Below are 57671 nucleotides of genomic sequence, written 5' to 3' on the forward strand. Positions count from 1 at the left end.
ATCGGACGAAACGCCCGCTTATGGGTAAAGTAACCGCTGCCTACAGTGATTATTTATTTGTCACTTCAGACAATCCGCGTACGGAGAATCCGGAATCCATCCTGCAGGACATTTTGCCGGGTCTTGAAGAGGTTGGTTATTCCCGCGATCAGTATGAACTCATCGTAGATCGCCGGGCAGCTATTCAAAAAGCAGTTGATCGGGCAGGCCCTGGAGATGTAGTATTAATAGCGGGAAAAGGTCACGAAACGTATCAGGATATCATGGGCGTCAAACATGATTTCGATGATCGTCTGGCGGCTAAAGCAGCGATAAGAGGTTCAAATCGATGATAGAGCGTACATTGGAGCAAGTCCAATCATTAATTAGTCCGCAGCTTGCAGGCGAAACTCAAAGCAGCGCTCAATCTCGCTATAATCAGATTCGAATTGCCGGTGTCTCCACAGACACCAGAACCATTCAGTCCAGTAATCTGTTTATACCTCTGGTCGGCGAACATTTTGACGGACACGACTATGCCTCTGATGCATATAATAGAGGTGCTGCTGCTGTACTTTGGCAGATCGATCATCCGAGCCCGCCAAAGGGCGTGCCGATTATTCTGGTACTAGACACATTATTGGCGCTCCAGCAGCTAGCTAAAGCCTACAGACAGGAGCTTCCTGTTAGAGTTATTGGCATCACTGGCAGTAATGGCAAGACGACCACCAAGGATTTGGTAGCTTCTGTACTATCGACAACGTATCACGTACACAAAACCAAAGGAAACCTGAATAATCACATTGGGCTTCCACTCACTCTTCTCCAGCTGGATGAAAACACGGAGTTTGCCGTGATCGAGATGGGAATGAGCAACAGGGGAGAAATCGCCCTTTTGTCAGAACTGGCAGAACCTGAAGCGGCAATCATTACGATGATTGGTGAAGCTCACTTGCTGCAGCTTGGGTCACGCAAAGAAATTGCCAGAGCCAAGGTGGAAATCCTGGAAGGTCTGCAGGTGGGCGGCACGTTAATTTACAATGGTGATGAGCCAATAATTGAAGAAGTGTTACTGGAGCTGCACAAGGCGGCTTCTTTCAAGCGTCTGCGGTTTGGCAAATCGGAAACGAATGATGTATACCCGACACAAGTGAAGCTTGATTCAGAGGGCACCCACTTCCAGGTGAACAAAACGGAGTATCCGGATTTCTATATACCCTTGCTGGGCTTTCATAATGTCATTAATGCGCTTGCGGCTATAGAAGCTGCAGCCTTATTCGACGTTAAACCCGAGCAGATTCAAAGCGGTCTGGCTGCATCGCAATTGACGAGCATGCGGATAGAAAAGCTGAAGGCCCCATTCGGGCTGACTGTTTTGAATGATGCCTACAATGCAAGTCCGGCTTCAATGAAGGCAGCCCTGGAGCTAACCGAGCAGCTAAGCGGTTATGGTCGCAGATTTGCCGTCCTGGGAGATATGCTCGAATTGGGCAGCGACGAAGAGCAATTCCACCGGGATATCGGCAAATTGCTGTCCCCAGGTGCGTTCGACACGGTCTTTACCTTCGGCCGGCTGGCAGCCTTCATCGCCGAGGAAGCTGCGCAAGCTTTTCCGCAAGGAAAAGTAAAAGCTTTCCAGGATAAACAGGAGCTCATTCAGCAGCTTCAAGCCCTAATCTCTAAAGATGACGTAGTCCTCATCAAAGGCTCCCGCGGCATGCGTTTGGAACAAGTCGCCAATGCTTTGCTGTCTTGATAGGCTTTGAGTTTAAGTTTTGATTTGGGTTTATGCGCACACTCCGAGTGGAAGGCTCAGTAATTGCTCGGAGAAACGGCAATTGAAATTTAACAAGGCAAGTAGGGGGAAAGAAAGTGGAAAACGCAATCTTATTTACAATGGCGGTTGCCTTCGTATTGGCGCTGATTATGGGACCGCTCCTCATTCCGATTTTGCGCCGCTTGAAATTCGGACAACAGATTCGCACCGACGGGCCTCAGGGGCATATGAAAAAGCAGGGAACACCAACCATGGGCGGTGTCATCATCCTGCTGGCTTTAGCGTTGGCATCCCTGCGTTTTGCCGATAAGAACACCGATTTGCTGATACTCCTCATCGCTTCATTGGGATACGGACTGGTTGGCTTTTTGGATGACTATATCAAGATTGTCTTTAAACGCTCACTTGGCCTCACAGCCAAGCAAAAGCTAGTAGGCCAATTATTGATTTCGGCCATTGTTTGCTTTTTGCTGATTCAGCAGGGACACAGAACGGATTTGTTCATTCCTTTTACAGATATTCATTTTAACCCGGGCTGGCTGTACTTTCCATTGATGGCTATCTTGATGCTGGGAGCATCCAATGCGGTGAATTTTACTGATGGGTTGGATGGTCTTTTGGCAGGTACGAGCGCGATCGCTTTTGGCGCCTATACGATTATCGCGATGAATCACACACAACCGGAAGCAGCCATTTTTTCCGCAGCCATGGTTGGAGCAGTACTGGGTTTCCTTGTTTTTAACGCGCACCCGGCCAAAGTTTTCATGGGAGACACCGGTTCACTCGGGATCGGAGGCGGTCTGGTAGCTGTAGCGATTCTGACTAAGGCAGAGCTGCTTCTTGCGATCATTGGCGGAGTGTTCCTGATCGAGATTTTGTCCGTGGTCATTCAGGTCGTTTCCTTTAAGACCAGAGGTAAGCGTGTGTTCAAAATGAGCCCGATCCATCACCATTTTGAGCTGGTGGGTTGGTCCGAGTGGCGCGTGGTCATAACCTTTTGGGCGACAGGCTTAGTGCTTGCTGCTTTGGGATTATACATGAATAGAGGTGTTTAGAGCATGATGCATCCACAGGAGTATAGCGGCAAAGAAGTCGTCATTCTGGGATTGGCCAGAAGCGGAGTCGCTGCTGCTAAGCTTTTCCATAAGATGGGGGCTGTGGTCACGGTCAATGATAAAAAAGAACAAAGCGCATGCCCTGAAGCCGACGAGTTGGAGGCTCTGGGTATTTCTGTTATATGCGGGTCTCATCCGGACTCTTTGATCCACGACGGCATATCGCTGGTTGTGAAAAATCCGGGCATCCCCTATTCGGTACAGCCTATACGCGATGCAGTGGAGCGAGGGATCGATGTGGTCACTGAGGTTGAGGTGGCTTACCGCATTTGCCAAGCTCCCATTATAGGCATTACGGGCTCCAACGGGAAGACCACGACAACCACGCTTATAGGGCTCATGCTGGAAGCAGGAGGGTTATCACCGATCGTAGCGGGTAATATCGGCAGAGCGCTGACGGAAGCCGCCCTGGATGCCACGGCAGCCGATTGGATGGTCGTCGAGCTCAGCAGCTTCCAGCTCAAAGGCACCCAAACGTTCAGGCCGCGAATTGCATGTCTGCTCAATGTTTACGAAACACATCTCGATTATCACGGCTCAATGGAGGATTATGAAGCTTCCAAAGCGAAGATCTTCCACAACCAGCTTCCGGAAGATACGGCTGTCATCAATTGGGATGATCCTGCATGCCGCAGTCTCATTCCGGAGATCAAGGCCAAGCTTCTGCCTTTTTCGATGAAAGAAGCTCTCCCGAATGGCGTGTATTTGGACGAGGCTGCCCAGTCCCTTATATACAGCGATGCCGAAGGAAGCAAAATCTCCATTCTGGCTGCCAATGAAATGGGCATGCCCGGCAGCTATAATATCGAAAATGCACTTGCTGCAGCCGCAGCGGCACTTACAGTCGGAGTCAAACCTGATGCCATTGCTGAAGTGCTTCGCAGCTTTCGAGGTGTTGAGCATAGACTGGAATTTGTCAGGGAGCTGAACGGCATCACCTTCTATAATAATTCCAAAGCAACGAATCCCGCTGCTGCCATCAAGTCAATGGAAGCGTTCGAGCAGAGGGTCGTGCTGATTGCAGGAGGGCTGGATCGCGGTTCGGACTACATGGAGCTTTTACCCATTTTTCGAGATAGGGTTAAAGCCATTATCACCTTGGGAGAAACCAGAGAGAAAATCAATCACGTAGCTCACCTGGCAGGGATTAGTTTGATCCAAACCGTCGATACTGCTAACAATGCTGCGGATGCTGTAGCCTTAGCCGTTCAGAAAGCGTGGTCTGTGAGTGAATCGGGAGATATTGTGCTGCTTTCACCGGCCTGCGCCAGCTGGGACATGTTTCCTTCCTATGAGGACAGGGGACGCATGTTTAAGGAGTCCGTGCATAACCTTTAGAGAGGGCTTATCCATTGTAAGGAATGCCCTGACACTGACATATTGAGGTGTTCCACATGGGTAAAGCACGGTCCGCTCCGGACATTTGGATCATTATTACCACCTTGCTGCTTTTGACAATCGGCGTCATTATGGTGTACAGTGCGAGTGCAGTGCTTGCTTTTCACGAATTCGGCGACTGGTATTATTATTTGAAGCGCCAGCTGCTATTTGCAGTACTCGGCGTTGTTGCCATGTTTTTTACGATGAATGTGGATTACTGGGTTTGGAAGAAATACGCCAAGGCAGGATTATTCATTTGCCTGGGGCTCTTGATCATCGTGTTGATTCCCGGTTTGGGCGTCGTCAGAGGCGGAGCGAGAAGCTGGCTGGGCATAGGTGCATTTGGCATTCAGCCCTCTGAATTTATGAAGATCGGGATGATCCTGTTTTTGGCCAAATGGCTGTCGGAGGATCAAGCGAAGATTACCCGTTTTGTAAAAGGATTCTTGCCCCCTTTGGCACTTATGGGACTTGCCTTCGGATTGATTATGCTGCAGCCGGACCTGGGTACGGGAGTCGTGCTGATTGGAGCTTCGCTGCTGATCATTTATACGGCTGGAGCGAGAATTCTCCATCTTTCCTATTTTGCCATGCTGGGTTTGGCCGGTTTTGCAGGCTTAATTATTCAAGCGCCTTATCGGCTGCTTAGGATTACATCTTTTCTGGATCCATGGCAGGATCCTCTGGGGGCTGGGTATCAAGCCATTCAATCTCTCTATGCAATCGGTCCCGGAGGTTTAGTCGGGCTGGGGCTAGGAATGAGCCGACAAAAGTACAGCTATTTGCCGGAACCGCAAACCGATTTTATTTTCTCCATCATTGCCGAGGAGCTTGGTTTCTTTGGAGGTGGATTAGTCCTGCTGCTCTTCTCGTTTCTTGTCTGGAGAGGCATGAGAACAGCCATAACAGCCCCGGATACGTTCGGAAGCCTGGCAGCGGTGGGCATTATCGGCATGGTTGCCGTACAAGTCATTATTAACATCGGGGTCGTGATCGGCATGTTCCCTGTTACCGGAATCACACTTCCTTTAATCAGCGCAGGAGGTTCCTCCTTGACTTTAATGCTGACTTCCATTGGCATTTTACTTAATATATCCCGTTATTCGAGGTGAACAGGAATGAAAACCATCGTCTTTACCGGAGGAGGCTCAGCCGGGCATGTCACACCAAATTTGGCCCTTATGGCACGGCTGCAGCAGCTTGGCTGGAACATCCACTACATAGGATCGGCGACCGGTATTGAAAAAGATATCATTCAGCAGGAGCGCATTCCTTTCCACTCCATTTCATCCGGTAAGCTAAGAAGATATTTTGATTTGAAAAATTTCAAGGATCCTTTTAAAGTGTTAAAAGGCGTGTACGATTCTTATCAGCTGCTGCGGAGTATTAAGCCTGCCATTGTTTTCTCCAAAGGCGGGTTTGTTTCTGTGCCTGTAGTGCTCAGCAGCCGCATGAGGCGCATTCCCTCGATTATACATGAATCGGATATTACACCGGGGCTGGCCAATAAGCTGTCGATTCCTTTTGCCACCAAGGTATGTATCACTTTTCCCGAGACGATGCCGCTGATCCAAGGCCGGAAGGCTGTGTTAACAGGCGTTCCTATCCGTGAGAAGCTGAAGCTTGGGAGCAGAATCAAAGGCCTGCAGTCATGTGGATTTCACAGCGAAAAGTCGGTCATTATGGTGATGGGCGGGAGCTTGGGATCACAAGTAATCAATAAAGCAGTACGAGATAGTTTGCAAGATTTGCTTTCCCGTTATCAAATCGTGCATATTTGCGGAAAAGGGAATGTCGTAGGAGAGTTATTAGCTGCAAAGGGCTATAAGCAATTCGAATATGTTTCCGATGAGCTGCCTGATCTTATAGCGATGGCAGATATTGTCGTTTCCAGAGCGGGTTCTACCTCGATTTATGAATTTCTGGCGCTGGGCAAGCCTATGCTGCTCATTCCGTTAACCAAACAAGCAAGCCGTGGAGATCAGCTTTTAAATGCGGAATCCTTTGAAAAGTCAGGCTATGCACAGGTGCTGTTTGAAGAAGCGCTGACCAAAGATTCCTTGATTTCCAATGTAGATTCTTTATATGATAGGCGTGAAAGATATAAAGCCGCGATGTCCGCCCAGAACGGGAACGATGCTGTCGAGGCCATAGTTCAATTAATTGAGACATACAGCTTGCCATCCTAAGAGAGACTGGAGTGAATAGGCGTTTGTCACACTCTATCCGCTTTTACATAAACTACACTATAACCGTGACACACACCTATGGCTATATGCAGCGTGTGAAGGAGGTTTTCCCATGGAGCAGATAATCTCTGACCTGCAAGCGGCAGGTATTGGAGAAATAAGGCAGAATGAATCGCTAGCCCTCCATACGACTTGGAAAATCGGAGGGCCTGCCGATGTATTCGTTATCCCCAGGGACAAAGAACAACTGGTATCTCTAATTCGGATTCTCTATCTTCATGGCACCCCATGGATGGTTATCGGACGGGGATCCAATTTATTGGTCGCTGATAAAGGCATACGTGGCGTTGTCATCAAGCTGGGCGATGCTCTGGAATCCTTGCGCTTTGAGGGTACGGATGTGTATGCCGGTGCTGCTTATTCGTTGATCAAGCTGTCTGTTCTTGCCGCCAAGGAGGGCTTAACGGGTCTTGAATTCGCCGGAGGTATTCCAGGCTCTGTGGGAGGCGCCATCTACATGAATGCGGGTGCCCATGGTTCGGATATGTCGCGCATACTTAAGCGGGCTGAAGTCATTTTGGACACGGGTGAATTGGTCACCATGCAAGCGGAGGAATTTCACTATGCGTACCGGCATTCCATTCTTCAACAGCAGCGGGGAATCGTGACGGAGGCCGTTTTTGAACTCGAACACGGGGACCGTACAGAGATAGCTGGAGCGATGGCGGCTTATAAAGACCGCAGGCTGAGAACACAGCCGTTGCAGGTTCCTTGCGCAGGCAGCGTTTTTCGCAATCCAGAAAACCACCATGCCGCCAAGCTGATCGAAGAAGCAGGATTGAAGGGAATGCGTGTTGGCGGAGCTGAAGTATCCCCAATGCATGCCAATTTCATCGTGAACACAGGAAATGCTACAGCCGTTGACGTGCTTACCCTCATACAAGAAGTACAACGTATCATCCTTGATCAAACAGGGATTACGCTGGTACCTGAGATCTTGGTGGCGGGTGAGAGGTAAATCGGAGGTGGAACATTGGAGAAGCTGGTTATCGAAGGTGGAAGATCTCTCTCGGGAGCCATCCAGATACACGGCGCGAAAAACGCCGCATTGCCTATTTTGGCGGCATGCATCATGACTGGCGGTACCTACACGCTGGGCAACGTTCCGAGTCTGCTCGATATCGATGTGATGCTGCAGATTCTTCGCGCGCTCGGCTGCCGCGCGGAGCAGCAAGGCGAATTCATTACCGTTCATACCAGGACCGCACATTCTTCGCATATCCCGGAAGAGCTGATGGGTCAAATGCGTTCCTCGATTTTTCTTATGGGTCCTCTGCTATCCAGATTCGGCAGTGTGACAGTCTACCAACCGGGGGGCTGTGCTATCGGAGATCGCAAGATCGACCTGCATCTCAGAGGGCTTCAAGCATTGGGGGCGAACATAACAGAAACCGGCAACAAAATCGTTTGTACCGCGGAGAGGCTTCGCGGAGCAGAGATCATGCTTGATTTACCGAGTGTGGGCGCAACAGAGAATATCATGATGGCCGCCGTTATGGCGGAGGGCGTGACCTCACTTTATAACGCAGCCAGAGAACCGGAAATTCAAGATTTGCAAAACTTCCTGAACACCATGGGCGCTGATATTATCGGTGCAGGAACAGACACGATTACCATAAAAGGCGTACCATCATTAATCCCTTGCTCTTATCGCATCATCCCGGATCGGATCGTAGCCGGTACCTTCCTAGTTGCTGCTGCCATCACGAAAGGCAGTATTAGTCTGGAAAGAGTAAACCCCTCCCATTTGACAGCTGTGATACACATACTGAGGCGTGCAGGTGTTCAAATCATCATTGACGGTGATATAATACATGTAAGCAATCCGGCTCGTGCCAAGGCTGTGGAGCGAATTGTCACATCACCCCACCCGGCGTTTCCAACTGATCTGCAATCTCAAGTCATGGTGCTGCTTTCTCTGGCAGACGGATTAAGTATAATGAAAGAAACGGTATTTGAAGGTAGATTCAAGCATGTGGATGAGCTTAGCCGCATGGGAGCTGACATCCGCGTAGATTTAAACTCCGCTTTTATCCGCGGCGTTCCGCGTCTTTACGGAGCGACCGTAGAAGCGACTGATTTGCGTGCCGGCGCCGCATTGGTCATTGCCGGATTGGCAGCCCATGGCACGACGACCGTTGAGCAGATCCATCATATCGATAGAGGGTATGATAGAATTGAGAAGATGCTGACTCAATTAGGAGCATCCATCGTCCGGCAATACGCCTAACTGGAATTAAGCAGCCATAATAAGCCACGCCTCTCTTGCTGCACAAAGCAAGGGAGGCACATTATTATATTTGGAAATTAGCTTACGATGCCAGTTTGTTCGTATTAAGCATTGCATGCTTAGTCTTTCTCACAAACTCAAGTTTAAGCTTACGATGCCAGTTTGTTCGTATTAAGCATTGCATGCTTAATTTAATTCTCACAAACTCTTAGGTGGTGCCCATCTTGCCGGAAGACCAGAAAGTACCTCCCTTGCCAAAACCGCCTGCCCGCCCGCGTTCCAATCGCAAGCTGCTGGCTTTTCTAATTTTATTTTTTGTTACAGTGCTGGTGATTTTATTTTTTCGATCCTCACTCAGCCGAATTGACGAAATTCAGATTGAGGGCATAGAGCTCATTCCCAAAGAGGTTGTTGGACAAGCTGCTGCTCTTGTACCGGGGGACAGTTTTTTTGCGACAAGCGGGACAACCATCGAGAATCGGGTGAAGAGCTTGCCGATGATCAAGTCCGTTAAGGTTACCAAGCACTTTCCGGGCGTGCTGCACATCCAGGTTCAGGAATTTCCCAAGGTGGCCTTTCAATTCACTGCCGTTGGCAAGACACAGGCTGTTTTGGCCGATGGAACAAGCATCGATTTACCCCCTGGAGACGTTCCTATCGATCGGCCTATCCTTAGCGGTTGGACAGATAATGATCCGAACAAGAAACAGCTCTGCAAGGTGCTGGGGGAGATCCAGGCCGTTGCGCTGTCTGACATATCGGAAATCAAGCCGGATCCATCCGAATCTTATCCCGATAAAATCAAAATATACACCAGATCCCAATTCGAGGTATATACAACCATTGGCTATTTTCCGGATAAAATTGATAATCTGCCAGCTTACATTGCCACATTAAAAGAAAATAATGTTTCAAAGGGAGTCATTAAAATGCTGGAAGTGGACAACCATGCCCCCTTTCAATTGGAGCAGGATAAATCGAGCAGCGACACTAAAGCAACTCCCGTTCCGAGCGCAACACCCAAAGCCACTCCCAAACCAACACCGAAATCAACTCCCAAAGATACGAGCAAGACAAATTAATAAAAAAACGAGAGTTGGACTACTCTTTCCTTGTAAATAGTGTTAAAATTAGTTTCATGGTTACTTGGTAGAGTCTACTAGAATCGCGATATATGTGGCAATGATTATTAGATGAGATAATCCTCTATCGAGGTCATTCGAAGATGAGCGACCGCGTTTAAAGGTAGGTTTATTCGCCAATAAGAAAGTCTATTTCGGAGATTCGAAATGTTATACTTCTTATGTGGTAAAAAAAATGTAGAAAAAAGAGGGAAAATAGGTGTTGTGTTGAATAAGTACAGAAGTATCTGTGGACAACTCAATTATTTACCAAGTTACAGGAGGTGCCAAGGGCTTGAGCAACAATGACATCATTGTTAGTTTGGACATCGGTACATCCAAGGTTCGTGCTATTATTGGGGAAGTTGTGAACGGAACCATTAATATAATTGGCGTAGGATCTGCCGACTCAGAGGGTATTCGTAAAGGTGCTATAGTTGACATTGATCAAACGGTTCAGTCCATTCGGAGTGCAATTGATCATGCAGAGCGTATGGTGGGTTTACAAATATCCGAGGTTTACGTAGGAATTACTGGAAATCATATCACTCTTCAATCCAGCCATGGCGTAGTTGCGGTATCTAATGAAGATCGTGAAATTGGTGAAGAGGATATTGAACGCGTCATTCAAGCGGCAAGAGTCATTGCATTACCTCCCGAGCGTGAAATCATTGGAGTTGTACCCAAGCAATATTTGGTTGACGGGCAAGAAGGAATTAACGATCCCCGCGGTATGATTGGTGTACGATTGGAAGTGGAAGCTACCATTATCACCGGAGCCAAAACCGGTATACATAACTTGCTCCGAGTTGTGGAGAAGTCTGAACTCAAAGTATCGGGCCTCATTTTGATGTCTCTGGCATCTGGCGGCCTCGCTCTATCGAAAGATGAGAAAGCGATCGGTACAGTACTTGTTGATGTTGGTGCCGGAGCCACCACAATAGCCGTCTTCGAGCAAGGAAATCTCACCGCTACTTCCACACTTCCCATAGGTGGCGAGTACATCACCAACGATATCGCCATCGGTCTAAGAACCCAAATGGAAATCGCTGAGAAAATTAAACTTAAATTCGGCTGTGCCTCCATTGAGGACTCTGCCGCTGATCAAGTATTCAAAGTAACCAGAATCGGCAGCAATGTTGATAAAGAGTTTTCACAGGTGGATTTAGCCAACATTATTGAACCGCGTGTTCAAGAAATATTCGAGCTCATCCGTGCTGAAGTTCATCGTTTGGGCTATGGCGATTTGCCCGGTGGTTATGTGCTTACAGGAGGAACTGTGACAATGCCGGGTATGCTGACCGTAGCACAAGCTGAGCTTATGACTTCTGTGCGCATTGCCGTGCCGGATTTTATAGGTGTGAGAGACCCTTCTTATACCAGTGGTGTCGGCATTATTCAATTTGTTTCCAAATACTTGAGAAGCCGACAGCCAGGATCCAGTTTTTCGAAAAAGCAAGCGGTTAAAGCGCCAACCAAGAAATCTTCGGCCAGCGAGTCCAGACCCGGATTTTTCGAACGGATCAAAAACTTTTTCAGTGAGTTTATTTAGGCCCGCAAGTAGGTAAGGGATTGAACCTGCCGAGCACAACATTAAAATTTGCTAATGAAGCAAAGTTAGGGGGATAACACTCACATGTTTGAATACGATATGGATACGGACCATTTGGCTCAGATAAAAGTAATCGGCGTAGGCGGTGGCGGCAGCAATGCCGTGAATCGCATGATTGAGAACGGAGTAAAAGGTGTCGAGTTTATTACGGTAAACACCGATGCACAGGCTTTGCACCTTTCCAAGTCCGAGCATAAGCTGCAAATTGGCGATAAGCTGACTCGCGGACTCGGTGCCGGCGCTAATCCGGAAGTAGGCAAGAAAGCTGCCGAAGAATCCAAAGAGCTCATCATGAATACACTTCGTGGTGCTGACATGGTATTCGTCACTGCAGGTATGGGCGGAGGAACGGGCACTGGTGCCGCTCCGGTCATTGCAGAAATCGCCAAAGAATGCGGCGCCTTGACGGTAGGCGTTGTTACGCGTCCATTCACTTTTGAAGGCCGCAAGCGCGCTATGCAAGCTGATATCGGCATTGCGGCGCTTAAGGAAAAAGTGGACACGCTGATCGTCATCCCGAATGATCGCTTGCTTGAAATTGTTGATAAAAAAACTCCAATGCTGGAAGCTTTCCGCGAAGCGGATAATGTGCTTCGTCAAGGTGTACAAGGCATTTCGGATTTGATCGCGGTTCCGGGCTTAATTAACCTGGACTTTGCCGATGTCAAAACGATCATGACTGAACGCGGATCCGCATTGATGGGAATCGGTGTGGCTACAGGTGAGAATCGTGCAGCGGAAGCGGCGAAGAAAGCCATCATGAGCCCGCTGCTGGAGACTTCTATTGACGGAGCTCGCGGCGTACTGATGAACATTACCGGCGGAGCTAACCTCAGCTTGTATGAAGTGAATGAAGCCGCAGATATCGTGGCTTCCGCTTCCGATCTGGAGGTCAACATGATTTTCGGCGCTGTGATAAACGAAAACTTGAAGGAAGAAATCATGGTAACCGTGATCGCAACAGGCTTTGAGCATAAGCCTGCGGCTCAACAGCAGCCTCGTCGTCCTGTGCCGGGCCAATCTTCTCAGCCGCAGCAACCCGCAGAAACAGCGGCATCCGATAATCGCCTTAATAACCTGAGGCCTTTTGGCAGCCAGCCGAGCAGTGATCAGTTGGATATCCCAACCTTCCTGCGTAATCGCGGGCGCAATACCGACAAGTAAGCCAATCTAAAACTCAAATCTATGAAGCCAGAGCTCTGCATGCTGCAGAGTCTCTGGTTTTTTGCGTTGATAGGCTTCGCATCGATCATGACAGACGCGCTCATCATCCAGGACGGCGTTACCGTTTCTCCTTGGATTTACTGGGGTCTGCTCCTCTTATACCAAACAGGAATTGACAAAAAAAGTTGCAAGCTTCCGGCATGTTTAGACAGACTTTGAAATATGATTCTAATATACTGATTTAGAGCCGCCGGGGGGTGAGGGACGTGGTCGTTTATGCGGATCTCATTTTTGTATTCAATTTCCTGATGGATGCCGCTATACTCTTTGCCGCAGGAAGAGTTCGAAAGTTAAAGCTCAATGGGTGGAGAGTCGCCCTGTCTGCAGCTATCGGCGCTTCTTATGTGATTATGATGCTGTTTCCGGCACTTTCGCTTTTTTTTACATTTGCCGTAAAGTGTTTATTTCTACTCATCATGATTCTGGTTGCATTCGGTTTTGGAGGCTTACCGCATTTTTTGCGCAATGCGGGTACTTTTCTACTCATTAATTTCGCTGTGGCCGGTGGAATGTTCGGAATTCATTATTTCCTTCAATCGTCCGGGGAAGTGATCAACGGCATTCTGTTCACCCATTCCGGGGGACTGGCCTTCCGGGTTCAGATCGGTTTGGTGACGATCCTCGTGCTTGCTGTCGTGATGATCGGATGGTTCCAAACTATTTTTTCAAGCACGAAAAGAAGAAACGATTTTGTCGCGATTTTGGCCGAGGTCCATATTCATATCGATCAATTTACTTCCACTTGTACAGGCATGATTGATACGGGAAATCATCTTTATGACCCGCTCACCCGAACGCCTGTCATGGTCCTCGAGGTATCGGAATGGAAAAATATGCTGCCTGAGGCGTGGATCGAACAGATTCGTTCATCGAATGTGGATCAAATCTTTACAAGTGTTGGAATGGAGTCATTTGTGTGGCAGGATCGAATGCGCCTCGTCCCCTACAAGGGTGTAAATCACGGAACAGCATTTATGCTGGCTGTCAAACCGGATAAAGTGGTAATAGAGTATCAAGGACAAAGATTTGAATCCGCCAAAGTGCTGATTGGCTTACAAGGCGGAGCCCTTTGCAGCGATGGTTCCTATCACGCTATCATACATCCCTCATTAATCGCTGCCGGATAAACAGGAAATTAGAAGGAAATATAGTAATGCCTTAGGAGGAAAGTATAGATGATGGTGAAGTGGAAAATGCAGCTGCAGCTTACGTACTACCGGATCTTGTTGTTTTTAGGCCTTCGGGGCGAGGAAATCTATTACATAGGTGGCAGTGAAGCGCTTCCGCCTCCCCTTACACGAGAAGAAGAGGAATTCCTGCTGGGAAAACTATCGTCAGGGGACGCGGCCATTCGAGCGATGCTCATTGAACGCAACCTCCGGCTGGTTGTATATATAGCGAGAAAATTCGAGAATACCGGAATCAATATCGAGGATCTGGTTTCAATTGGAGCCATCGGATTAATTAAAGCAGTCAACACCTTCGATCCGGAGAAAAAGATTAAGCTCGCCACTTATGCATCACGTTGTATCGAGAATGAGATTCTCATGTACTTGAGAAGAAACAGTAAGATTCGCACGGAGGTTTCGTTCGATGAGCCGCTGAATATTGATTGGGACGGCAATGAGCTGCTGCTGTCCGATGTCCTCGGTACCGAGAATGATACGATCTATCGCAATATCGAAGAGCAGGTTGACCGCAAGCTTCTGCATAAAGCGCTGGATAAGCTCTCGGATCGGGAGCGAGTGATCATGGAGCTTCGCTTTGGGCTTCAGGACGGTGAGGAGAAGACACAGAAGGATGTCGCTGATATGCTCGGTATTTCCCAATCCTACATTTCAAGGTTGGAAAAAAGAATTATCAAGCGCTTGCGCAAGGAGTTTAACAAGATGGTGTAAAATTTTTTTTTGCTCGTCTGAGATTCAAACTTCATCAGCAAACATAGGTGAGAGCAAGTGCAAACCCTTTTGTCAAGTGGGTTTCGGGCTTCTGATGCACGCATAAAAACAACGACCTCGGAGATAATTAACATTAATGTTTCTCCTTGGGAGGTAAATCACGATGACCCGGAATAAAGTCGAAATATGTGGTGTTGATACCGCCAAGCTACCTGTCCTTACAAATGTGGAAATGCGAGAACTATTCACTGCACTGCAAACGAAGCATGATCGATCCGCAAGAGAGAAGCTGGTCAATGGCAATCTAAGGCTGGTTTTGAGCGTGATTCAGCGTTTTAATAATCGAGGAGAGTTCGTCGATGATCTATTTCAAGTAGGGTGTATCGGGCTGATGAAGGCCATAGATAATTTTGATCTGGGACAGAATGTGAAGTTTTCGACTTATGCAGTGCCCATGATCATTGGAGAAATTCGCCGTTATCTGCGGGATAACAATCCGATTCGAGTGTCAAGATCATTGCGTGATATTGCTTACAAGGCACTGCAGGTCAGGGATGCCCTAACCAACCAGAATTCCAGGGAGCCTACGATCTACGAAATATCTGAAGCGTTGGGCGTGCCTAAAGAAGATGTAGTATTCGCACTGGATGCTATACAGGATCCGGTTTCCTTATTTGAACCGATCTATCACGACGGCGGCGACCCGATATATGTGATGGATCAAATCAGTGATGAACGCAATAAGGATATGTCATGGATTGAAGGAATTGCACTTCGTGAAGGGATGCAAAAGCTGAATCCGAGGGAAAAAATGATCTTATCCATGCGCTTTTTTGACGGTAAAACCCAGATGGAGGTAGCCGATGAAATTGGCATTTCCCAAGCCCAGGTTTCAAGGCTGGAAAAGTCGGCGATCTCCCAAATGCAAAAGCATGTAAAATCATAACATCCCCAGGACCTGAAGGCTTATCGATTAAGCCGATTGGTCTTTTTTTTTGTGTCGGGACATTTTACCTTTAGCCCACATATACTAGTACCAAGCATTCAAAAATCCATTAGAGATTCGTGGTGAGCGCATCGTGAAAATATCCGATTTTCAAACTAAGGACGTCATCAATATTGTGGATGGCAAAAAGCTCGGCCAAGTCAGCGATCTGGAGCTGGATTTACATCATGGCCGCATCGAATCCATCGTTGTTCCCAATCAAAGCCGCTTCTTTGGCATGTTTGGCGGGAATACAGAAGTCATCATCCCCTGGAAAAATATTGTAAAAATCGGCCTGGATGTTGTGCTTGTCAAGCTCGAAGACTCTCGTGGATATAGGCCTATTGACGACAATGAGCCCATTTATGAAGGCAACCGAAATTACCGTTAAGAGCATAACTCGTGCAGAACAGCCATTTATGATAAATTAAAGAAGTAAACGTCAGGGGGTACAAGCATGGAACCATTCCAAGAAGTGACGAGTGAACAGGACGGGCAGCCGGTCCTTTTTTATATAGAAAGTTGGATGAACTCCTTTCCCAATTTGACGGCAGGGTTTACATCCAGGCTTGGCGGGGTGAGTGAGAAGCCTTTTGCGAGTTTCAATTGCGGACTTCATGTCAATGATCTCAGTGACCTCGTAGTAACCAATAGGCAGCGTTTGGCTGAGACTTTGGAGATGCCATTCGATGCTTTCACTTATGCGGAGCAGGTGCATGGCAATGAAATAGCCGTCATAACGAGAGAGGATCAAGGGAAAGGACGAGCCTCACGAGCCGATGCGATCCAATCCAGGGACGGGTTTGTGACGAATGAAAAGGAGCTTGTGCTCTGTGCGCTGTTTGCAGATTGCGTTCCACTTTTTTTTTACGACCCGGTATTGGAAGTTGCGGGATTGGCTCATGCAGGCTGGAAAGGGACCGTGCTTGATGTTGCTGGAAAAACCGTTCAAGCGATGATGGTACAGTTTGGAAGCAAACCGGAGCATATCCGCGCAGCGATTGGACCCTCCATTGGCATATGCTGTTACGAAGTGGATGAAAAGGTTGCAGAGCCGGTTGAGAAGGTTCTCACAGATATGAACGCTGCTCCGGAGATTAAGCAAAAAGTGCTGCAGGCCAAAGAAAATCAGAAATATATGCTGAATCTGCAGGAATTAAACCGAAACTTTATAGTAAAAGCAGGAATTTTGTCATCCAACATCGAAGTTACTGAGTTATGTACAAGTTGTCGTACTGATCTTTTTTTCTCGCATCGGCGAGAAAATGGGACCACGGGCAGGATGGCAGGCTGGATAGCGATGCGCCGAAACTTGCAAAATAAGCAGAACGAAAGCTGAATAGAGGTGGCAGATCAGCTGTGAGTTTACGAGATAGAATCGATGCAGTAGAGGTAAGAGTTGCTGAAGCCTGCAAACGATCCGGACGTGATCGAGACGAAATTAAAATCATCGCAGTCACCAAATATGTATCTCTGGAAACCGCCCGTGCTGCGCTCGATGAAGGACTCCATCATATTGGCGAAAATCGCTGGCAGGATGTGAAGCCCAAATGGGAGGCACTGCATGAGCGCGGTATCTGGCACTTTATCGGTCACCTGCAAACGAACAAAGTAAAGGATATTATAGGGAAGTTTGCTTATATTCATTCTTTGGATCGATTGTCTTTGGCCAAAGAGCTGCAAAAGCAAGCGGCCGCTTTGAATATGAAAGTAAACTGCTTGATCCAGGTAAATGTTTCCGGTGAGGATACCAAATTTGGCCTGGCTCCGGAACAGTTAATTGCTTTTGCCCAGGAAATCAAGATGCTTGAAAATCTGCAAATTGTCGGCTTGATGACAATGGCTCCTTACGAAATGGCTGCTGAAGCCACTCGGCCGGTTTTTAGGACTTTACGAGAATTAAGGGACAAGCTCAATGAACTGGCTGTTCTCCCATATAGGATTGAGCATTTATCCATGGGGATGTCAAATGATTTTGAGATTGCGATTGAGGAAGGTGCGACCTGGGTTAGACTGGGTTCGGTATTGGTTGGAAAAGATGAGGCTTAGGCTTAAATAAAGCTTATTTGTGGAAAGCTTAGGAGGATGCGACATGGGAGTTATGAATAAGTTCATGAATTTTCTGGGGCTGCAAGAGGAAGAAGAAGTGATTCATCGCGAGAGAGTGATTGAAGAGCATGAAGAAGTCGAAACCAATCCTTATGAGCAACGTAATAAAAATAAGGCCAATGTCGTCAGCATCCACTCTCAAAAAAGCTCCAAGGTGGTATTAAGCGAACCCCGATCTTATGATGAGACTCAGGAGATTGCCGATCACTTGCGTTCCCGCCGAGCTGTTGTCGTTAACCTGCAGCGTGTTCGTCCAGAAACCGGCGTCCGCATTGTGGATTTTTTAAGCGGAACCGTATATGCTTTGAATGGATATATTTCCAAGCTTGGTCCGAATATCTACCTGTGTACTCCCGATTCCGTTGATATTCACGGGCACATCTCCGAAATGATGGACGAGGAATAGACACATGTTGAACATGAACAATTGAGGTGATCTTGCCAAGTGGTGCTTAATTACTTATTAACTGCTATCGATTTATTGTCAAAGGTTTACTATTGCATGATTATTGCTTACATCTTGCTTTCATGGTTTCCCAATGCGCGTGAAAGCTTTATCGGCCAGCTGCTTGCCAAGCTGGTTGAACCTTACTTGGCACCTTTCCGCCGATTTATTCCCTCATTCGGAATAATTGACCTGTCACCGGTTGTTGCATTAATCGCTCTTAATTTCGTGAAAACAGGGTTAATAGCTGTAATCTTATTTATAGCTAACAGGCTCTGATGCAGAAGGAACTCTACGCTCACTTTCATCCGGATGAGCATCATTTTGTCGATAAAGCCAGTGAATGGGTGGAGCGTGCTGCCCATCAGCATGCTGTGAAGCTTACGGATTTTCTGGATCCCAGACAGGCTTTTATTTTGAATACACTTGTGAACCGTGAACCCAATGTGAATTGCAGGCTGGATGGCGGATATGCCGAAGCGGAGCGAAAGCGTGCGTTCATTGCACCGGATTACCGTCCATTGGATGGTGAAGACATGGGAATCCGCGTCCTGTCCGTCAGCTCGGGAGACGGTAAGTTTCTGACACTTGAACATGGAGATTACATGGGCGCCATTCTTGGACTCGGGATGAAACGAGACAAGGTTGGCGATATTCATGTTTTGGAGGGCGGCTGCCATTGTCTGGTTTCTGAGGATGCAGCCGACTATTTGCATTTGAATTTATCTCAGGTCCATCGAGTCCACGTACAGACAGAGCTGCTGCCGCTGGAACGATTGGAAGTCAGTCGCGTCAAATTGGACGAGCTTCAACTTTCCGTAGCGTCTATGCGGCTGGATGGGATTGTGAGTGATGTATTCCGGCTTAGCCGGGCCAAAGTCCTTGTACCGATTCAAGCCGGCAAATGCCGCGTAAATTGGAAGCCTGAGGCGGATCCCGGAAAGCAGCTCAAAGAGGGAGATTTGATCACTTTGCAGGGTTTTGGGCGCTTTAAGGTGCTTGCGGTTGAAGGTACTACCAAAACCGGAAGAATGCGTGTAAAAATAGGCAAGTATGCCTAATCATGAAATTTTGCATGAAGAATGAAGGAATTTCTGGTTTGCTGTCGAACTCAACATAACAGAGAACTGAATGCAGGGTCCAGACTTTCGGACCGACCGCTTTCAGCATAAATAGCGGGTTACCGTAGATTGAACCATATTCAGGAGGTGCACCAATGGCATTAACACCACTCGATATACATAACAAGGAGTTTTCCAGATCTTTTCGGGGCTACAACGAAGATGAAGTGAACGAATTTTTGGATCAAATCATTAAAGATTACGAGGCCCAAATTCGGGAGAACAAAGAGCTTCAAACTCAGATCCAATCGATACAGGAACGCCTGAGCCATTTTTCCAACATTGAGGAAACGCTCAGTAAAACGATCATCGTCGCTCAGGAAGCTGCGGATGAAGTGAAGAATAACTCGAAAAAAGAATCCCAGCTAATATTGAAGGAAGCTGAAAAGAACGCTGATCGCATCATCAACGAAGCCCTGACCCGCTCGCGTAAAATTGCCATGGAAATCGACGAATTGAAGAAGCAAGCCACCGTGTATCGCACCCGATTCCGCACCTTGCTGGAGGCTCAGCTGGAAATACTCAACAACGAGAGCTGGAAAACGATGCAGTTGGAAGTTATTGTTGAAGACACCCCCTAAGTCCCCCTAGAAGGGGGATTCCAAGGGTAACACCCCCTGGACGACTATTAAGGCTTGGGGAATGAGCTGGGCTTTTGTGCGTCTGCAGAGTACGGTTGCAAGGAGCGCTTTACGTCAAAGGGAATGTGCGTTGCTGAGGCAACCCCCATTCCCTTTGACACGCTTAACGGTAGAGCAGGTCAAGAGACAACCGCGCTGCGGTGTGCTAGCCAAGGGTAACCCGCCTTAGTGGGAGAGAGGGCGTCGCCTTGGATGACGCCCGCGGCAAGAGCAGGTCAAGAGACAACCGCTCTAAAGTGTACAATTCAAGTGATGCTTATTGACTATAGAGAGTGAATTCGGTATACTCCTGTTAAATGAAAACACATGAAAGCGATGACTGGAACAAGTAAGCCGTGAAAAGCAGTGTCAGCGAGTTAGGGATTTGGTGTGAGCCTAGCCTCTGCAGCGTGTCTTATATCCCCCAGGAGCATCTCTTGAAGCAATAGTAGAGAGTATCGGGCCATGCCGTTATCCATGATCGAGTGAAGAAGCAACTCATTCGTGCACGCAGTAAGTGCATGTCTTTGAGCATGATGCTTCTTAACGAGGGTGGTACCGCGAGCAGAACTTCTCGTCCCTTTTGGGGATGGGGAGTTTTTTTGTTTGACCCCCCTAAAAGGGGGATTCCAAGGGTAACGCCCCCTGGACGACTATTAATGATGCTGGGGAATGAGTTTGGCTCGATGCTTTGTTGAGGAATACGGGTGCAAGGAGCGCTTTGCGTCCGTGTAAATGTGCCTTGCCAATTGGCAAAGTCACACGCACCCGGACACGCTAGACTGCAGAGCAGGTCAAGGGATAACCGCGCTTCGGTGTGCAAGCCAAGGGGTGAAACCACCTTGGCAGGAAAGGGCGTCGCAAAGCGTGACACCCGCGGCAAGAGCAGGTCAAGAGATAACCGCGCTGCGGTGTTCGAGCCAAGGGGTGAAACCCACCTTGGCAAAACCGGTCATCACGCAGTTGGACGACCGAAAGTGCTCGATCGTTAAGCGTGTTTACTAAAGTTTGTTTGCTAAAGCAAACAAACTTTAGTAAACGGCAAGCGCTTCTCGCACCCATGTCCTGCAGATACACATAGCCCTGCTCCTTCCCCAATGCATTTAAGCGGGGGTCCAGGGGGCGGCCAGCCCCATGGAGTCCCCCTTGGCGAAGGGGGATTTAGGGGGATCGACAATTATTTATTTCAATAAAAGTGGGAGTTGACCATACATGGACTACGGTAAAACATTGAATTTACTGCAAACGGAGTTTCCGATGAGAGGGAATTTACCTCAAGCGGAGCCGGTGATACAGGAACGTTGGAACGAGATGGAGATTTACAAAAAGGTGCAGGAGAGCCGCAAGGGGCGCACCAAATTTATTTTGCATGACGGACCTCCTTATGCGAATGGCGATATTCATATCGGTCATGCGCTGAACAAGACATTGAAGGATATCGTCGTGCGCTTCAAAACACTGCAAGGCTTCGATGCGCCTTATATCCCAGGCTGGGATACACATGGCTTGCCCATTGAACAGGCCATCACCAATAGCGGTAAAGTAGATCGCAAAAAGATGAGCGTCTACGAATTCCGGGAGTATTGCAGGGACTATGCGCTCGAATGGATCGGGAAGCAGAAGGCGCAGTTCAAACGTCTGGGGATCAGCGGGGATTGGGACCATCCTTATATGACGCTGCAGCCTGAATTCGAAGCCAGTCAGATTCGACTGTTTGGACAAATGGTCACAAAAGGATACATTTATAAGGGCTTGAAGCCGGTTTATTGGTCCCCCTCTTCCGAAAGTGCTCTGGCAGAAGCGGAGATAGAGTATAAGGACAAAATATCTCCGTCCATCTATGTGGCTTTTCCGGTGAAAGACGGCAAGGGTAAGCTTCCACAGGATGCAGCGGTGATCATCTGGACGACCACACCCTGGACGCTTCCGGCAAATCTTGGGATTAGTGTCAACCCTGATTTTGATTATGTCGTTGTCGAAGCCGACGGCAAAAAATTTGTATTGGCCCAAGGCTTGCTGCAAGCCGCATCCAAAGAAATCGGTTGGATCGAGGTAAAGATGTTGTCTAAGGTAAAAGGCAGCGAGCTCGAATTGATTACGTGCCAGCATCCTTTTTATGACAGGGAGTCCCTGGTGATGCTGGGTGATCATGTTACTCTTGAAGCCGGTACAGGGTGCGTTCATACGGCTCCTGGGCATGGCGAAGATGACTTTGCGGTTGGTCAGCGTTACAACCTCGGGGTGCTTTGTCCCGTAGATGATCAAGGCCATTTTACGGCCGAGGCGCCTGGATTTGAAGGTGTTTATTATGAAAAAGGAAACAAGCTTATTATTGAAAAGCTTCAAGAGCGAGAATTGCTGCTGGCGTTAAAAGAAATACAACACCAATACCCGCATGACTGGCGCACCAAAAAACCTGTGATCTATCGCGCTACGGAGCAGTGGTTCGCTTCCATAGATAAATTCCGTAAGGAAATGTTGGAAGAAATCAAGAAGGTGACCTGGACTCCGGATTGGGGCGAAATACGTCTGCACAATATGATCGCCGATCGGGGAGATTGGTGTATTTCCCGCCAGCGGGTTTGGGGAGTTCCGATCCCGATTTTTTATTGCCGCAGCTGCAACGACCCGCTTGTGAATGAGCAGACTATTGAGCATGTGGCTGACATTTTTGCCAAGGAAGGCTCTAATGCTTGGTTTAAATGGGATGAGAAGTCGTTACTACCGCAAGGTACAGCTTGTCCAAAATGCGGGCACACGGAATTCCGCAAGGAAACGGATATTATGGATGTTTGGTTTGACTCCGGCTCCAGCCATGCAGCTGTGGTACAAGCGCGTCCTGAGCTTCAATGGCCTGCGGATCTGTATTTGGAGGGCTCGGATCAATATCGCGGCTGGTTTAACTCCTCATTGATTACTGGAGTTGCCACACGCGGTCACGCTCCATACAAAGCCATTCTAAGTCACGGATTTACGCTTGACGCAGAAGGCCGCAAGATGTCAAAATCACTGGGTAACACGATTGATCCTAATCAAGTTTTCAATAAGCTTGGTGCCGATATTCTGCGGCTGTGGGTTTCTTCGGTTGACTATCAAGCCGATCACCGGATCTCCGACAATATCCTTAATCAGACGACCGAGGTTTATCGTAAAATCCGCAATACGCTGCGGTTTCTTTTAGGGAATTTAGGGCATTTTGATCCGTTAACAGATCGCGTTGCTTTTGAACAGTTGGATGAACTGGATCGCTTTGCGCTGATCCGTTTAAACCGAATGCTCGAAAAGGTTGTTAAAGCTTATGACTCCTACGAATTTCATATTGTATATCAGACGATTCACCATTTTTGTGCGGTGGAAATGAGTGCATTTTACCTTGACGTTATCAAGGATCGGCTTTATGCCAACGCTCCTCATGATAACGCGCGGCATGCCTCGCAAACGGTTCTATACGAGGTGCTGACTGCAGTTACGAAACTGATCTCACCAATTCTACCGCATACGGCTGATGAAGTGTGGAGGTATATCCCTGGTGTGGAGCTTGAAAGTGTTCAAATGTCTGAGCTTCCAGATGTACATTCGGAGCTTTATGATGATAAGCTGGAGAAGAAATGGAGCGCCTTTTTGGATGTGCGGGATGAGATCTTGAAAGCGTTGGAGGAAGCTCGTAAAGAGAAGGTCATCGGAAATTCTCTTGGCGCCGCAGTGCATATTTATCCGAACAAGGAAACGCTCAGCCTGCTCAGTCAATTGGATCAACTGGATCAACTGTTCATCGTTTCTGCCGTTAAGCTGCACAGTCCGGATAGTCAAGCTCCTGAAGGCGCATATCAAACCCAGGCAGGGGCCATTCAAGTGGCCGTAGCCCAAGGTGAGAAGTGTGAACGCTGCTGGATAGTCACTCCTGAGGTAGGGCAAAGTAAAGAATATCCGACACTTTGCAAAAGATGCAGCGATGTTATCTCAGCCCATTACAAGGAGTAAAAGACAAAACGGCCGCCTAACCTTGATGGCTGGGCGGATTCGTTTTGGCTCACTGTCAGTTGAATGGAGGTACGAGCCAGGATGGTGGATTTGAATGAGAACCCTAAGGCCCATGATCATGCCATGCTCAGCAAAATCAAAGAGAAAGTCACTGATATTGCAGCCCAAATCGAGCGTACCCAAATTGCTGATTATGTGCAGCTTTTAAATCACCCGCGCAGGCTGATTTGGACCAACCTGCTGGCCGGGATTTCCAGAGGTGTTGGCATTGCTCTTGGTTTTACCATTTTTGCGACGACGATCGTCTATATTTTGAAGTTTATCGGGGCACTCAACATACCCATCGTTGGGGATTATATCACGGAAATCGTCAAGCATGTTCAATTTCAGCTGCAGAAGGATGGATATTAGTCGGTTTCTTCCAATAAAGGTTCACCTTCACCGTTATGGAGGTAATTCCGATAAGCTTTGTTCCTGACAATGGAAACGGTTTGACCGTATAAATCTGTGGCTACGAAGCTTTCATAGGATTCAACATATCCGTCAAGCTCATCCGATTCAATGGACACATCTTCGTAATCCTCGACTTGTCGATTTTCGGACATGGCGGGAGAATCCGAATTTCCCCAGTTCTCGACAATTTGCCAAGCGTCCTCTCCGTCAAACTGGTTTTGGTCATCCAGCTCATCCAGACTTGTTCGGCCGAAGGGAGGCGACAGCACTTCTTCTTCAACAGGCCGGCGTTCAGATTCTGCTGGGTCGGGTACATGCTTGATGCAATATAACGTTGTCGGGACAGCTTGCAGTCGTTCATAGGGTATAGATTCATGGCAAAAGACACAGGTGCCGTAATTCTCTTGCTGCATTCGTACTAACGCTTCATCGACCTGCTCCAATTGAAATTCCATCTGTTCATTTAATGCCAAGTCTTTGGAACGCTCAAACAATTCCGATCCGATATCCCCAGGATGATTATCATACATGGACAGCTCACCGGTGTTTTGATAAAAAGAAATGGACAAGCCATGGTTTTCATTATGGTCGAAACGCCGCTCCAGGCTGATTTTTTCTTCGAGAAGCTGCAGGTTTAACTCGCGAGCTTGTTCTTTGGTTAAATGATTCATGTCTGGTTCCAGCTCCTTCAGGCTAAGGTGCTACTTGCTTCCTCTTATAGAGTTCTCGTACGTTCATGTTTTTAGTGAGGTAATTCCTTGAAGCCGAGGGCAATCCTATCAGTTATGAAAGGAGGTTAATCATTGAAATATTATAAGTATTATGTATACGCCCTCATTGTTTTTTTGCTGGATCAGGTAACCAAATGGTTGATTGTCCATAACATTCCTCTCCATGAAAACCGTCCGGTAATCGGCGAGTTTTTTCAATTGACTTCACATCGCAACCGCGGAGCCGCTTTTAGTATTTTGCAAGATAAGAGATGGTTTTTCGTCATCATTACGCTGGTAGTCATCCTCGGTATCCTTTGGTATATTCGGAAAACGATCAGGGAGAATAAGCGGCTTCTTTCATTTGCCTTAAGCTTGCTGCTGGGCGGAGCATTGGGAAACTTTCTGGATAGAGCATTGTTCGGGGAAGTGGTTGACTTCTTGCAATTCCGTTTTACATTTTCTTTCTTTGGCAATCCGATCGACTATATCTATCCAATATTTAATGTTGCCGATTCGGCGATTGTCGTAGGGGTCATTTTAATATTCCTGGACTCCCTGTTGACATGGAAAAAAGATAAAAAAGGAGCTTCACATGACCACAACCACGAGCAAGAGCTCTCCTGATTGGGAGGATTCCGAGCCCATCCAATGGACCGTCGGAACTGAGCTTGCGGGTCAACGGATCGATAAGTTCATCACGGATTCCCTGGGAGAGGACACCTCCCGCACACAGATCCAGCAATGGATTAAGGATGGACATGTCTCCGTAAACGGGAAAGCAGCGAAACCCAACTATAAGCTTTCGGTGAATGACAATATCATTGTCTCGGTTCCGGAACCAGTCGATGTCGAGTTGGTCCCGGAGAATATTCCCCTGGATGTGATCTTTGAGGATTCCGATGTCATCGTGGTGAATAAGACGCGCGGCCTGGTTGTGCATCCTGCACCGGGGCATTACTCGGGTACCTTGGTCAATGCTCTGCTTTACCATTGCCGGGATTTATCCGGCATTAACGGTGTCCTTCGGCCTGGTATCGTACACAGAATCGATAAAGATACCTCCGGCCTCATTATGGCTGCCAAGAATGATAAAGCACATGCCAGCCTGGCAGATCAACTTAAAGCGCATACGGTGAATCGTAAGTATATCGCTCTGGTGCATGGAAATATTCAGCATGAGAATGGGACGATTGATGCCCCGATTGGACGTGATTCTCACGACCGCAAGATGTATACGGTAACTGAAAAAAACAGCAAGCATGCTGTGACTCATTTTTTGGTGCTGGAGAGGTTTGGCGATTTCACACTGGTGGAGCTTAAGCTGGAGACTGGCCGAACTCATCAGATTCGCGTGCATATGAAATTTATCGGTCATCCGCTGGTGGGAGATCCGATGTACGGCAAGAGCAAAGGGACGATGAACATGGAGGGGCAGGCTTTGCATGCTGCTGTTTTGGGCTTCAATCATCCTCGCTCGGACGCCGCACTTTTATTTGAAGCACCGCTGCCGGATGACTTTGAGGATTTGCTTTTTCGAATTCGCAGCCGTTAAATGATGCAAATGATTGTGCAATTATTGCATTGTTGGTTCGGGCAAAAAATGATAAAGTTTACTTAAAATTTGCAGAAAATCAGGTGACAATCAATGACAAAAATAAACCAGAATTATTTACAGCTTCAAGGCAGCTACTTATTTTCAGAAATCGCCAAAAGAAGAACCAAATTCATTCAGGACAACCCGCAAGCATCGATCATCAGCTTGGGAATTGGCGATGTAACCCGTCCGCTGCCGGACGCGGTTATTGGCTCTTTGCATACTGCAGTCGATGAAATGGCACACGAACAAACCTTTCGCGGATACGGTCCGGAGCAGGGGTATGATTTTCTCATCGAGCAAATCATTAAAAATGACTATGCGGCTCACGGAATTCAGCTGAAAAATAATGAGGTTTTCGTCAGCGACGGATCCAAATGCGATGTCGGGAACATACAGGAGATTTTCAGCTTGGACAGCATTATTGCGGTTCAGGATCCTGTGTATCCGGTTTATGTTGACAGCAACGTGATGGCCGGTCGTTCAGGCACTTACAATAAAGAAACGAACCGTTACGAGAACATTGTTTATCTGCCTTGCAACGCGGAAAATAATTTCAAGCCCGAGCTGCCCAAGCAAAAAGTGGATCTGATTTATCTGTGCTATCCGAACAATCCAACGGGCATGACGCTTACGAAGGACGAGCTCAAGGTTTGGGTCGATTACGCCCGCGAGAACAACTGCATCCTGCTGTTTGACTCCGCTTATGAAGCTTATATCCAGGAAGATGATGTTCCGCACAGCATCTATGAAATCGAGGGCGCGAAGGAAGTTGCGATTGAATTCCGCAGCTTGTCCAAGACTGCAGGGTTCACGGGAACCCGCTGTGCGTACACGGTCGTGCCTCGTGAGCTTAAAGCCCGCGACGAGGACGGCAACGAAATCACAGTAAACGATCTGTGGAATCGCAGACAAACAACCAAGTTCAACGGAGTTTCCTATATTACGCAAAAGGGTGCTGCAGCGATCTTCTCGGATGCCGGCAAACAGCAAATTGCCAAGCTTGTTGATTATTACATGACAAATGCTGCAATTATCCGCCAAGGAATCTCTTCACTTGGCATTCAAGTGTACGGCGGCGTTAATGCGCCTTACATTTGGCTCAAAACACCAAGCGGCCTCGGCTCTTGGGAATTCTTCGATAAGCTTCTGTCGGAAGCCCATATCGTCGGAACTCCGGGTGTAGGCTTCGGGCAGAACGGCCAGGGCTATTTCCGTCTCACTGCTTTTGGAAGCCGCGAGAATACGGAGAAAGCGATTGACCGCTTCAGCAAGCTAAGTCTATAATGGCACATACCCGTCATTTATCTCCTTGACTTCTTTTGTCGAAAGTGGGATAATTCTTTCAACCGCATATGTACCTTTAAAGATCAGTCCAGAGAGGCTGGCAAGGTAGTCGATGGAAGAAGACGGGGTGAGCCTAATTAGCACCTCTCTATATCTTCATGTTCATGCAACTCCTTGCCGAATAGGGCAAGGAGTTTTTTGATTGCTTGGAGGGAGGGCATGGGATGAGCGATACGGTTACACACAGCATCATGGATGAAATGGCGATACGAAGAGCTCTGACGCGGATCGCACACGAGATTCTGGAGAAGAACAAGGGCATCGAAACCTGCATCTTGATTGGAATTCGAACCCGAGGCATCTATCTGGCCCAACGGGTTGCCGAGCAAATTCTGGAAATCGAAGGTGTTCCGATTCCGGTCGGGGAGATCGATATAACCTCTTACCGCGATGACCGGGTACAGGTGAACTCCATCGAAGCCGTGAACACGGGTGGGTCCTTGCCTATCCAGGACAAGAAGGTCATCTTGTTCGACGATGTGCTTTATACGGGACGAACCGTGCGGGCCGCCATGGATGCCTTGATTGACCTCGGCAGGCCGCAGATGATTCAGCTGGCGGTGCTGGTAGACCGCGGGCACAGAGAGCTGCCCATCCGTCCTGACTATGTGGGCAAAAACGTACCGACCTCCAAAAATGAGCAAATCGAAGTGCTTTTAACCGAAATTGATAATTCGGATCAAGTCGTCATTTACCAGGTGAGGGGGAATCAGGAATGAGGTTCGCGGGTGTAGAATCCACCAAGCATTTCTTGGGCCTGAAGGGAATGAGCGCTGCGGAAATTGGTAGTATTCTGGACCGGGCCGCATACTGGGAGCAGCATCCGGTGAAGGTGACAGACCCCCTGAAGGGTAGGTTTGTAGCCAATCTTTTCTTCGAAAATAGTACAAGAACCCGATTTTCCTTTGAGCTGGCGCAAATGCGTCTCGGCGCGGAGGTGCTGAATTTTTCTTCAGCCGAATCCAGCGTGCAAAAGGGTGAATCGATCTACGACACTGTAAGGACGCTGGAGTCCATGGGAATTGATGCGGGAGTTATCCGCCTTAAGCCGACGGGAGTGCTGCAGGAGCTGGCGGAGAAGATCAAGGTTCCGCTCATCAATGCCGGAGACGGCAATAACGAGCATCCGACGCAGGCACTTTTGGATCTGTACACGATGCGGGAGCATTTCGGGGAGCTCCAGGGACTCACCGTATCGATCATCGGGGATATCCTGCACAGTAGGGTGGCGCGATCGAATCTGTGGGCGCTGAAGACGATGGGCGCGAACGTGCAGTTTTGCGCACCGGACAATATGCGGGCGCCGGAGCTTATGGCGCATGCGGAGTATGTCGGCATGGAGCAAGCGCTGAAAGCGGATGTGGTCATGATGCTTCGCGTCCAGCTGGAGCGGCATGAGAAGGGCATGATCCAATCCGCGGAGGACTACCGCGAGCAGTACGGCTTAACGGCCCAGCGGCTGCGCCAAATGGCGCCGCACGCGATCATTATGCATCCGGCTCCGGTGAACCGGAATGTGGAAATCGATGACGAGCTGGTGGAGCACGAGCGGTCGAAGATTTTTACACAAATGGCGAACGGCGTGCCCATTCGGATGGCCGTTATCGAGCGCACTCTATCATAGGAAGGAACGAAAACATGGGCATTTGGATTCTTAACGGATACACGGTGGATGCAAACAATATACAAAGGAAACAACATATATATATTGAAAATGGGCTGATCAACCAATTGATCAGCGGCGAGGAAGTTCCTCACACAGAGGGTCACACCGTCATTGATGCGGCTGGCAAGCTGGTTTCCCCAGGCTTCATCGATATGCATGTGCATCTTCGCGAACCCGGATTTGAGCACAAAGAAACCATTGCGACCGGAACGAAGTCCGCTGCAAGAGGTGGTTTCACGACAATAGCCTGCATGCCCAATACAAGACCGGTAATCGATACAATCGAGACTGTGCAGTATGTACTGGATAAGGCCAGGACTGAAGGCAGCGTGAGAGTGCTGCCTTACGGGTGCATCACGAAGAATCAGCTTGGACGCGAGCTCACGGACTTTGCCGCGTTGAAGCAAGCGGGAATCATCGGGTATACGGATGACGGAGTGGGCGTACAAAGCGCGCAGATGATGAAGGATGCGATGAAGCTGGCAGCTTCCCTAGGAATGCCCGTCATAGCCCACTGCGAAGACAACACGCTTGTGGAAGGAGCGCCGGTTAGCGAAGGTGCTTTTGCCGACAAGCACGGCCTCAAGGGCATACCGAACGAGTCGGAAGCGATTCATGTCGGCCGCGATGTGCTGCTCGCTGAAGCGACAGGTGTGCACTATCACGTGTGCCATGTCAGCACCGAGCAGTCGGTTCGGCTTATCCGCCATGCGAAGCAGCACGGCATTAAGGTAACGGCCGAGGTATGCCCGCATCATCTGGTGCTCTCCGATGAAGACATCCCCGGGCTCGACGGGAATTGGAAAATGAATCCTCCGCTGCGAACGCCTCGAGATGTGCAAGCGGTTATTGAGGGTTTGGAGGATGGAACGATTGATATCATCGTCACGGATCATGCGCCGCACAGCGAGGAAGAGAAAGCCAAGGGCATGATGCTCGCGCCATTCGGTATTCTCGGGTTTGAAACAGCGTTCCCGCTGCTGTACACGAAGTTTGTATTGACGGGCAAATGGACGCTGGGCTTTCTATTGAATCGAATGACGGCCAAGCCCGCAGAAGTATTCTCACTGCCATGGGGCAAGCTCGAGGTTGGCAGTCCTGCGGATGTAACGATCCTTGATCTTGACGCGAAAGCGCAAGTGAATAAGGAATCCATCGTTTCGAAAAGCAAAAATACACCGTTTATCGGCTGGGAGCTGCAAGGCTGGCCGGTAGTAACTATAGCTTCAGGCCAAATCGTTTGGTCGTAAAAAACACGATTGACAAATGCGAAGGAGTTGAAGAACATGCAGGCAAGATTATTACTCGAAGACGGTACTCTTTTTACAGGCACATCATTCGGCAGCGAAGGCAATTCTGTCGGCGAGGTTGTGTTCAATACAGGAATAACCGGGTACCAAGAGGTTCTATCCGACCCCTCCTATTGCGGTCAAATCGTGACCATGACTTACCCTTTGATCGGAAATTACGGCATCATCCGCGATGATTTTGAATCGGTGCGGCCTTTCATCCATGGATTTGTAGTCAGAGAGCATGAAGAAGCTCCGAGCAATTGGAGAGCCCAATATACGATTGGAAGCCTGCTGAAGGAATACGGCATCATTGGGATCAGCGGCATCGATACCCGTATGCTTACCCGCAGAATCCGCCATCATGGCACCATGAAGGGTATTCTTACCACAGCCGGCCATTCGGTTGCTGAATTAGCTGAAATGCTGGGCCAGACTCCGCTTATGACGGATCAAGTATCAAGGGTATCGACTAAAAGCGTGTTCGGTGCTCCAGGGTATAAAGAGAGAGTGGTTGTCGTTGATTTCGGCGCAAAAAGCGGGATTATCCGTGACCTGTCGAAGCGTGACTGCGACATAGTCGTCGTTCCACAAGATACTACGGCTGAACAAATCCGCAGATTGGCACCTGACGGCATCATGCTGTCCAACGGACCTGGGGATCCTAAGGATGTGCCTCATGCGGTTCAAATGGTGCGCGACCTGATCGGTGAATTCCCGATCTTCGGCATTTGCTTGGGGCATCAGCTCTTCGCGCTGGCTTGCGGCGCCGATACGGAAAAGCTGAAGTTCGGCCACCGCGGCGGCAACCATCCGGTCAAAGACCTGGCCTCCGGACGCTGCTATATTACTTCGCAAAACCATGGCTATACGGTAAAAGAAGACTCGATCGCGGGTACGGACCTTATCGTAACGCATATCAATAACAATGACCGCACTATAGAGGGACTGCGCCACAAGAAGCATGCCGTGTTCTCTGTGCAGTATCATCCCGAGGCGGCTCCGGGTCCTTTTGACTCCAGCTACCTGTTCGATGACTTTATCGCCATGATTCGCCAGTTCAAGCAGGACCATCCGCAGTTACCGCGTCAGGCGCAAATGCTTGCAGCTTCCAAGGCAGCCGCGTTATCCACATCTGAGAAGGGGGAACTGCACTATGCCAAAAAGTAAAGATTTGAAAAAAATTCTTGTGATCGGTTCCGGTCCCATCGTCATCGGCCAAGCGGCAGAATTTGACTATGCCGGCACACAGGCTTGTCAGGCTTTGAAAGAAGAAGGCATGGAAGTTATTTTGATCAACAGCAATCCGGCTACGATCATGACCGATACCAACATGGCGGATAAAGTATACATTGAACCCATTACGCTTGAATTTGTGACCCAGATCATTCGCCAGGAGCGTCCGGACGGACTGCTTCCAACGCTAGGCGGTCAGACGGGCCTTAACATGGCAGTTGAGCTGGCGCGCGCAGGAGTACTGAAAAGCGAGAATGTGAAGCTTTTGGGTACGCAGCTAACGGCCATTGAGAAAGCGGAAGACCGCGATCTGTTTCGTGATTTGATGCGAGAATTGGAGCAGCCGGTGCCGGATAGCGTGATTGTGACGACCGTCCCGGAAGCGATGGATTTTGCTCGGGAGATTGGTTTTCCAATCATTGTTCGCCCAGCTTACACCTTAGGCGGCACAGGCGGAGGTATCTGTAATACCGAAGAGGAGCTGCTCGAAACCGTAGCTTCCGGTATTCGTTACAGCCCGATTGGCCAATGTCTCGTGGAAAGAAGCATCGCAGGCATGAAGGAAGTCGAGTATGAGGTCATGCGCGACGCCAATGATAACTGTATCGTAGTCTGCAACATGGAGAATTTTGATCCGGTGGGTGTACATACGGGGGACAGCATCGTAGTGGCACCCAGCCAAACACTTTCTGACCGCGAGTATCAAATGCTGCGTTCCGCATCGCTGAAGATCATCCGCGCCCTCAATATCGAAGGCGGCTGCAATGTGCAGTTCGCACTCGATCCGCAAAGCTTTCAATACTATGTCATTGAAGTCAATCCGCGGGTGAGCCGCTCTTCTGCCCTCGCCTCCAAGGCTACAGGTTACCCGATTGCCAAAATGGCGGCAAAAATCGCCATCGGTTATACGCTGGATGAGTTGATGAATCCGGTGACAGGGCAAACATATGCCTGCTTTGAGCCGACTCTGGATTATATCGTATCGAAAATCCCACGCTGGCCGTTCGACAAGTTTACTGCTGCGAACCGCAAGCTGGGGACACAAATGAAAGCGACAGGCGAAGTGATGGCCATTGGCCGCACCTTCGAGGAATCCATCCACAAAGCTATTCGCTCTTTGGAGATTGGTGTTCATCGCCTGTTTCTGAAGGAAACCAATCTGTTGGATCAAGAGACATTGGAATTGCGCTTGGTGAAGCCGGATGATGAGCGTATGTTCCTGATTGCCGAAGCTTTTCGCCGGGGCTACACGGTCGACCAAGTGCAGGATCTAACCAAGATTGACTGGTGGTTCTTGAACAAACTGGAAGGTTTGATCAAATATGAAACTAAGATAGCTGCCGGAGAATTGACTCCTGAGCTAATGTTCGAAATCAAACGCAAAGGCTTCACGGATCGTGCCATTGCAGAAATTCGCAGCTTGGCAGGCACATCCTCTTATACGAAAGAAGCGGATGTCCGCGAACTGCGCCTTGGGCTAAACGTTAAGCCGGTTTACAAAATGGTAGATACCTGTGCAGCGGAATTCGAAGCGTCAACGCCTTACTATTATTCAACCTATGAAGTTGAAGACGAGGTTACCGATACCGCTAAGGAAAAGGTCATCGTCCTCGGCTCCGGTCCAATCCGGATCGGCCAAGGTATCGAGTTTGATTACTCGACGGTTCATGCGGTATGGGCCATTCAGGCCGCCGGCTATGAAGCGGTAATCATCAACAATAATCCCGAAACCGTGTCAACGGATTTCAACACGTCGGATCGTTTGTACTTTGAACCGCTGTTTTTTGAAGATGTGATGAACGTCATCGAGCGCGAAAAGCCCTTGGGCGTTATCGTGCAATTCGGCGGACAAACAGCGATCAACCTTGCGGCTCCGCTTTCCAAGGCAGGGGTTAATATTCTGGGCTCCAGCCTGGAAAGCATCGATTCCGCAGAGGATCGCAAGAAGTTCGAGGCTCTGCTCACCAAGCTGAACATTTCCCAGCCGCCTGGCGGGACTGTAACTTCTGTGGATCAAGCTGTAGGTGTGGCTTCCCGGTTCGGTTATCCCGTGCTGGTTCGCCCCAGTTATGTACTTGGCGGACGTGCCATGGAGATTGTCTACTCGGATTCGGAGCTTCTGAGCTATATGGAATATGCGGTCAAAATCAATCCGGAACATCCAGTGCTGATCGACCGTTACATGCTGGGTAAAGAAGTCGAGGTCGATGCGATTTGCGACGGTGAGCATGTGCTGATCCCCGGGATCATGGAGCACATCGAACGAGCAGGAGTTCACTCCGGTGACTCCATCGCGGTTTATCCTCCTCAGACGCTTTCGGATGAGCTTAAGCATGAAATTGTAACCATCACGACGGAAATTGCCAAAGAATTGAAGGTGCTCGGATTGGTCAACATCCAATTCGTCATCCTTCAGAATAAGGTTTACGTTATCGAAGTAAACCCGCGCTCTTCCAGAACGGTGCCCTTCCTTAGCAAAGTAACGAATATCCCGATGGCGAATGTAGCGACACGAGTGATTCTTGGACAAAAGCTGACTGATATGGGTTATCCGAGCGGCTTATGGCCTGAGGATAAATATATTTCCGTCAAGGTGCCTGTATTCTCCTTCGCCAAGCTTCGCCGCGTGGACACCACACTCGGACCGGAGATGAAATCTACCGGCGAGGTTATGGGTCGCGACGTAAATTTTGCCAAAGCTTTGTATAAAGGCTTGATTGGCGCAGGGATGAAAATTCCGGCTGCCGGCTCGATCGTAGCTACAGTAGCAGATAAAGATAAAGATGAAGCCGTCGAGATTTTCTCCGGGTTTTATCGACTAGGCTACAAAATCATCGCCACAGGCGGAACTGCCGCAGCGCTTGAAGCAGCCGGCATTCCAGTAACTACCGTGAACAAGCTGAGTGAGGGATCGCCGAACATTCTGGATCTCATCCGCAGCGGGCAAGCCCAATTCGTCGTCAATACGCTGACCAAAGGCAAAACGCCTGAGCGCGACGGTTTCCGCATCCGCCGTGAAGCGGTTGAGAACGGTGTCGTGTGTATGACGTCGCTGGATACGGTAAGAGCCTTGATGAACATGCTCGAGTCGGTCAATTTCTCCTCGAGAGCGATGCCTGCCCATGTCTAAGCTGAAGCTGAGCAATCGGGCAGAAGCGGCGGGTCGTATTATGGTCGCGCTTGACTATGCGTCGGCAGAAAGCGCTGAGCAGTTGATCAAGCAGCTGGAGGGGATTCCCTGCTATGTGAAAGTGGGGATGCAGCTTTTTTATACGGCTGGCCCCGATTTCGTAAGGCGTCTAAAAACGAGAGGCTATAAGATATTTTTGGATCTGAAAATGCACGACATCCCCAATACCGTCAAAGGCGGCGCCGAGAGCGTCGCCAAGCTGGGTGTGGATGTATTTAATGTGCATGCAGCCGGAGGCAGGCAGATGATGGAAGCCGCTATGGAAGGCGTAGACAAAGCTCTGACCGGTTTTCAAGCGGGAACGGTGACTCGACCGTTGGTTATTGGCGTCACCCAACTGACCAGCACTAATGAGCAGGTATTGAATCAAGAGATCGGCATTGCCGGTTCCGTAGAAGAAGCCGTGCTGCGATATGCTGTTCTAGCCAAGGAAGCGGGGCTTAACGGTGTTGTCGCTTCTCCTCTGGAAGTGCTCCGGATCAAAGCCGCTTGCGGGGACTCCTTTGTCACCGTGACCCCTGGGATTCGTCCTGCTGGTGCCGATGTTGGCGATCAGTCAAGAGTGATGACGCCGAGGGAGGCCTTTGAGCAGGGGACGGATTATGTGGTTATCGGCCGACCGATTACGGCTTTCCCCGATCCGAGGCAAACGCTTGAAGGAATTATCGATTCCATCGTTGCAGAATCGTAGCTTTATGCGCAACAATTATGAAGGAGTTGACCCGATCAAACATGAGTGATCTCGAACATTTGTCCAAGCAGATTGCAGCTTCATTACTGCAAATTGGAGCCGTTACACTTCGTCCGTACCAACCCTTCACATGGACATCGGGTCTGAAGTCACCGATTTACTGCGATAATCGCTTAACGATGTCCTATCCAGACATTCGTGAACAGATCGCAGATGGATTTGCGGCTTTGATTCGTGAGCAGTATCCGAATGCGGAAGTTATTGCAGGCACCGCGACTGCCGGTATACCCCATGCAGCATGGGCAGCGCAGAAGCTGAAGCTTCCGATGATTTATGTTCGGGACAAAGCGAAAGGGCACGGCAAAGAGAATCTGATTGAAGGATCCGTAATGCCTGGTCAAAAGGTTGTTGTGATCGAGGATTTGATCTCAACTGGGGGAAGCTCATTAAAAGCGGCATTGGCTGTCAATGAAGCAGGTGCAGAGGCGTTAGGCGTACTGGCAATTTTCACCTATCAGTTGGACAAGGCGTCCGATGGTTTCAAAGCTGCAAATATGCCCTTGCAGACGCTGACCAACTATTCGCAGCTGCTCGAAGCGGCTGTAGAACTGGGTCACGTTAAAGAACAGGATCTTGATTTGCTTCGTTCATGGAGAGAAAATCCGGCAGCATTTGGCGTGTAGGTTTGAGGTTGAAATAGCAAGTCCGTAACATTGATGGCAGACTTTCAATAAAACCAGAGGTAAAATGATGCCTCATGTACCGTGACCGGACGCTGGAACGATGAAAAACATCTTTCCAGCGCCGGTTTTCTTTTTCTAGTGTTCTGGAAGAATGAAAAACAATCTTCCAGGGGTAAAAAGAGGTCCCTTGCGGCATGACCGGACTCTGGAACGATGAAAAACATCTTTCCAGTATCTGGTTTCTGTTTCGTGTGCTCTGGAAGAATGAAAAACACACTAAGCTTGCATCAAACCTGACATGAAAATATTGTTCTCATTAATTCCTATTTATGGAATAAATTGATGTTATTTCGTGGATAAAAAACAAAAAAGCCCTTATTGTTGAATTGACGGCGTGTTATCCATCATTTCTCCAATAAGGAGCTTAACCATGGATAACGTTAAAGATATTCGCGTCATTTGTCAATGCCTACGTACTCTCAATGTTTCAGGTTATCGTTCTGTACTCGACGATCATCGAACCCAAAAGTTGTTTTCAGGTACGGCTATCGAGCTTCATGTGATCGCTCAATTGCTGCAACTCCCTACGTATGATGTCATTACCGAACAATTGCGTGCGCATCCGCAATTGCAACAAGCGATCGGCCTGGAGTCCATCAGCAGCGCACAGCTTTCTCGCAAAACGAATAGCTTATGCACCCAAACCCTACAGCAGATCTTCTTTCAACTCATCAGCCAAATCGACCAGAAAACGAAGTCGGGGGCTGGAATTACGCCGAACATTGGGCGTCTGCATATCATCGATGCTACGGACATTTCCCTTCCCGCTTTATTAGGCAGTTGGGCTCGCTGTGGGTCGCGAAAAACAGGGGTTCGTCTTCATGTTCGTGTGGTTGTTGCAGATCCTGACACCGTATTCCCGGATAAGGTCATTGCTTCTACGGTCAATGTACGGGAAAATAAGGTCGTGCTAGATATGGTTGTGGAAGATGATGTCACCTATGTCATGGATCGGGGTTATGAAAGCCTCCCTAATTTCCAAACCTGGATAACGGACAATAAGCTTTTCGTGGTGCGTGTGCGGGATCGAACACATCTATATCCCATTAGCGGTAGTGAACGTAAGAGTGTGGCAAGCGTTGGGCCACTCCGGCTGCTTCAGGATGTGGATGTACTTACAAACAAGACCACAACTCCATTACGTCTGGTTGAATTTGAGGATGACAAGGGCCGCCGCTACCGGTTAATAACAAGTCGATGGGATTTAACTGCAAATGAGATTGCCTACATTTACAAGAATCGCTGGAAAATTGAGCTTTTCTTTAAATGGATGAAACAGCATTTGAAGCTAGTGAACCTGCATGGCTGCCAACCTGATTCAGTGTGGAACCAACTCTTTTTGTCCCTGATTGCTTTTGCTGTGAGTATGCTTGTAAAGCTAGCTTTGCAAACAGGAAAAAGTCAGTGGAACCTTTTACAACTGCTGCGAACGTACATGTACCACCCGTGGAAGGTGTTTAAGCAGGAGCTGAATCGACCACCCACGCGCCAGTCAAAAGGAAGACAAAAAGTGGACACGGCGGGAAGAGCCAAGCAAGAGTCGCAACGAATGATCTTACTTTAGGCCAAGATAAATGAATATTCCATTTTATGGAAATACGCGCTGTCTTAACTCCACTTTCCTTTTTTAGCTGTTACGGAAATTGAGTTACTGTAAAATTATTACTATTAAGTATTTTTTAATCAAAAACAAGCAAGTTAAGTGGTTAATGTGAAGTTTGATGCAAGCTTAGTGTGAAAAACATCCTTCCAGAACAATTAAAAGGGACTTAGGTATTGAAAGTGGGTTGAGTCATCCTTGCCATTTGTCCGTCGGTAATGACGGGCTTTTTTGTATCTATACAATGGTACACCTTGGGTTCAACCACTCAATTCTTTTCCTCAGCAAATTCCAGGGACTTCCCGGGTATTCTCAGAGGAATCAGTAAGGCCAATACCGAGATGCCGCCGATCACGACAAAGATTTGATGCAAACCCCCGGATAGTGCAGCTCTCATGGGGACAACCAAAGCTTCATGTATCGCTCTGGCTTCGGCCGGATCGAGCAATTTGTTCATATCCGCTTCGGGATGCTTGATCAAGAAGGCAGCTATAAAGCTGTTGAACAACGTAGCCAGAGCTGCCACGCCCATAGTTTGGCCAAGTCCGCGAATAAAGTTGTTTGCGCCGTTGGCGGCTCCACGAAGGTTCCAGTTTACGGAGGATTGAACGGAAAGGGTGAAGACGGTCAAAGCTAAGCCAAATCCAAGTCCTTGGATGCCCACAATGATATAAAGATAGAACAAAGGAGTAAAGGGCTGCATAACAGCCAACCCTACAAAACCTACTGCGAGGAAAACGATGCCGATCAGTGACGTCGATCTAGTTCCGATAGAAATGCCCAATTTGCCGCCTACTAAAGAACCTATGGGCCAGGTTAGAGACAATGGAATCAGCGCTAAGCCCGCTCCTGTTGCTCCATAGCCATAAATTCCTTGGACCCATAATGGTGAGTAAAAGGTGACTCCGGCTAACAGAATGTTCAAAACAAAACCGCCTAAATAGCTTATAACCAGCATTGGATTGCGAAATAAAGACAAAGGGAGCATCGGTTCCGGTGCTTGGCGTTCTATCCATATGAATGCTATAAAGGACAATACAACCAAACAGAGCAAACCTATGATCATTGGAGATATCCATGCATACACGGAGCCGCCTGTAAGCAGGGCATACATCAAGGCAGTCATGCTTATGGTGAATGTTAGCGCACCAACGTAATCAATCTGAAGCTTTTTGCTATCCGGATTCACATCTTCATGAAGATAACTTCCTATTAAAAATAAGGCCAACAGTCCGAATGGAATATTCATATAAAAGATCCATCTCCAGGAGACATAATCCACAAGAAAACCCCCGGTCATAGGCCCTACAACACCGGCAATACCCCAGACTCCGCTGATCATGCCCTGGATCTTGCCTCTTTCTTCAAAAGCATATAAATCTCCAACGATAGTAAAGGTTAGTGTCAGAATCGCCCCGGCGCCAATTCCTTGTACAGCCCGGAACCAGATGAGCTGTTCCATGGATTGGGCGAACCCGGCTAACATGGCTCCAAATAAGAAAATGAGAATGCCGACGGCGATGACTTTTTTTCGGCCGTACAGGTCTGCTAATTTTCCATAAATCGGGGTGGTTACTGCAGAGGTCAGAAGATAGATGGAGATCACCCAGCTAAAAAGGCTCAAGCCGCCAAGCTGTCCTACTATGGTAGGTATAGCTGTGCTGACTATAGTCCCTTCAATGGCTGCCAATAAAGTAACTACAAAAATGCCGATGGTGACATTACGCCGATTGGTTTGTTTGCTCATATCTGCTCCTCTGCATTTGTCTTTTTAAATTATAGGTATTCATGGAAACATTAGTCAACCTGAGAGGGCAGTGTTTCGGTCTGAAGACTGAGATGAAATCCATGCCGCAAAAATCAAGGCGAGATTCGAATGAAGGGACTCAGCTGGAAGCAGCATGGAGAGCAAATCAAGCAGGTGATCGGGGTACAGCCGCAATCCAGCGCCGCATACTCAGTTCTGGTTGAATCTCGTGATTTTGGCAGCATGGGGATTGGTTGCTTTCCTGATAGGTTGCAAGTTCTACAAATGGAATAGCGAGGTCAAGTAATAGAGAAAGAGAGTCCGGAGATGATCCGGACTCTCTTTTTACATAAATCAAGAATAGGAGGTTGTGGCAGGCCAAGATCCCTGAAGCTTGCGCAGTTGAATAATCTGTCCTGTGTGGTAAGCATTGTGTGAAATTAGGCTTGTCACCCAAAGCCCAATGGTTGTGCTTCCTAATGGGCGCTCAAAATCTTCTTTTTTCAAGCTTGCGAGAACCTCTCGGATTCCTCTATGCACTTTCTCCAAACGAACAAGAGTGTCCTGCCAGGCCGATTCTTCTTTGGAAGGCACGGCAAAGGTATCGTCGTTAGTGATTCCATCAGGATATTCGGATTCCGTACCCTTTAATCGCCCCAGCAGGCGTTCTTTGTAAAAGATCAAATGATGGACATTCTCCCAAATGGTGTTCACTGCCGCTCCTTCCGGCCGCCAATCGGCATTCATTGCGGTTACTCCCTGGAGGGCATCCAGTAAAGGAGGATACCAATCTTCCTTGTCATAGCAGTATTCCCATCCGTGCAACAGGAGCTCGATTTTATTCATTTTGTCCTTACCTCCTTGAAATAAGTTTACCTTTCTCATTACCCATCATTACATAAATGATCACAAGATTAACGGACCCTTTTACCGACGATAATCAGGTCGCGTTCGATACCGTCGAGTTCGGCGATCTGGGGCAGGTGTGCCCAGTTTTCGAAGCCGAAGCTTTGGAACAGCCTTAAGCTCGGGACATTATGCCCAAAAATAAAACCAAGCAATGTAGAAACATTCAGCTTGGGACAAGCATCAATGGCCTGTTGCAGCAAATACCGCCCGATGCCTTGCCCGCGGCTAGCCTCATCTACATAAATACTGACTTCAACGGTAGCTTGATAGGCTGGACGTCCATAGAAGGATTGAAAACTGAGCCATCCGCAGACGGATCCTTCTTTTTCCAGCACCCATAGAGGTCTAAAGTCTGCTGAATGCTCATGAAACCAATGCTCACGGCTGGTTACGCTGACGGGCTCCGTATCAGCAGTTACCATACGTCCTGCAACGGTAGAATTATAGATTCTTACAATAGCAGGTAAGTCTTCAAGAGAAGCGTCTCTTAGAATATGGCCATTGGTTGTCATAAAGATGTTCATTTCCTTTCTGTAGGGGAATTACCTTGTGTTTAAAGCTTAAGCCAGTAACGGCTGATAGTCGAAAGGCCTTTATGCCAATTTTCCAGATGAAAATGTTCGTTCGGCGCATGCAGATTCTCTCCCGGCAAACCGAAGCCAAGCATGACGACCGGTGCTTCGAGCAAACGTCCCAAAGCCTCAATAATCGGAATGGAGCCCCCACTTCGCATATAAACTGGCGCTGTTCCATAGGACTCCTCGTAAGCATCTGCAGCAGCAACCATCGTGGGATGATCGATGGGAGTGACAAATGGATTCCCGCGCAGCATACGATTCATGCGGATTGTGACTCCGCCCGGAGTATGATTCTTGATATGCTGCTCAACAGCATCCATAATCTCATCGGGTTCTTGCGCAGCTGCCAAACGGCAGGCCACTTTGGCGACGGCACGGTTTGGGATAATGGGCTTGATGCCTTCACCTTGGAAGCCTCCGGTTATAGTTGTGATTTCAAAGGTCGGTCTCGCTGAAGTTTGCTCATAGTAAGTATAGTCTTTTTCGCCAAATAAAGCGTTAACGCTCAATTCCTTTTTCACCTCGTTCTCATCTTTCTCGACAAGCTTGAAGGCTTCTCGTTCCTCCTTAGTAAGCTCAAGCACTTTATCATAGAAGCCATTCACGGCAACCCTGCCGTTATCATCATGGAAGGAGCTGAGCAGCCGTGACAATACATGTATCGGATTTTGCACACCGCCGCCATATAGTCCGGAATGCAGGTCGCTGCTTGCACCCTCCACCACAATTTCAAAAGCCGCGACACCGCGAAGCCCATACAAAAGAGCAGGCTTGCCTGGTGCATAAATCGATGTATCGGACACTGTAATTACATCCGCTTTCAGCTTGGCGCGGTGTTCTTCTACAAAGGGTGGCAGATTTGGGCTTGCGTTCTCTTCCTCGCCTTCTATACAGAATTTGATATTGACGGGCAGACTGCCTGTTTGTTGAAGAAAGGCTTCGACGGCTTTTATATGCATGAGAACCTGCCCTTTATCATCGGTAGCCCCTCTTGCAAAGATTTTGCCATCACGAATGTCAGGCTCGAACGGCGGCGTTTGCCACAATTCTAGCGGCTCGGCAGGCTGCACATCATAATGGCCGTACACCAGAACAGTTGGCTTGCCTGAGGCATGCAGCCAATCTGCATAAACGACGGGATGGCCGGCGGTTGGCATGATTTCGATGTTTTCCAGTCCGGCTCTGCTTAAAGCATCGGCTACCCAATCCGCACAGCGGCGAATATCAGGCTGATGCTCAGTCAATGCGCTGATGCTGGGGATTCGCAAAAATTCCTTAAGCTCTTCCAGGTGATCTTCGTAATTATCTTTAAAATAAGCTTCAATGGCTTTAATCATATTGCTTGTCTGTCCCCTCTGATGTGAAATTGTTCTATCTTTAAACTTCCCTAAAGTTTTACAAAAATCCTGCACGGATTCAATAGATTTCATTATACAAAAGTTAGATTAAAAGATAGGTTAAAAGGTGCATGGATAATGTTTCCAATACCTAGTATATTTTAGAAATAAATATTTTTGCTTGGGATAGTAAAATATTGGAACTTTTTCAAGTAGTCATCCGTCTATTGAGTATACAGTAGAACTGTAGACAATGCGGTTATAAAGGAGAGAAGTCCATGCCAGTTTGGTTTCGAATACGAAACAAAAATAGCTTAGAAGAAACCGGGATACATAATGCAGAGAACTCGTATATCAACAAGATTGAACGTAATATGGATGCAACACCAACGCCAATTCTCACTGTCAAAGGAGTGGAGCGCTCCTTTCAAGTCGGAGGCGAGCAGCTGCACGTACTGAAAGGTATTCATATGGAGCTTAAGCCCGAGCAGCTAGTCATGCTTCGCGGAAGATCCGGGTCCGGTAAGACAACGCTTCTGAACCTGATAGGCGGCCTGGATCAACCAAGCAACGGTGAAATTATGTTTCAGGGTCACTCCTTTCATCAATGCAGTGATGATGAGCGAACGCAAATCCGACGACGGGACATCGGCTTCATCTTTCAATCCTATGCGCTCATGCCGCTCTTATCCGCATGGGAAAATGTCGAGCTTGGCCTTCGGATGGCGGGAGCTCCCCGCTCGGAGTGGAAGAGCAGAGTCACGCATTGTCTGGAGCTCGTTGGACTTGGCAAGAGAATGGATCATCGCCCTTTTGAACTCTCTGGAGGCGAGCAGCAGCGTGTGGCCATAGCCAAAGCGATTGTGCATAGACCTTCTCTGCTGCTTGCAGACGAGCCGACAGCGGAGCTTGATTCACAAATGGGCGCGCAGATCATGTCCGTGTTCCGCAGTATTATTGCGACAGAGAAAGTGACAATTTGTATGACGACACATGATCCTACAATTCTGGAGGTTGCCGACCATGTCTACGAAATGGTGGACGGAAGATTCATCTCTTAAACAAAGGATGAAGCCTTTTACCGTACTTATTTTATCCGCATCTTTACTGCTCGCTTCCGGTTGCTCGTTTCTGCCGAAGGAGCAAGTGGAGGAGTCACTTCCGAGCATCAATCCTCCCAAGCTGTCCAAGAAACCCGAATACATAGTAAAATCGGATACGCTCGAAACGAAGGTTAGCGGAACCGGGAGACTCATGGCACTGCAGGAGGAAGAATTGTTTTTCCCGACGGAAATGAGCAGCAAGCGAATTAACAGCATCTTGGTCAAAACAGGCGATAAAGTCCAGCAAGGCCAAATCATCGCAGAGCTGGATGTGTCCGACCTGGCCGGACAGCTGAAGCAGAAACGGCTGCAAACCCGCAAGGATGAGCTGACCATGATTGAAAGCCTGCGCAAAGCGGATGAATTGTCGTCCGATCAGCTGGAGCAAGCTAAAATTGATTTTGAGCTGAAGCGCGAGGAATACAATAAGCTGGTGGATCAGGTTAGCAAAGCGACGCTGGTTGCGCCATTTTCCGGAACGATAGTTGCCGTAAAATCAAAGAAAGGCGACACCGCAAAGGCAGATCAATCGGTAGTCACCATCGCCGATCTGGGTCAGTTGACAGTGGCCGCCAGCATCAGCGCGGATGACGCCAAGAAAATCGCCGTCGGGATGGATGCGGTGGTTGACATTAATTCGGCTGGCCAACACAAAGGCAAGGTCAAGCAGCTGCCGAACCTGGGCGTGAATGGCAATAACGGCAATGGCGGGGGCGGCGGAGGCTTTCCCGGTGGACAAGGGCAGGGCCAAGACTCCATTGATAATTATTTAATCATTCAACTAAACACGTTTCCGCCGGGCATGAACCGAGGTACCCCGCTCAGTGTGAGCATCATCACACAGAAAAAGGATAAGGCAGTCCTTATTCCGCTGGCGGCGCTGCGTTCTTACTCCGGCCGCAACTATGTTCAAGTCGTCGATAACCAAGGCAACAAGAAGGAAGTTGATGTGGAGCTAGGCCAGCAAACCGCGACTGATGTTGAGATTGTAAAGGGCCTCACTCCCGGACAGAAAGTAGTGGGTAGATAATGTCGATACCGATGCTGCGGTTTCTGTATCGCAAAATGTGGAATACCCGCTGGCTGACGCTCAGCACACTTTTGGGACTGGTGATGGCGGTAGCCTTTACGACCAGTATTCCAATGTACGCAGACGGGTCGCTCAAGCGAGTCGTAGCGAAATCCCTGCAGGAGAAGAGCAGCGGCCTTCCCGCAGGCTCCCTGCTGATGCGTTATCAAGCCGTCGGTGCAGACCGGGCAGGCATGCAGGAGCTTGGCGACGTGAACCAATACATACAAGAGAAATTACCAGGCGAAATTGGATTCCCCATCCATGCGTATGCAAAAAGCTATACCATCAAAGGCGCCCAAATAGCGCCGGTTGATCCGCAAAAGGTCGACCCCAGCAAGCGCCGCCTAATGACGATCACATCATTAAGCGGACTGAGCGATCAAGTGGAATGGTCAGGCGGCAAAATGGCTGCTGATCAGCTTCAATCAGGTGTAATTGAAGCCGTTGTACTGGAGGAAGCATTGTACCGCAACGACCTGCACATTGGAGATATATTCACTTATCCCGTTTCCGGTGGACAGGGGATCCCGCCGTTAAGGGTGAAGATTGCCGGTTCCTTTAAGCCTTTGAATGAAAACGACCCTTACTGGTTTCAAGGGCTCGAGGGAATCGTCAATTCGCTGTTTGTCAGTGATGCTTTGTTTCAGAAAACGCTGCTGTCAGAGAAAAAGATTCCGCTTCAGTTGGCGAATTGGTACTATGCTTTTGATTTACGCAACATCCAGACCAGCCAGCTCACTCCTTTGGAGAGAAAGCTGGATCGTCTGGATATCACCCTGTACCAAAAGCTGAAGGACACGAAAGTTGATCTTTCCTTTCAACCTGTCCTAGTCGAGTTTAAGAAGCAAAGCCTGCAGCTTCAAATCTTGTTATTCACGCTGGCGGCACCGATGATTGCCATGGTCTTCTATTATATAGTGATGAATGCTCGTCAATCTCTCGACAGGCAGCGCAGCGTCATTGCCGTTCTGCGAAGCCGGGGAGGAAGCACGAAGCAAATCGTGGGCGTTTATGTGCTAGAAGGCTTAATCCTGGGGGCGATTGCCTTCATTATCGGTCCTATGATTGGCTGGTTTATGGCCAAAAGTATTGGATCCTCCAGCGGCTTCCTGACCTTCGTCGACCGGGAATCCATTCCGGTCGGATTTACCAGGGAAGCCATGTTATACGGCGGCATTGCGATTATGATCGCACTCCTCGCCAGCGTCATACCGGCAATCCAGTATGCCAAAGCTTCGATCGTGAATTACAAGCAGCAGCTTGCCCGATCCGATCGGGCGCCGGTATGGCAAAGATGGTTCTTCGACATCGTGCTGCTCTTGGTAGTCGGTTACGGCTGGTATTTGTTCGACCAGCGCCAGGTGCTGTCCGTCCAAACCGGACTCACCACTGATCAGCTGCAGGTGCATCCGCTGCTGTTCTTTGTACCGGCGCTCTCGATCTTCGCGCTGGGACTGTTTTTCCTGCGCATCTTCCCTTGGCTGCTGCGCTTGTTCGGCTGGCTGGGCCGCAGTTTTCTGCCAGTGCCGCTGTACCTGACTCTGGCGCAGCTCTCGCGCTCCGCCAAAGCGTACTATCCGCTCATGCTGCTGCTCATTCTCACGCTCGGACTCGGCGTTTATAATTCCGCTGCAGCCCGCACGATCGACCTGAACTCGACGGAGCGGACGCTGTACCAATACGGCACCGACGTCGTACTGACGACGGTGTGGGAGGGCTTCTCCGACGCCGTGCCCAAGGCGCCGGCGACCGGCGGCGCCGGTGGTGCCGGTGCCGGCCAAGGGCAAGGGCAGGGCCAAGGCCAAGGCCAAGGCAGCCCGGCCGGCGGTGCGGGAGGCTCTGGCGCCGGAGGCAGCAATCCCGGCGGTACCGAGACTCCCTCGAAGGTCCGCTACGTCGAGCCGCCGTTTCAGATCTTTCGCGATCTGGAAGGCGTGAAGGCTGCGGCGCGGGTGCTGCAAACCAAGGGCAACGTCGTGGTTTCCGGGAAATCCACCGGGCAGGGGCTTGTGATGGGCATCGACAATGTAGACTTTGCCAAGGTTGCCTGGTTTCGTCCGTCTCTTTTTCCGGCGAATCCGAATCAATACTTGAATCTCCTGGGCGCTTATGAACAATCGGTGATCATTCCCGACAATTTTGCCAAGAAATATGCGCTCAAGGCGGGCGATTTGCTCTCCATTACCCTTCAGCAGCAGCCGATTGAATTTATAGTGGTAGGCATACTTCCTTATTGGCCCAGTCAGTATCCGGAGCAAACGCCATTCTTTATAACCAACCTGGAATATATTTATGATCAAGCTCCCATTATCCCGTATGAGGTTTGGCTGAAAATGAAGCCTGACGCCAAATTGAAGCCGATTGTAGATTCGCTGCTGGCCAAAAACATCGAGCTGGTCTCCATTAAAGATGTGAGAAATGAATTGATCATCCAGAAGAAGCATCCGGCACGGGGCGGGGTGTTTGGGATTCTCAGCTTGGGCTTTCTGGTTTCGGTCGCTGTCTCGCTGGTTGGATATCTACTGTACTGGTTTTTCAATCTATCCAGCAGGGTTGTGCAATTTGGTGTTTTGCGGGCCATGGGGTTATCGCGCAAACAGTTGACGGGCATGCTGCTTTTGGAGCAGAGCTTTACAGCCGGTTTATCCATTGCCCTGGGAATTGGAATCGGCAAGCTGACCAGCTATTTTTTTCTGCCGTTCCTGCAAACGTCCGAGAATGTGAAAACGCAGGTACCTCCTTTTCGGGTCGTATTTAACTCGAGTGATACGAATCAACTGTACGTTGTCGTTGCTTTTATGATGATAACGGGTGCCACTTTATTGTTTCTTCATATTCGCAGGCTGCGCGTTCATCAAGCCGTGAAGCTCGGGGAGGAGAAATAAACGATGATCCTTTGTGACGGCTTGGTCAAAATCTACAAGACCGATGATATCGAGGTCGTAGCGCTTCAAGGCCTCAACATTCAAATCGATGATGGAGAGTTGATGGCTATCATCGGCAACAGCGGCAGCGGCAAATCTACCCTGCTCAATATACTCGGAGGTTTGGATCGCCCATCGGCAGGTCAAGTCCATGTAGGCGATTGGGATTTATTAAAAATCACGGATAAGCAGTTGGTTGAGTACAAACGCAATACGGTAGGATTTATTTGGCAAAATAACGCCCGTAATTTGATCTCATACCTCACTGCGCTCGAGAATGTCGAAATGCCGATGATGCTTAGCGGCAATTATGATCGCGCCTATGCGAAACAGCTGCTCGAGTGGGTTGGTCTCGCTGAAAGAATGAACAATAAGCTGCATCAGCTCTCGGGCGGTGAGCAGCAGCGGGTAGCAATAGCGATTTCTTTGGCAAACCGCCCCAAGCTGCTGCTGGCTGATGAGCCTACCGGTTCCGTCGATACCCAGACCGCCGATATGATTCTTTCGATTTTTCAAAGATTAAACAAAGAGCTTGGTGTTACGATTGTGATTGTTACTCATGATTTATCGATGGCCGGCAAGGTGGGAAGGGTAGTCGCGATTCGCGACGGGATGACGAGCTCCGAGTTCATTTCCCGCAATCCGATGTTATCCTCAGGTGTTGAATTCGGTTGGAAAAATGCACAACAGGCTCATGAAGAATATGTTGTGCTCGATAAAGCAGGCAGGCTGCAGGTGCCGAGGCCCTATCTTGAGGCGCTGCGCATTTCCGGTAAAGCAACCATGGAATTTGACGGGGATAAAATCATGATCAAAGCACCGAGAAGCTTGACGGATCACGTGGATACGGAAGCTTTACATACACAAAAACCTTTGGAGGGAAAAACGGATGAAAATGTTGAATCATAAAGTTATTACTGCAGCTTTGATACTGTCATTGGTGGTGCCACTTGCGGTCGCATGTACGAAAACGAATAAGCCGGACGCAAAAACAGAGCGAGTGCTCAAAATTGCAACCAGCTTCGGATATGGCGGGGATGACGAATATTTCCGCCAGCAATTTACCGAGGTGTATGAGTTCGCTCATCCCAATATCAAAATTGAAATGATCCCGACGATGGATGACAGCATGCGTTTCCGCGGTCCGCAAAATGGCGAGAAAATGCCAGACCCGCTCGAAAAGCTTAAAGAGGTTATGCAGGGAGACAACCCTCCGGATGTCGTGATGGTCGGGTTTGAGCAGCTTCCTGAAATCATCAACAACAACCTGGCCATCCAGCTTGATCCTTTAATTACCAAAGATAAATTCGATATCAGCGATATGGTTCCAGCTGTAATTGACGGCCTGAAAAACGCGGGAGGCGGCAAGCTTTTTGCCTTGGCTCCCATGTTCTCCTCTTCCGCACTTGTTTATAATAAGAAGCTGTTCGATGATGCAGGCGTCGCTTATCCGAAGGATAATATGACTTGGGATGAAGTGTTTGATTTAGCCAAGCGGGTGGCGAAAGGGGAAGGGGATAACCGAAAGAATGGCTTCTCTTTCAGCACCCAGTCGCAGGGTGATCTGTTCAGGGGGATGCAGCAAATGTTCACGGCACCGCTTCAACTGCGGATGTTTGACGATAATGCCGAGAAAATGACCGTCGATACGGATCAGTGGGAAAAGGTGTGGGCGAAGATCGCTCAGCTGCAAAAGGAAAAGGTGTTCCCGGAGCCCGTCGATTACTCTAAACCCATGACTCGAAATATGGATCAGCAAAACAATCCATTCGCTTACGATGATTTCATGTCAAGCCGTTTGGCCATGGGGATTATGTATTATGGGCAAATCAGTCAATTGCAGATGGCCAATAAAAGTGCGGCTAATTTCAAAGGTTTTACCCCTGTTGAATGGGACGTAGTGACTGTACCTTCTCATCCCGAAGCTAAGGGAGTCGGCGGTATGATCTATATGAACGGCATCATGGCGATAAACGCCAAAGCGCAAAACAAGGATGATGCCTGGGACTTTATCAAATTTATTAACGGCGAAGATTGGGCCAAACTCAAATCTCACAGCAATAACACTCTTGTAGCCCGCAAAAAATATTTGAAGCCAAAGGACGGCCAACAATTTCATATCGAGGCCTTCTATAATGTAAGTCCCGTTCCTATGGAAAATAACCCAAAGCTCTATCAAAATCAAAATATGTATCAAGTTCAGGATATCGGCCGTCAGCAGTTCCAGCTCGTTCTGCAAGGCAAAATAACAGCGCGTGAAGGACTGAAGCAGTGGCAAACCCAGGGGGACTTAAGGTTGAAGCAAATGAAAGACAATCCGAATGGCCAAAATCAATCTATGCCAGTTCAGGCCGTTCCAGCAGGGTAAACGACTATGATAGTGAAAGGAAGGAGAACTTCATGAGCCACTTACGATGGATGCAATCAGCTGCGCTTGCTTTAACCTTGACACTCGGTATCACATCTCTGGCCCCAGCTCTTGCTGCATCAGGAGCTTCAGTTTCTGTCAGAGCTGCGGTCGGGAAGGTTCAAGTAACGGCGAGCAGCTACATGGAGCTTAAACAAATCAATTTGCTGCCTGACCAAAGCGGCAAGCTCGCCGCTTTTACCATCACGATTCATAATCAAGGCAGCAGCGAGCTGCAGTTCATTGACTACTGGGTACGGTTAAAAAGCAAATCAGGCAACAAATTTTCCACCCGCCTGCTCCCGGCAGACAAGGATAAGAATCAGGTCACGCCGGGCTCGAGCATGGATATTACGTTTTATGCCAAGGTCAATGAAAGCACGGCACTGCAAGATTTAATCGTGCAGTTTATTAAATGGGATTTCAATCAACCCGATTTTGAAAATGTGATTGGCGAGGTCGCGGTTCCAGACTCTTATACGAACGTAATACCCGCGGATGAAGCTTATCTCATGAGAATTGGAGGCACAGATGTAGCTGCCTCCATCAAAAAGGTTGTCAGCAACAAGAACGAAAAGTATTATGTGCCGACCGTCTATTTGAACTTGGAAAACGCAGGGTCGAATGCGGTCACCATGCCTGCCTATTTATTTTCCATTCTCACCTCGGAAGGCCTGATGTACCCACTGGAGGCCAAGAGCTTTAAAGATCTAACCATTAACCCTAAGGAATCCAAAGAAATTCAGCTTTCCGGAACGATACCGGTTTCAGTCTCCCCAGACAATTGGCAGCTGGTGATTACTGAGAATTTGACGGATTTGAAGCTGAAATTACAGATAGCTTCGTTTGAGCTCCCGAAGGCTGCCCGGCAGGAGGACGGCTCCATCGGCAAGGAATATTCGTTCACGAGTAAATCGGGTGTATATACGGCTAAGATGAATGGTTTGTATCGCCTTCCTTGGGAGGATCAGGACATTTTGACAGCTGACCTGACTTTATTGAATAAAGGTACGGATTCGCTGCCGATTCCTGATTTGACCGGATACTTTATGCTTGACAATGCCGTCAAGGTTGAAGCCAAGCTTGTGAAGATTGCCAAAGTTATTGCATTAGGAACAAACTCGAACGTAAGCTTTCAAATCGCAGGTAAAATTCCTTATACTTACGAGTTTTCCCAGGTTAAGCTTGTGCTTCAGGAGAAAGAAACCGCAGGAAGCACAACGGGGGGTTCAACAGGTGGATCAACAGGGACGGTAACCGATGTTTTGGAATTTACCGGCCAGTCTGAACTGCAAGCGATCCCACTGCAAAAACAAACAGAATCTTATACGCTTACCGACATTGGCCGCCAATCGAAGTTCACGGTTCGCAGTACAGCCTCTTACTCGGGTAAAACCGGAAAGCTGTTCACAGTGCAGCTGGAAGCCGCCAATCTTGAAAAACGTTTCTCAACCATAGCCAAGCTGGTTGCTCATTTCCGTGCGGAGAATGGTACCATATTCCCTGCTGCAATAGCAGAAGTGAAAAACAAAGTAAGCCCAAGCGGCAAAGCGATTTTGAATGTATCTGCTACTCTGCCGCTTAGTTATTCGACATCGAATATGCAGCTCCTGATCGGTGAAGCGGTAACGGACGGCATGCTGACGGAAGGGGATAAGGCAGTAGCGGACTCTTATGTGAAACCTGCTGCCTTTGTACTGCCGGAGGAAGATAAGACGGTCAAGGATAAACTGAAAGATGTACAATTGTTCCCTTATACGATCTCGATGAACAAAATTGGAACAACTATTGAGAACAGTAAAGTTACTTTGATCTTCGATTACGAAATCACCAAAGATGCATTGACCGAAACGAATCTGGAAGGGCGTAAGCTGATCATCTCGCTTGATGACAGTAAGGGCATCAAATCGTTCGAAAGAGCGTTTGATCTCAAAAGCTTGGAGCCTGCTGCCAGTGATGCGACAACAGACTTAACAAATACGCTGCAGCTAGGCAAACATGAGAAATTTAAAATCAGTGTTACGGATGCGGATCTAATCTACAAGTTGGAGTTTTTGAAAAAATACAACGTTAGTGTTTACGAAGAATTCCAGGGACAAAGAAAGCTTCTAGCGTCTCAAGCTAATGACTGGTTCACAATCTCGGATTAAATAAAACGAAGGCCTAATGGTTTTCATCAGACTGTCGATAAAGTTTCGACGGTCTTTTTTTTATGAATAACTGGGGAATGATGGACGGCTTTCGCTTTTTTTGTGGACTTGGGAGTCATGCCTGGTCATACGGGTCATACCAAAAGTCATATGAAGTCATAAAGAAAGCCGGGTGTAATATGACCATAAAATGCCATATTTCATGACTAAATTCACCTGTATTTCCAGCTTAGAGCCTATATAATGAGAGTATTAAAGATTGTAGATACAGTAGATAGTTCGGTTATGGAGGAGTAGGAATGAACAAATTAACCCAATTTTCAATGAAAAACATTGCGGCGGTCTTTATTATTATGGTGCTGCTGGTCGTGGGGGGCACTTATTCCGCAACCACACTCAAAGTGGAAAGCATGCCAGACATTTCATTCCCGGTCGTGATTGTGACTGCCCAGTATACGGCCCCGCCCAAGGATGTGTTGGAGCAGGTTACGAAGCCGATAGAGAAAGCCGTATCCGGTCTCGACGGACTTAAGAATTTGACATCGAGCTCACAGGACAATTTTGCACAGATCATTTTGGAGCTGGAGCAAAGCAAGAAGCCGGATGACGTCAAAAAAGACGTGGAGAGCTTAATTGCAAATGTTAAAATGCCGCAAGGTGCTGAGAAGCCCAAGGTGCTGACAGCAGGCTTTGCCAGTGAGCCGGTTTACTACATGGCCGTATATGGAGAAGACGGCATGAATCAAACAGAGCTCGATAAAGTGTATAAGGATACGATCCTGCCGGGATTTGAATCAATCAAAGGGATAGATCACGTAGACTCTGTCGGCAATCAGGAGGGTATTCTCAACATCAAGCTGGATGCAGGTGCGATCAACAATTACGGACTTACACCTGCCCAGGTTTCAGGATTGATTCAAGCCTCTCTAATCTCCAGTCCCGCCGGTGTTGTAGACTTTAGCGGCAACACTCAGATGGTGCGGGTCAAAGGACAGCTGGATTCGATTTACAATTTGGATAATTTGAAAATTTCCACTCCGCGAGGAGATACTTTGCTGCTAAAGCAAATCGCCAGGATCGAAGCGATCAGCGAGTCTACCTTTGTGGCCAGATTGGATGCCAAGCCGGCAATCGGAGTGCTTTTATACAAAACCAAGGCTGCCAACGCAGTTGAGTTCGCGAATACGGCGGATAAGAAAATGGCAGAATGGGAGAAGAAGATACCGGGCGTTTCATTTCACATCGTGCTTAACGGCGCTACTTCAATTAAGGAATCAGTCAACGGAATGGTTCAAGAGGGCGGTTTGGGTGCAGTGTTGGCATCCCTGATGATCCTGCTCTTTTTGAGAAATCTGCGCATGACCTTTATCGTTCTGGTCTCGATTCCTTTATCTATTGTCATTACCTTGCTGTTCATGGGCCCACTGGGCATCTCTCTTAATATCATGACACTCGGCGGTCTCGCGATCGCTATCGGGCGGGTTGTTGATGACAGTATCGTTGTCATTGAGAATATTTACAGCCAGCTGCAAAAAGCGCATGACCGCAATGAATCCGTCATTAAACTCGCGACAAAGCAGGTATCTTCTGCTATTACATCCTCCACAATCACAACGGTAGGTGTATTCGCTCCAATTGCTCTTGTTAGCGGAGTCTTAGGGGAAGTGTTCCGACCCTTTGCCCTTACACTCGTCTGTGCCTTGTTGTCCTCACTCATTGTGGCGCTAACGGTCATTCCCATGCTGGCCAAAATCATGGTCATGAAAAGCAGCAAAATCCCTCATCATGATGAGAACAAGGTTAGCTGGATGACGAAACGTTACAAACGAGCATTATTATGGTCCCTGAATAATCGAATCAAGACTTTATTGATGGCCGCACTCATATTTGTTCTCTCTTTTGTGCTGATCGTTCCTCATCTGGGTATGGCTTTTATGCCGGAGAGTCAATCGGATAAGCAAATGGTCTATCAAATTAAAATGCCGAGAGAGACCTCTTTGGAGACGATGAACGCCAAGGCCAAGGAAATTGAGGCTATGCTTAGAGAAGCTAAGGATACCGAAAATAAATCACTTTTTAAATACAATGAAGCACTGATTGGATATGATTTTGGCAGAGACCGTCTTGCTTATAAGGCTACAATGTTTACAGAAGTTTCTGCAATTACAGATGCTAAAAAAGCCGTCAAGCAATATCAAGATGAAATATTGAAGCTTTTGCCCAAAGGCTCCGAAGTTAATGGCCAGTTGATTTCCTTCGGACCTGGAGGCAGCGGTGGAGTGGATTTCTCTTACGCGTTAAAAGGCGATGATCAGCTATATCTGAAACAAGCGGCCTTAATGATCAAAGAGAAGATGAAAGAGTTCCCGGAATTGAACGATGTCAAAGACAGCCTGAGTGAATCCAAAACAGAAGTTGAAATTACAATCGACGAGAACAAAGCAAGAATATACAATTTAACAATTGCCGGGGTTCTGGAAAATGTACACAACTGGATTAAGGAAGAAAAGCTTGGTGACATTAAATTCGATAACGTGACCTATTCAACAAAGGTGATGCTGGATCCGAAATTCAAAAATTCCATGGATCAAATGGGAAACCTACTGATTAAAACTCAAACTGGACAAAGCGTTCATTTGAATGAAATTGCGAAAATCAGACAAATTGATGCGCCGATTTCCATCAGCAGGGAATCACAGGCTCAAGTTCTGAATGTTACCGCCAAAATCGACAGCAAGGATAAAGGCGGGGTGAGCAACAAGGTTTCCGCGGAATTGGCGAAAATCGAGCTTCCACCCGGTGTCAGCCGTGAAGTGAAGGGTGTTACCGATGATATTAACAACAGCTTTATGCAAATGTTTTTGGCCATGGGCGCTTCGATTTTCATTGTATACCTGGTCATGGTGTTAGCCTTTGGGAATGCCAGTGCACCATTCGCTATTCTTTTCTCCTTACCGCTTGCAGCTATTGGGGGCTTGCTGGGTCTTCTGGTTACCGGCGAATCGGTCAACATAACCTCACTGATCGGGTTCCTGATGTTAATCGGGATTGTTGTCACCAATGCCATCGTGCTGGTTGACCGCGTTCAGCAGCTTCGTGAGCAGGGTCACACGGTTCGCGATGCGCTCGTAGAAGCGGGTTTAACACGCTTAAGACCGATTATTATGACGGCAGGTGCTACGATTATTGCTTTGATGCCGCTTGCGCTCGGCCTGTCCAAGGGAACGATTATTTCCAAGGGCTTAGCGGTTGTCGTTATCGGAGGACTTACAACTTCAACACTGCTTACTTTAGTCATCGTACCGATTGTATACGAATTGATTTATGGCTTCAAAGGCAGAATCTCGCGGATGTTTAGTAAAAAAGCAGGAAAAGGTTCAAAGGCTGAAGCCACCGTATTGGTCCCACCGGCACCACCCGTTGTTCAACCATTTGGCAAATTGGAAAAGGAGATATAAGAATATGAAACGTCATCTATCTATATTAACGACAAGCTCGAAATGGGCGGCGGTTTTGGTGCTGAGCAGTGCTTTGATCGCTGGCTGTACCTCGCAAGCAGCAGGACCGGCTGCGAGCCCTTCACCTGCACAAGCGCAGCAAAACAAGAGTGTTAAGGTTGCCAAAGTCGGAAAACAAAAAATCGGCGATCCGCAAGAACAAATCGGGGATGTGGTTTCTTCCATTCAGCTGGATGTCGTTACCAAAGCCGGCGGGGAAGTTGTCGAAATCCTCAAGAAGCGCGGCGATAAGGTGGCCAAGGGAGATATCCTGTTCAAGCTGGATACCTCGGATATTGAACTGCAAAAGGAACAAAGTCTGCTTTCGATTAAAAGCGCATCGGCCGGACTTGCCAAAGCTCGTGAGGATTTGGCAAATGGACGGACAGAGTTGGTGAACGGAATCACCAAGCTGTCCCAAGCCGTAAAGGACGCAGAGAAAGATTACAACAATGCCCATAATAATTACGATCTTGGGAATATCAGCAAAGAGCAGCTGGATCAAGCAGAAACCAGGTTTACCAATGCCAAGCTGGATCTGCAAATCGCACAAAAGAAGCTGAATACGCTTGATAACACCAATTCTTTGGCTCCCGTCGAGCTGCAGCTGGAATCTGCTCAGCTTGGCGTCAAAAGTGCAGATAAAGCGATCCGAAATACCGAGGTTAAAGCAGCTGCATCCGGAATCCTGACTGATTTTAACGTAGAGCTTGGCATGTCAGTTCCTGCCGGCTTCAAAGCCGGACAGGTTCAGCAGACCGACCCGCTTAAAGTCAAAGCCGAATTGACGGAAGCTGCCGCCAAGCTCGTGAGAGGAAAAGGTCAACTGAGTTTCTATATCCCCGGTACTTCGGAAAAGCTGACAGGTATGGTGATCTACTTATCCGATATCATGAATGCCCAGTCCAAAGCGTATGATTTGGAGCTGCAAGTGCCTAATTCCAATGGACAAATCAAGCCAGGCGCGAAAGCCCAGATTCTTTTGACAGCGGATGAAGAGCAGGTTGTGATTGCCATACCTACATTAAGCCTTGTACGAGAAGGCGGAGATTCTTTCGTATTTATTCTTGAAGGTGACACCGTGCATAAGAGAAAAGTGGAGCTGGGCCGTATTAGTGAAACCAACCAGGAAATTATTTCCGGAATAAAAGCCGATGAGAACCTAGTCGTTTCCGGTCAGCATCAGTTGAAAGATCTTGAAAAAGTTAAAGTTTCTAATTAATTAAAAGATGTCCTGGGAGGATAACAATGAATAGATCATGGAAAAAAACAACCGCTGTCGCTCTGCTTTCAGCCGTATTTATAACGAACGCTTATCCGGTATGGGCCTCCGATTCTGTCTCTTCAGAAGGTTCGGCTGTTGCACAGAGTGCTCAAACCAGGTATGCACTGAACCCATCCATCGAAGTGGAAATCAAGAGCATCCTAAATGAAAGTACCCTGGACGGAACGAAGCTGGGCGCTGTAGTACGCATGCACAATACAAGCTCCAAGGTCACTCGGGTGCCTGAATATGAGCTGCGGGTCCGCACTGCAGACGGTGTTGAATACACCCTTCAATCCAGCTCGAAGAACGCTA

The 57671-nt window shown here is 48.4% G+C and carries 49 protein-coding genes and 1 other annotated feature (2 of these 50 running past the window's edge); of the genes, 44 read left to right on the forward strand and 5 right to left on the reverse strand.

From position 1 onward, the window contains the following. From BLV33_RS00830 to BLV33_RS00940, 23 genes are all read left to right on the forward strand, one after another. Window positions 1-332, forward strand: partial view of a UDP-N-acetylmuramoyl-L-alanyl-D-glutamate--2,6-diaminopimelate ligase gene (locus BLV33_RS00830; protein WP_090787070.1) — the 3' end only. It extends 1162 nt beyond the left edge of the window; the window shows 332 of its 1494 coding nt (coding positions 1163-1494); its start codon lies beyond the left edge, outside the window; its stop codon occupies window positions 330-332. Then, window positions 329-1735 (forward strand): UDP-N-acetylmuramoyl-tripeptide--D-alanyl-D-alanine ligase, encoded by a 1407-nt coding sequence (gene murF, locus BLV33_RS00835; protein ID WP_090787073.1) that lies wholly within the window; start codon window positions 329-331, stop codon window positions 1733-1735. The genes BLV33_RS00830 and murF overlap by 4 nt, the downstream gene beginning before the upstream one ends. Before the next feature lie 140 nt (window positions 1736-1875). After that, on the forward strand, window positions 1876-2811 hold the full coding sequence (gene mraY / locus BLV33_RS00840) for a phospho-N-acetylmuramoyl-pentapeptide-transferase (protein WP_090798571.1): 936 nt from the start codon (window positions 1876-1878) through the stop codon (window positions 2809-2811). Between the two features lie 3 nt (window positions 2812-2814). Then, the gene (gene murD / locus BLV33_RS00845; RefSeq protein ID WP_090787076.1) at window positions 2815-4209 is read left to right on the forward strand and encodes a UDP-N-acetylmuramoyl-L-alanine--D-glutamate ligase; all 1395 of its coding nucleotides are present in this window, start codon (window positions 2815-2817) and stop codon (window positions 4207-4209) included. A gap of 56 nt (window positions 4210-4265) precedes the next feature. Further along, the gene (spoVE, locus tag BLV33_RS00850; protein WP_090787079.1) at window positions 4266-5363 is read left to right on the forward strand and encodes a stage V sporulation protein E; all 1098 of its coding nucleotides are present in this window, start codon (window positions 4266-4268) and stop codon (window positions 5361-5363) included. A gap of 6 nt (window positions 5364-5369) precedes the next feature. Next, on the forward strand, window positions 5370-6440 hold the full coding sequence (locus tag BLV33_RS00855) for an undecaprenyldiphospho-muramoylpentapeptide beta-N-acetylglucosaminyltransferase (RefSeq protein ID WP_090787082.1): 1071 nt from the start codon (window positions 5370-5372) through the stop codon (window positions 6438-6440). Between the two features lie 112 nt (window positions 6441-6552). Beyond that, a complete protein-coding gene (murB, locus tag BLV33_RS00860) occupies window positions 6553-7458 on the forward strand; it encodes a UDP-N-acetylmuramate dehydrogenase (RefSeq protein WP_090787085.1) in 906 nt (301 codons plus the stop codon). A 15-nt stretch (window positions 7459-7473) separates the two neighbouring features. Beyond that, window positions 7474-8730, forward strand: a complete 1257-nt coding sequence (gene murA / locus BLV33_RS00865; protein ID WP_090787088.1) for a UDP-N-acetylglucosamine 1-carboxyvinyltransferase — start codon at window positions 7474-7476, stop codon at window positions 8728-8730. Between the two features lie 224 nt (window positions 8731-8954). Then, window positions 8955-9812: a cell division protein FtsQ/DivIB gene (locus tag BLV33_RS00870; protein ID WP_171908964.1), complete on the forward strand. Its 858-nt coding sequence runs from the start codon at window positions 8955-8957 to the stop codon at window positions 9810-9812. 334 nt (window positions 9813-10146) lie between these two features. After that, window positions 10147-11403, forward strand: coding sequence for a cell division protein FtsA (ftsA, locus tag BLV33_RS00875; protein WP_090787094.1), 1257 nt, complete (start codon window positions 10147-10149; stop codon window positions 11401-11403). A gap of 84 nt (window positions 11404-11487) precedes the next feature. Beyond that, window positions 11488-12627, forward strand: a complete 1140-nt coding sequence (ftsZ, locus tag BLV33_RS00880) for a cell division protein FtsZ (RefSeq protein ID WP_090787097.1) — start codon at window positions 11488-11490, stop codon at window positions 12625-12627. 266 nt (window positions 12628-12893) lie between these two features. Then, the gene (gene spoIIGA / locus BLV33_RS00885; protein ID WP_090787100.1) at window positions 12894-13814 is read left to right on the forward strand and encodes a sigma-E processing peptidase SpoIIGA; all 921 of its coding nucleotides are present in this window, start codon (window positions 12894-12896) and stop codon (window positions 13812-13814) included. Window positions 13815-13862: 48 nt separating this feature from the next. Beyond that, window positions 13863-14585 (forward strand): RNA polymerase sporulation sigma factor SigE, encoded by a 723-nt coding sequence (gene sigE / locus BLV33_RS00890; protein WP_090787103.1) that lies wholly within the window; start codon window positions 13863-13865, stop codon window positions 14583-14585. 163 nt (window positions 14586-14748) lie between these two features. Beyond that, a complete protein-coding gene (gene sigG, locus BLV33_RS00895) occupies window positions 14749-15531 on the forward strand; it encodes an RNA polymerase sporulation sigma factor SigG (RefSeq protein ID WP_090787106.1) in 783 nt (260 codons plus the stop codon). 133 nt (window positions 15532-15664) lie between these two features. Beyond that, entirely contained in the window at window positions 15665-15961 is a 297-nt protein-coding gene (locus BLV33_RS00900) for a YlmC/YmxH family sporulation protein (protein WP_090787109.1), read from the forward strand. Between the two features lie 66 nt (window positions 15962-16027). After that, a complete protein-coding gene (gene pgeF, locus BLV33_RS00905; RefSeq protein WP_090787112.1) occupies window positions 16028-16909 on the forward strand; it encodes a peptidoglycan editing factor PgeF in 882 nt (293 codons plus the stop codon). A gap of 20 nt (window positions 16910-16929) precedes the next feature. Continuing rightward, entirely contained in the window at window positions 16930-17619 is a 690-nt protein-coding gene (locus BLV33_RS00910; protein ID WP_090787115.1) for a YggS family pyridoxal phosphate-dependent enzyme, read from the forward strand. A gap of 43 nt (window positions 17620-17662) precedes the next feature. Beyond that, window positions 17663-18085 (forward strand): cell division protein SepF, encoded by a 423-nt coding sequence (locus tag BLV33_RS00915; RefSeq protein ID WP_090787118.1) that lies wholly within the window; start codon window positions 17663-17665, stop codon window positions 18083-18085. A 42-nt stretch (window positions 18086-18127) separates the two neighbouring features. Next, window positions 18128-18403 (forward strand): YggT family protein, encoded by a 276-nt coding sequence (locus BLV33_RS00920; RefSeq protein ID WP_090798572.1) that lies wholly within the window; start codon window positions 18128-18130, stop codon window positions 18401-18403. Then, window positions 18403-19185, forward strand: coding sequence for a YlmH family RNA-binding protein (locus BLV33_RS00925; protein ID WP_090787121.1), 783 nt, complete (start codon window positions 18403-18405; stop codon window positions 19183-19185). Before BLV33_RS00920 ends, BLV33_RS00925 begins: the two co-directional genes overlap by 1 nt. Window positions 19186-19340: 155 nt before the next feature. Next, complete coding sequence (locus tag BLV33_RS00930) at window positions 19341-19826, forward strand: DivIVA domain-containing protein (RefSeq protein WP_090787124.1); 486 nt, start codon at window positions 19341-19343, stop codon at window positions 19824-19826. Between the two features lie 366 nt (window positions 19827-20192). After that, window positions 20193-20450 (forward strand) — a binding site (T-box leader). A gap of 627 nt (window positions 20451-21077) precedes the next feature. Further along, window positions 21078-23846: an isoleucine--tRNA ligase gene (gene ileS, locus BLV33_RS00935; RefSeq protein ID WP_090787127.1), complete on the forward strand. Its 2769-nt coding sequence runs from the start codon at window positions 21078-21080 to the stop codon at window positions 23844-23846. Between the two features lie 123 nt (window positions 23847-23969). Then, complete coding sequence (locus BLV33_RS00940; RefSeq protein WP_090798574.1) at window positions 23970-24257, forward strand: DUF5665 domain-containing protein; 288 nt, start codon at window positions 23970-23972, stop codon at window positions 24255-24257. On the opposite strand, the gene BLV33_RS00945 is transcribed toward BLV33_RS00940, so the two are convergent. Further along, a complete protein-coding gene (locus BLV33_RS00945; protein WP_090787130.1) occupies window positions 24254-24970 on the reverse strand; it encodes a TraR/DksA C4-type zinc finger protein in 717 nt (238 codons plus the stop codon). The two genes, BLV33_RS00940 and BLV33_RS00945, sit on opposite strands and share 4 nt — an antisense overlap. 132 nt (window positions 24971-25102) lie before the next feature. Here BLV33_RS00945 and lspA point away from each other — a divergent pair, with 132 nt between their 5' ends. The 11 genes from lspA to BLV33_RS01000 all read left to right on the forward strand — a co-directional run bounded on the left by lspA (window position 25103) and on the right by BLV33_RS01000 (window position 38332). Continuing rightward, window positions 25103-25636 (forward strand): signal peptidase II, encoded by a 534-nt coding sequence (gene lspA, locus BLV33_RS00950; protein WP_090787132.1) that lies wholly within the window; start codon window positions 25103-25105, stop codon window positions 25634-25636. Further along, window positions 25605-26564, forward strand: a complete 960-nt coding sequence (locus BLV33_RS00955; RefSeq protein WP_090787135.1) for an RluA family pseudouridine synthase — start codon at window positions 25605-25607, stop codon at window positions 26562-26564. Before lspA ends, BLV33_RS00955 begins: the two co-directional genes overlap by 32 nt. Window positions 26565-26657: 93 nt before the next feature. Next, window positions 26658-27893, forward strand: coding sequence for an LL-diaminopimelate aminotransferase (locus BLV33_RS00960; RefSeq protein WP_090787138.1), 1236 nt, complete (start codon window positions 26658-26660; stop codon window positions 27891-27893). 224 nt (window positions 27894-28117) lie between these two features. Further along, on the forward strand, window positions 28118-28672 hold the full coding sequence (gene pyrR / locus BLV33_RS00965) for a bifunctional pyr operon transcriptional regulator/uracil phosphoribosyltransferase PyrR (protein ID WP_090787140.1): 555 nt from the start codon (window positions 28118-28120) through the stop codon (window positions 28670-28672). Next, window positions 28669-29577: an aspartate carbamoyltransferase catalytic subunit gene (locus tag BLV33_RS00970; RefSeq protein ID WP_090787143.1), complete on the forward strand. Its 909-nt coding sequence runs from the start codon at window positions 28669-28671 to the stop codon at window positions 29575-29577. The genes pyrR and BLV33_RS00970 overlap by 4 nt, the downstream gene beginning before the upstream one ends. A gap of 14 nt (window positions 29578-29591) precedes the next feature. Next, entirely contained in the window at window positions 29592-30869 is a 1278-nt protein-coding gene (locus BLV33_RS00975; protein ID WP_090787146.1) for a dihydroorotase, read from the forward strand. A gap of 36 nt (window positions 30870-30905) precedes the next feature. Then, the gene (gene carA, locus BLV33_RS00980; protein WP_090787149.1) at window positions 30906-32078 is read left to right on the forward strand and encodes a glutamine-hydrolyzing carbamoyl-phosphate synthase small subunit; all 1173 of its coding nucleotides are present in this window, start codon (window positions 30906-30908) and stop codon (window positions 32076-32078) included. Then, window positions 32065-35274, forward strand: coding sequence for a carbamoyl-phosphate synthase large subunit (gene carB, locus BLV33_RS00985; RefSeq protein ID WP_090787154.1), 3210 nt, complete (start codon window positions 32065-32067; stop codon window positions 35272-35274). Before carA ends, carB begins: the two co-directional genes overlap by 14 nt. Further along, window positions 35267-36025: an orotidine-5'-phosphate decarboxylase gene (gene pyrF, locus BLV33_RS00990; RefSeq protein ID WP_090787156.1), complete on the forward strand. Its 759-nt coding sequence runs from the start codon at window positions 35267-35269 to the stop codon at window positions 36023-36025. Before carB ends, pyrF begins: the two co-directional genes overlap by 8 nt. Window positions 36026-36066: 41 nt before the next feature. Further along, complete coding sequence (pyrE, locus tag BLV33_RS00995) at window positions 36067-36708, forward strand: orotate phosphoribosyltransferase (protein WP_090787159.1); 642 nt, start codon at window positions 36067-36069, stop codon at window positions 36706-36708. A gap of 430 nt (window positions 36709-37138) precedes the next feature. Beyond that, window positions 37139-38332: an IS4 family transposase gene (locus BLV33_RS01000; RefSeq protein WP_090787168.1), complete on the forward strand. Its 1194-nt coding sequence runs from the start codon at window positions 37139-37141 to the stop codon at window positions 38330-38332. 304 nt (window positions 38333-38636) lie between these two features. On the opposite strand, the gene BLV33_RS01005 is transcribed toward BLV33_RS01000, so the two are convergent. Continuing rightward, the gene (locus BLV33_RS01005) at window positions 38637-40115 is read right to left on the reverse strand and encodes an MDR family MFS transporter (RefSeq protein WP_090787171.1); all 1479 of its coding nucleotides are present in this window, start codon (window positions 40113-40115) and stop codon (window positions 38637-38639) included. A gap of 129 nt (window positions 40116-40244) precedes the next feature. On the opposite strand from BLV33_RS01005, the gene BLV33_RS29105 reads away from it, so the two are divergent. Further along, the gene (locus BLV33_RS29105; protein ID WP_171908965.1) at window positions 40245-40409 is read left to right on the forward strand and encodes a hypothetical protein; all 165 of its coding nucleotides are present in this window, start codon (window positions 40245-40247) and stop codon (window positions 40407-40409) included. Between the two features lie 60 nt (window positions 40410-40469). On the opposite strand, the gene BLV33_RS01010 is transcribed toward BLV33_RS29105, so the two are convergent. The 3 genes from BLV33_RS01010 to BLV33_RS01020 all read right to left on the reverse strand — a co-directional run bounded on the left by BLV33_RS01010 (window position 40470) and on the right by BLV33_RS01020 (window position 42939). Further along, window positions 40470-40961 carry a DinB family protein gene (locus BLV33_RS01010; protein ID WP_090787174.1) on the reverse strand — a complete coding sequence of 164 codons (492 nt, stop codon included), beginning with the start codon at window positions 40959-40961 and terminating at the stop codon, window positions 40470-40472. A gap of 68 nt (window positions 40962-41029) precedes the next feature. Then, window positions 41030-41536, reverse strand: coding sequence for a GNAT family N-acetyltransferase (locus BLV33_RS01015; protein ID WP_090787177.1), 507 nt, complete (start codon window positions 41534-41536; stop codon window positions 41030-41032). Between the two features lie 41 nt (window positions 41537-41577). Beyond that, a complete protein-coding gene (locus BLV33_RS01020) occupies window positions 41578-42939 on the reverse strand; it encodes a dipeptidase (RefSeq protein WP_090787180.1) in 1362 nt (453 codons plus the stop codon). 374 nt (window positions 42940-43313) lie between these two features. On the opposite strand from BLV33_RS01020, the gene BLV33_RS01025 reads away from it, so the two are divergent. The 9 genes from BLV33_RS01025 to BLV33_RS01065 form a co-directional block, all read left to right on the forward strand. Next, window positions 43314-44000: an ABC transporter ATP-binding protein gene (locus tag BLV33_RS01025; protein ID WP_253187191.1), complete on the forward strand. Its 687-nt coding sequence runs from the start codon at window positions 43314-43316 to the stop codon at window positions 43998-44000. Next, window positions 43963-45072, forward strand: coding sequence for an efflux RND transporter periplasmic adaptor subunit (locus BLV33_RS01030; RefSeq protein WP_090787185.1), 1110 nt, complete (start codon window positions 43963-43965; stop codon window positions 45070-45072). The genes BLV33_RS01025 and BLV33_RS01030 overlap by 38 nt, the downstream gene beginning before the upstream one ends. Next, complete coding sequence (locus BLV33_RS01035) at window positions 45072-47999, forward strand: ABC transporter permease (RefSeq protein ID WP_171908966.1); 2928 nt, start codon at window positions 45072-45074, stop codon at window positions 47997-47999. Before BLV33_RS01030 ends, BLV33_RS01035 begins: the two co-directional genes overlap by 1 nt. 3 nt (window positions 48000-48002) lie before the next feature. Further along, entirely contained in the window at window positions 48003-48947 is a 945-nt protein-coding gene (locus BLV33_RS01040) for an ABC transporter ATP-binding protein (RefSeq protein WP_090787188.1), read from the forward strand. After that, window positions 48928-50406: an ABC transporter substrate-binding protein gene (locus tag BLV33_RS01045; RefSeq protein ID WP_090787191.1), complete on the forward strand. Its 1479-nt coding sequence runs from the start codon at window positions 48928-48930 to the stop codon at window positions 50404-50406. Before BLV33_RS01040 ends, BLV33_RS01045 begins: the two co-directional genes overlap by 20 nt. Before the next feature lie 32 nt (window positions 50407-50438). Further along, window positions 50439-52595, forward strand: coding sequence for a hypothetical protein (locus tag BLV33_RS01050; protein WP_090787194.1), 2157 nt, complete (start codon window positions 50439-50441; stop codon window positions 52593-52595). Window positions 52596-52894: 299 nt separating this feature from the next. Further along, on the forward strand, window positions 52895-56053 hold the full coding sequence (locus BLV33_RS01055) for an efflux RND transporter permease subunit (RefSeq protein WP_090787197.1): 3159 nt from the start codon (window positions 52895-52897) through the stop codon (window positions 56051-56053). A gap of 4 nt (window positions 56054-56057) precedes the next feature. Beyond that, window positions 56058-57314, forward strand: coding sequence for an efflux RND transporter periplasmic adaptor subunit (locus BLV33_RS01060; RefSeq protein ID WP_090787201.1), 1257 nt, complete (start codon window positions 56058-56060; stop codon window positions 57312-57314). 26 nt (window positions 57315-57340) lie between these two features. Next, window positions 57341-57671, forward strand: partial view of a hypothetical protein gene (locus tag BLV33_RS01065; RefSeq protein ID WP_090787204.1) — the start only. 1397 nt of this gene lie beyond the right edge of the window; only the first 331 of its 1728 coding nucleotides appear in the window; its start codon is at window positions 57341-57343; its stop codon lies beyond the right edge, outside the window.

This window comes from Paenibacillus sp. GP183, from assembly GCF_900104695.1.
Lineage (GTDB): Bacteria > Bacillota > Bacilli > Paenibacillales > NBRC-103111 > Paenibacillus_AI.

Coding starts and splice junctions, on each gene's coding strand:
- murF (WP_090787073.1), top strand. CDS start 329: ATGATAGAGCGTACATTGGAGCAAGTCCAATCATTAATTAGTCCGCAG.
- mraY (WP_090798571.1), top strand. CDS start 1,876: ATGGCGGTTGCCTTCGTATTGGCGCTGATTATGGGACCGCTCCTCATT.
- murD (WP_090787076.1), top strand. CDS start 2,815: ATGATGCATCCACAGGAGTATAGCGGCAAAGAAGTCGTCATTCTGGGA.
- spoVE (WP_090787079.1), top strand. CDS start 4,266: ATGGGTAAAGCACGGTCCGCTCCGGACATTTGGATCATTATTACCACC.
- BLV33_RS00855 (WP_090787082.1), top strand. CDS start 5,370: ATGAAAACCATCGTCTTTACCGGAGGAGGCTCAGCCGGGCATGTCACA.
- murB (WP_090787085.1), top strand. CDS start 6,553: ATGGAGCAGATAATCTCTGACCTGCAAGCGGCAGGTATTGGAGAAATA.
- ftsZ (WP_090787097.1), top strand. CDS start 11,488: ATGTTTGAATACGATATGGATACGGACCATTTGGCTCAGATAAAAGTA.
- sigE (WP_090787103.1), top strand. CDS start 13,863: ATGATGGTGAAGTGGAAAATGCAGCTGCAGCTTACGTACTACCGGATC.
- sigG (WP_090787106.1), top strand. CDS start 14,749: ATGACCCGGAATAAAGTCGAAATATGTGGTGTTGATACCGCCAAGCTA.
- pgeF (WP_090787112.1), top strand. CDS start 16,028: ATGGAACCATTCCAAGAAGTGACGAGTGAACAGGACGGGCAGCCGGTC.
- BLV33_RS00915 (WP_090787118.1), top strand. CDS start 17,663: ATGGGAGTTATGAATAAGTTCATGAATTTTCTGGGGCTGCAAGAGGAA.
- BLV33_RS00925 (WP_090787121.1), top strand. CDS start 18,403: ATGCAGAAGGAACTCTACGCTCACTTTCATCCGGATGAGCATCATTTT.
- BLV33_RS00930 (WP_090787124.1), top strand. CDS start 19,341: ATGGCATTAACACCACTCGATATACATAACAAGGAGTTTTCCAGATCT.
- ileS (WP_090787127.1), top strand. CDS start 21,078: ATGGACTACGGTAAAACATTGAATTTACTGCAAACGGAGTTTCCGATG.
- BLV33_RS00940 (WP_090798574.1), top strand. CDS start 23,970: ATGCTCAGCAAAATCAAAGAGAAAGTCACTGATATTGCAGCCCAAATC.
- BLV33_RS00945 (WP_090787130.1), bottom strand. CDS start 24,970: ATGAATCATTTAACCAAAGAACAAGCTCGCGAGTTAAACCTGCAGCTT.
- BLV33_RS00955 (WP_090787135.1), top strand. CDS start 25,605: ATGACCACAACCACGAGCAAGAGCTCTCCTGATTGGGAGGATTCCGAG.
- BLV33_RS00960 (WP_090787138.1), top strand. CDS start 26,658: ATGACAAAAATAAACCAGAATTATTTACAGCTTCAAGGCAGCTACTTA.
- pyrR (WP_090787140.1), top strand. CDS start 28,118: ATGAGCGATACGGTTACACACAGCATCATGGATGAAATGGCGATACGA.
- BLV33_RS00970 (WP_090787143.1), top strand. CDS start 28,669: ATGAGGTTCGCGGGTGTAGAATCCACCAAGCATTTCTTGGGCCTGAAG.
- BLV33_RS00975 (WP_090787146.1), top strand. CDS start 29,592: ATGGGCATTTGGATTCTTAACGGATACACGGTGGATGCAAACAATATA.
- carA (WP_090787149.1), top strand. CDS start 30,906: ATGCAGGCAAGATTATTACTCGAAGACGGTACTCTTTTTACAGGCACA.
- carB (WP_090787154.1), top strand. CDS start 32,065: ATGCCAAAAAGTAAAGATTTGAAAAAAATTCTTGTGATCGGTTCCGGT.
- pyrF (WP_090787156.1), top strand. CDS start 35,267: ATGTCTAAGCTGAAGCTGAGCAATCGGGCAGAAGCGGCGGGTCGTATT.
- pyrE (WP_090787159.1), top strand. CDS start 36,067: ATGAGTGATCTCGAACATTTGTCCAAGCAGATTGCAGCTTCATTACTG.
- BLV33_RS01000 (WP_090787168.1), top strand. CDS start 37,139: ATGGATAACGTTAAAGATATTCGCGTCATTTGTCAATGCCTACGTACT.
- BLV33_RS01005 (WP_090787171.1), bottom strand. CDS start 40,115: ATGAGCAAACAAACCAATCGGCGTAATGTCACCATCGGCATTTTTGTA.
- BLV33_RS29105 (WP_171908965.1), top strand. CDS start 40,245: ATGAAGGGACTCAGCTGGAAGCAGCATGGAGAGCAAATCAAGCAGGTG.
- BLV33_RS01010 (WP_090787174.1), bottom strand. CDS start 40,961: ATGAATAAAATCGAGCTCCTGTTGCACGGATGGGAATACTGCTATGAC.
- BLV33_RS01015 (WP_090787177.1), bottom strand. CDS start 41,536: ATGACAACCAATGGCCATATTCTAAGAGACGCTTCTCTTGAAGACTTA.
- BLV33_RS01020 (WP_090787180.1), bottom strand. CDS start 42,939: ATGATTAAAGCCATTGAAGCTTATTTTAAAGATAATTACGAAGATCAC.
- BLV33_RS01025 (WP_253187191.1), top strand. CDS start 43,314: ATGGATGCAACACCAACGCCAATTCTCACTGTCAAAGGAGTGGAGCGC.
- BLV33_RS01030 (WP_090787185.1), top strand. CDS start 43,963: ATGTCTACGAAATGGTGGACGGAAGATTCATCTCTTAAACAAAGGATG.
- BLV33_RS01035 (WP_171908966.1), top strand. CDS start 45,072: ATGTCGATACCGATGCTGCGGTTTCTGTATCGCAAAATGTGGAATACC.
- BLV33_RS01040 (WP_090787188.1), top strand. CDS start 48,003: ATGATCCTTTGTGACGGCTTGGTCAAAATCTACAAGACCGATGATATC.
- BLV33_RS01045 (WP_090787191.1), top strand. CDS start 48,928: ATGAAAATGTTGAATCATAAAGTTATTACTGCAGCTTTGATACTGTCA.
- BLV33_RS01050 (WP_090787194.1), top strand. CDS start 50,439: ATGAGCCACTTACGATGGATGCAATCAGCTGCGCTTGCTTTAACCTTG.
- BLV33_RS01055 (WP_090787197.1), top strand. CDS start 52,895: ATGAACAAATTAACCCAATTTTCAATGAAAAACATTGCGGCGGTCTTT.
- BLV33_RS01060 (WP_090787201.1), top strand. CDS start 56,058: ATGAAACGTCATCTATCTATATTAACGACAAGCTCGAAATGGGCGGCG.